This is a genomic window from Labrys sp. LIt4 (genome assembly GCF_017813775.1).
Lineage (GTDB): Bacteria > Pseudomonadota > Alphaproteobacteria > Rhizobiales > Labraceae > Labrys > Labrys okinawensis_A.
On the sequence record NZ_JAGIPY010000003.1, the window covers coordinates 396,978 to 454,112 of the forward strand.

The window sequence follows — 57,135 nt, forward strand, 5'->3', positions numbered from 1 at the left end:
GGCGGAAGTCGGCATCGGCACGCTCTACCGCCACTTTCCCACCCGCGAATCACTGTTCGAGGCGGTCTATCGGCAGGAAGTGGATCATCTCAGCGAATTGGCGGAGCAACTGAAGGACGGCATGGAGCCGGTCGATGCCGTCCGTCGCTGGCTGCATGCCAATGTGCAATTGGTCGCGACCAAGAAAGGCATGCTGACGGCATTGGCGCTCGCCGCCTATGCTCCGTCCGAACTCTATGCCTATTCCTTCGACCGTCTGACCACGGCACTGGGCATCCTGCTGGCCCGGGCCGTTGCCGCCGGACAGATGCGGGCTGATATCACGCCGGAGGACCTGCTGCGGGCCCTGGTAGGCATGTGCTACATGCGCGACCATCCCGGCTGGCTGGAAGCCGTACAAAGGCTCGCCGACGTTTTCGTCGACGGCCTGTGTGTCGGAGCTGCCAAGGCAGGTTGAATCTCCGGTCGCCGGGCCTTCCGATCACCCTGCTTTGCGGATGCGCACCGGCACGGATTTGTAGGAAGGCGTGCCGCTTTCCTCATCCTTGTGGTCGAGGGGCACCAGCCCATTGGCTTCGGGATAATAGGCCGCGACCGAGCCACGGGCGATGTCATAGGCGATGGCGGTGAGGCTGAGGCGCCGGGGTTCGCCCGACGGCAGCGCCGTCTCGATCTCGACGAGATCGCCATGCTCCAGTCCCAGACGGGATAGATCCGCCTCGTTCACGAACAACACGTCGCGGCGGCCGAACACGCCGCGATAGCGGTCGTTCAACCCGTAGATCGTGGTGTTGTACTGGTCATGGCTGCGGATGGTCGCCAGCTTGAGCAGGCTGGCATCGGCCATCATCGCGTCCTCCTCAAGTCCCTTGAAGGGCAGGAACTCGGCCTTGCCCGAGGGAGTCGGCCAGATGCGCTCCGTCGGCGGCAGCGGCAGGCGGAAGCCGCCGGGGATGCGAATCCGCCGGTTGTAATCCTTGAAGTCCGGCAGGACGCTCTCGATCGCATCGCGGATGAGATCGTAATCGGCGACCATTTCCGCCCAATACACCTTGCTGTTCGGCAGCGTCGCCATCGCCATGCCGGCGACGATGGCCGTCTCGGAGCGCAGGTGCTCGGAGGCCGGCGGCAGCTTGCCGCGCGAGGCGTGCACCATCGACATGGAATCTTCCACCGTCACCGCCTGGGGCCCGCTCGCCTGCATGTCGCGCTCGGTTCGCCCCAGCACCGGCAGGATGATCGACTGCTTGCCGATGAGCAGTTGCGAGCGGTTCAGCTTGGTGTCGAGATGCACCGCAAGGTCGAGCTTGCGCATGGCGGCTTGGCAGCGTTCGGGGTCGGGCATGGCGACGGCGAAATTACCCCCCAGGCAGATCAAGACCTTCGAGCTGCCCGCGTCGATCGCTTCCATGGTGGCCACCGCGTCATGGCCGTGATGGCTCGGCGGCTTGAAGCCGAAGGTGCGCTCGATCCCCTCGAACAGGACAGCGTTGGGTTTTTCGGTAATGCCGACCGTCCGGTTGCCCTGTACGTTGGAATGGCCGCGCAAGGGGCAGATGCCCGCACCCGGCTTGCCGAAATTGCCCTTCAGCAACAGGAGATTGGCAATCTGCTGCACATTGGCGGTTCCCCGGTTGTGCTGCGTGATGCCCATGCCGTAGGCGACGATGGTGGCATTGGAACGGGCATAGGCTTCCGCGACTTCGCCGAGCTGGGCCTTGCTGAAGCCGCTGATGGCCTCGATGGCCTGCCAGGAGGTGGCGCCGAGATCGGCTGCGAACTCGGCAAAGCCGTGGGTGTGGGTGGTGATGAAATCGTGGTCGAGTATCTTGTTGCCCGACGCCTCGTCCATCTCGACCAAGGCCTTCATCACGCCTTTGAGGGCGGCGGCGTCCGCGCCGACCTTGACCTGATAGTAGGACGAGGCGATCCGCGTGGAACCGAAGGTCCCCATCTCGATGGGATTCTGCGGATCGGCGAAACGTTCGAGCGCCCGCTCCTTCAGGGGGTTGAACACGATGATCGGCACGCCGCGCCGCGAACATTCATGCAGCGTGCCCATCATGCGCGGATGGTTGGTGCCCGGATTGTGCCCCAGCGAGAGGATCAGCTCGCAATGGTCGAAATCCTCCAGTGAGACGGTGCCCTTGCCGATGCCGATCGATTGCGGCAGGCCGACGCTGGTGGCCTCGTGGCACATGTTCGAACAATCGGGAAAATTGTTGCTGCCGAATTCGCGCGCGAAGAGCTGGAACAGGAAAGCCGCCTCATTGGAGGCACGGCCGGAGGTATAGAATTCGGCCATGTTCGGATCGGGCAGGCTATGCAAGGCGGCGGCGATGCGGGCGAAAGCATCATCCCACTCGATCGGCTGATAGGTGTCCGTCTGCGAATCATAGGCCATCGGATGGGTGAGACGGCCCTCGTTCTCGAGGTGATAGTCACTCCAGCCCAGGAGCTCGGTGACGGTGTGTTCGGCGAAGAATTCCGGCGTGACGCGCCTGCTCGTCGCCTCCCAGGTCACGGCCTTGGCACCGTTCTCGCAAAACTGGAACGTCGAGCTGTGCTCCTTGTCCGGCCAGGCACAGCCAGGGCAGTCGAAACCATCCGGCTTGTTCATCCGCAGCAAGGTCAGCGGTGCCTCGAGCACTTCCATCTGCGTGCGCACGGCCGCCGCCGTCGCCTTGAGAGCCCCCCAACCACCGGCCGGGCTACCATATGGCCTGATGCCAGGAACGTCGCGCTTGCGGGCCATATGTCCCTCTGCTCCCCTATGTCACATGTGGATCGTCACGGGTCGCGGCCAGCCCGGCAGCCCTCGCATATCGAGGAGCATGTCGGATCATTGAGGCTTGCCCCTCGGCCAGCTTGCTTGTTCTCCCTCTCCTGTCAACCGGCGTGGGAATGCCGGTGAGCTCGATCGGCCGGCGCCGTACCGCGGTTTGCTGGACCTGTTCGTCGGCGGCCAATCCGGCTCGCCCATAGGCGCTAACATTGCAGAGGCATGCACCCGATACGCCGTGTTCTGCAAAATGCATCGTTTCCAAGAATGCCGATCTGAAGATCGGCACTCCAGGGTTGCGGGGCGATTTCCGCCTCTCAGATCACGGGCGCATAGTCGACCGCCTGCATGGTGCGATCTTCGATGGCGCCGACCATCTTGCCGTCGCGGGCCACGGTCTCGTCCTTGATGCGCTGCCATTCCTCGTCGGCCATGAAGCGGTCCCAGGCCGCCTTCATGGTCTCTGCATCCGGCCAGCGCAGCAGGTAGACGAATTCCGTCCTCTCCGGCGTGGCCGTCTCCCACAGCGAGGCGAAGTCGAAACCGTAGGTCTTCATGATGCGAACGGCATGGTCGCGAAAACGGGCGTGGAAAGCCGCCTTGTTGTGCTCGAATATCTCATAGATGCGCAATTGATAGATCATCGAATTCCTGCTCCTTCGGGCATAACTGGAGCCGGCCTGGAAGCCAGAAGTCATGGTCACGGCAGCTGCCGCAAACTTCAGGAGATCACGTCGATCCATCGGGCGAAGGCTCATGACAACCGCTCCAGCTCAGCTCGCAGCGATTTTGGCCACCCAGGCACGAATGTAAAATATATTATAGAAGATCGATTGATATCTATCGTGTATCGGCTTTTGCCACCTGCCTGACGACATCGATGAAACTGTCGCGGATCGAAGAGGACATATCGGCCCGCCAGCCCAGCACCATGTCCATATGGCTCAGTTCATCCGGCGCCGTGGTGATGATCGGGCAAAAGACCGCGCCCTTGCGGTTTTCCTGGCCGGCCGAGGCCGGCACCAGCGCCACGCCGATGCCGCCTGCCACCAGGCCGACGACGGTTTGCATCTCACAGGCTTCCTGGGTGACGCGCGGCTCGAACCCGGCATGCCGGCACAGGGCGATCAGCTGGTCGTGGAAGCTCACCCCCTCGTCCCGAGGGGTCATGATGAAATCCTCACCGGCCAGCTGCTCAAGCCTGATCGCTGCACCGGTGGCGAGGGGATGATCGTCGGGCAAGGCGGCCAGGACCGGCTCACGCTCGATGCGCTCGAAACGGATATCGGCTGCCGGAATGCCCGGCCAGCGCATGAAGCCGATATCGGCCTGCTTGCCTCGCAGGGCCTCGATCTGCTTGGCCGTGGTCGCCTCGCGCAGCACGAGTTCCACCTCCGGAAAACGGGAGCGGAATGTCCGCAGCGCCAGCGGCACCAGGTCGCGACGGGCCGTGCCGACAAAGGTGATGGCAAGCCGGCCTGCCAGGCCCGCCTCGATCCGGCGAGCCCGCAAGGCCCCCTGCTCCAGGCTTGCCAGGCAGGCCTTCGCCGTATCGAGAAAGGCAACGCCCGCCTCCGTCAGGGCGACATGCCGATTGCTGCGCGTGAACAGGCGCGCGCCGACCTTCTCCTCGAGCTTGCGCACGGCCTGGCTCAGGGGCGGCTGGGCCATATGCAGCCGCTCGGCGGCGCGATGGAAATGCAGTTCCTCGGCGAGGATGACGAACTGGTGCAGAAGACGTGTCTCGATCATCGGCCAGGACCGTTGCGGCCCTTCCGGCCGCCTCAAAACGAATGAGGGAGGGCAATGCCCTCCCTCACCCACCATAGACTATCGCGAAAGCTCAGTGATGGGCCAGGATGGCCAGCAGCAACAGCGCGACGATGTTGGTGATCTTGATCGCCGGATTGACGGCCGGACCGGCCGTGTCCTTGTAGGGATCGCCAACCGTGTCGCCGGTCACCGAGGCCTTGTGGGCCTCCGAGCCCTTGAGATGCTTGGTGCCGTTGGCGTCGATGAAGCCGTCCTCGAAGGATTTCTTGGCGTTGTCCCAGGCACCGCCGCCCGCCGTCATCGAGATGGCGACGAACAGGCCGGTGACGATCACGCCGAGCAGCATGGCGCCGACGGCGGCGAAAGCGTCCGACTTCGAGCCGGTGATCCACAGCACCAGGAAATAGATCACGATCGGCGACAGGACCGGCAGCAGCGAGGGGACCAGCATCTCCTTGATGGCGGCGCGGGTCAGAAGGTCCACCGCCTTGCCGTAGTCCGGCTTGTCGGTGCCCTGCATGATGCCGGGCTTCTCGCGGAACTGGCGCCGGACCTCCTCGACGATGGCCGATGCCGCCTTGCCCACCGCGGTCATCGCGATGCCGCCGAAGAGATAGGGGATGAGGCCGCCAAGCAGCAGGCCGACCACCACGAAGGGATTGGCCAGCGAGAAGTTCGGCTGCACCCCGGCGAAATAGGGATACTGGGCCGAATTCGAAGAGAAATAGGCCAGGTCCGAGGTATAGGCGGCGAACAGCACCAGGGCGCCGAGGCCGGCCGAGCCGATGGCGTAGCCCTTGGTGACGGCCTTGGTGGTATTGCCGACGGCGTCGAGCGCGTCCGTCGACTTGCGGACCTCCTTGGGCAGGCCGGCCATTTCGGCAATGCCGCCGGCGTTGTCGGTGACCGGGCCGAAGGCGTCGAGTGCCACCACCATGCCGGCAAGGCCCAGCATGGTCGTCACGGCGATCGCCGTGCCGAACAGGCCGGCCAGCGTATAGGTGGCGATGATACCCGCCACGATCACAATGGTCGGCAGCGCCGTCGCCTCGAGCGAGACGGCGAGGCCCTGGATGACGTTGGTGCCATGTCCCGTGACCGAGGCCTGCGAGATCTGGCGCACCGGCCGATAGCCGATGCCGGTATAATATTCGGTGATCCAAACGATCAGGCCCGTCACCACCAGACCGACGATACCGCAGGCGAACAGGGCGGTACCGGTGACGTCATGGCCGCCGATGGTGCCGATCGAGTCCCAGCCGATGAGGAAATGCGTGGCGACGGCCAGGCCCGCTACCGACAGGACCGCCGAAGCGATGAAGCCCTTGTAGAGCGCGCCCATGATCGACTGATTGGCGCCCAGCTTGACGAAAAAGGTGCCGACGATCGAGGTGACGATGCAGGCCGCCCCGATGCCGAGCGGATAGAGCAGCACATTGGAGAGCACCGGCGTGCCGGCGAACAGGATCGCCGCCAGCACCATGGTGGCGACCACGGTGACTGCATAGGTTTCGAACAGGTCGGCTGCCATGCCGGCGCAATCGCCGACATTGTCGCCGACATTGTCGGCGATGGTGGCGGGGTTGCGCGGATCATCCTCGGGAATGCCGGCCTCGACCTTGCCGACGAGGTCGCCGCCGACATCGGCGCCCTTGGTGAAGATGCCGCCGCCGAGACGCGCGAAGATCGAGATCAGCGAGGCGCCGAAGCCCAGAGCCACCAGCGAATCGATGATCTCACGCGCCTGCTTGGGATCGGCGAAGGAAAGCTGCATTGGGCCGGTCAGCACATAGTAGTAGACGGCCACCCCGAGAAGAGCCAGGCCCGCCACCAGCAGGCCGGTGACCGCACCGGCCTTGAAGGCGACTTCGAGGCCTTGCCCCAGCGAGTTCATCGCGGCCTGCGCCGTGCGGACATTGGCCCTGACCGACATGTTCATGCCGATGAAGCCGGCGAGGCCCGAGAGCACGGCCCCGATCAGGAAGCCGATGGCGCTCGGGATCGAAAGGAAATAGGCGACCAGGGCGAAGATGATGATGCCGACGCCGGCAATGGTGATGTATTGGCGCCTGAGATAAGCCTGCGCGCCTTCGCGCACGAAACCGGCGATTTCCTGCATCCGGGCGTTGCCGGCGGGCTGCGCCATCACCGACTGGAATGCCCAGATTCCATAAACGAGGGAAAGCGCCCCGCACGCAATAATGACCCACAGAGAAAGCATGGACTAAATGTTCCTTGTTCTTTACTCGCACAAGCCACTGAACAAATCGCACGAACGAACGACCCCTGCCCTTCGCATCCAAGGTCAGGATATTGCAGGTGCGGCGAATCCTCCCACCGGAGCCGTCTGATTGTCCGGATTGCCGCGATGCTGCCAAAATCATACGGGCAGCGCAACCGACGCAGTGCGTTCACGGCAAGTTCTTTCGAAGATCCTCTTGGTGCGTCACTCGTCGGAAAACTGTCACGCCTCTGTCATCGGCTCTTGCCAAGGAAGTTGGCGCTGACGCGTCTTGCGATCCGGCCGTGCCGCCAGAAATCGCGAAGACTCATCGAAACAACAAAGACCGAGAGCAAAGACGCGTTTTCGCTGAGGCGCGCCTCTGTTCTGGCCACCGAGCGAGATTTCCATGCGCCTTATTCGTACCGTCCTTCTCACCACCTTTTCGGTTCTGCCGACGCTGGCAAGTGCCGAGCCCCTGGCCATCAAGGAGCCTTTCGTTTCTTCCGCCCCGGGCGAGGAGAAGATCGATTTCGCCGGCGGCAGCTTCGTCAATCACGGTCTGGTCGGCGTCGGCCGGCTGAGCGCCGACCTCAAGGACGAGAGGGGCGACACGCTCGGCTCCTTCTCCTCCATGGCGATCGATCCCAAGAGCTGGAGCAAGACGGCCAACGGCTATAAGGGCCAGCTCCGCTCTTTGCCCGACCGCGGCTACAATAATCCCGACAAGGGCCTGTTCTTCGACTATCAGGGCCGCGTCCTCGCCTTCGACTTCGCCTTCACACCCTATTCCGGCCCCGCCCTGCCTGCCGCCGTGACCTCGCAATCGCAGATCGAATTGAAACCGCTCGACGGCAAGGGCGTTTTCCTCACCGGCCTCGACGGCAAGCCGACGACGGGTGCCGATCCCGGTGACAACACCGCCGGGATGGACGGCTACACCCTGCCCGTGCCGCCGGCCGGCGCGCTTGGCGCCGGCTCCCTCTCCTTCGATGCCGAGTCGATCGCCTATCGCGCCGACGGCAGCTTCTATGTCGGCGACGAATATGCCGCCGCCGTCTACCTGTTCGGGCCCGACGGCAAGCTGAAGGGCCTCATCCCGCCCAGCCCGGCACTCGTTCCCACCAAGAAGGGCAAGATCAACTTCACCTCGATGGAAGCGCCCGATACCGGCCGGCGCAACAATCAGGGTCTGGAGGCGATCTCGCTGACGCCCGATGGCAAGACCCTCTACGCCGTGCTGCAGAGCGGCACGCTCCAGGACAGCTCCGCCGGCAAGAACCAGGCGAACCGCGCCACCACCCGCATTTATGTCTATGACGTCGCCTCGGACCCGCTCCCCAAGACCCCCAAGGCGGTCTATGCGATCGAACTGCCGGTCTATTCCAAGAAGGGCGACGGCAAGATCGACAGCACGGCCGCCCAGAGCGAGATGGTGGCGCTCGACGACCATCGCTTCCTCCTGCTCGCCCGCGACGGCGCCGGCCATGGCTGCGAGTGCAAGAATCCGGAAATGTTCAAGGCTGTCCTGGTGGTCGACACCAGCGGTGCCACCAATCTGGCGGACACGGATTATGAAACCGGCACCAAGCCGATCGCACCCGCAAAGGACGACCGCAACGTCCTCGATCCGGCCATCACCCCGGCCCGCTCGCAGGTGCTGGTCAACCTGTTGAACGCCACCCAGCTCGGCAAGTTCGGCCTCAACATCGACAATGCCAAGGCCAACGACCTCACCCTGTCGGAAAAATGGGAAGCCATGACATTGGTCCCCGCCCTCGATCCGGCCGCGCCGAACGATGCCTTCCTGTTCGTCGGCAACGACAACGACTTCCTTACCAGGAAGGGCGTGATGAAGGGCCAGAGCTACGACGCCGGCATCACCAACGATACGCTGGTGCTGGCCTATCGCCTGACTCTGCCGGAAGACCTGGCCAAGGGCCTGGCGGGGAAGTGAGAAAGCCAACAAGACAAAGCAGGTTTTCCTTCTCCCCTTGAGGGAGAAGGTTTGCTGCGTCCTTTTCCGTCTCGCTCAGAAATGGCTGAAGCTGCCTCGGGCGAATGGGACTTCGTTGCCCTCGCCATCGAGCCATCGAGGCGCGTGGTTCCCCGAGGTTACCGTACCGATCGGGCTGACTTGCACGCCTGCGTGCTGTGCCGCCGCCTCGAAGGCCACGCGCCGGCTGGGTGGTACCGCACAAAGGATCTCATAATCGTCCCCTCCCGTGAGGGCGGTTTCCAGCAATGTCGCGTCGAGCCTGCAGGCCGCCCGTGCGGCCGATGAAAGCGGCACGTCATCGCGTTCGAGATCGGCCGACGCGCCGGACGCCCGCAGCAGCTTGGCGAGATCGCCGACGAGGCCATCCGAGATATCCATAGAGGCCGAGGCGTGGGCCAGCACCGCCGGCGCCAGCGCGATGCGCGGCTGCGGCAGGAGATAGCGCCTGGCCAGGTAATCGCGTTCCACCTCCGCAAGCCCGGCCAGGCCGTCCGCCCCACGACGCGCCAAAAGGCCTAGCGCCCCGTCACCGATGGAGCCGCTGACATAAAGAATGTCGCCCGGCTGCGCGCCGTCCCGACGCGGAATGCGATCGGAGGGCACCAGGCCGAAGGCATTGACGGCAATCGTCAGCGGCCCCGTGGTCTTGACGGTATCGCCGCCGAGAAGGGCGAAAGCGAATTCCTTGCCGTCGACTGCCAGGCCCTCGGCGAAACGCTGCAGCCAGTCCTCGCGCCAGCCGGGCGGCAGGGCCAGGCAGAGCGTATAGGCATGCGGACGCGCACCCTTGGCGGCAAGGTCCGACAGGTTCACGCGCAAGGCCTTGCGCGCGATGAGATCGGGATCGTCGTCGGCGAGGAAATGAATGTCGGCGACCAGCGCATCGGTGGTCACCACCAGATGCTCTCCAGGCGGCACACTCAGCGTCGCAGCGTCATCCGTCAGCCCGCGCGCACCAGGATGGGTCGCGAGCGGGGCGAAGAAACGGCTGATCAGCTGGTCTTCGGTGAGCCGCGCCATGCGTGCACCGGAAATCAGGAGGCCTGGAGGTGATCGCTGCGTTCGGCCTTGGCGATCTTGTCGAGCACAGCATTGACCATGCCGGATTCCTCGCGGTCGAGGAAAGCATGCGCAACACTGACATATTCGGAAATCGTCACCTTCGGCGGGATGTCCTTGCGATGCAGCAATTCATAGACGCCGGCCCGCAGGATGGCGCGCAGGATGGCATCCACCCGCTTGAGCGGCCAGCCGTCGGCGAGCGCCTGGTCGACCTTGGGGTCGATGCTGCGCTGTTCGCGCACGACCCCGCCGACGATGTCGCGGAAGAAGCTCTCCTCGGCCGGCGAATATTCCACGCCGTCGATTTCCTGGCCGATCCAATGGTTCTCGAATTCCGCCAGCACCTCGACGACATTGGTGCCGCGGATGTCCATCTGATAGAGCGCCTGCACACTGGCAAGGCGCGCAGCGGAACGCTTCTGGGCGCGGCTCATGCCTCGACCCCATGCAGGCGGCGTTTGAGGGCAATCATGTGCAGGGCGGCATCGGCCGCGCCGCCGCCCTTGTTCATTTCCGAAATGCTGGCGCGAACCCGGGCCTGCTCGTCATTCTCGACGGTGAGGATGCCGTTGCCGAGCGGCAGAGCCCTCTGCACCGAGATGTCCATCAAAGCGCGCGAACTTTCGCCAGCCACGATGTCATAGTGGGTGGTCTCGCCACGCACCACGCAGCCTAGCGCCACGGCACCGTCATAGGACCGGCCGCGCTGCGTGGCGGCATCGAGGGCCATCACGATGGCCGAGGGGATCTCGAGGGCGCCCGGCACGGTAAGCACGTCGAAGCTGCCGCCGGCTGCCTTGATGGCGCCGGTCGCGCCGGTAAGCAGACCATCGGCGATCTCCTCGTAATAACGGGCTTCGACGATCAGGATATGCGGCGGCAGAGGCCCGCCGAAACCTGACTCGGTGCTTTCGAAGGTAGGGGTAGAGGAACTGGATACACGCCTGGGACCGGCCATGGGACTTCTCGTTTCGGAGGAAAAGGCAGCCTCTGCACGGGCCGCCTGAATGCTGGTGGATTGAGGGCGTTCCTAGAGCGTTTTGCGATGAGACGGAAGCGTCTCGAATCGCAAAGACGCGTCGGAACGAGGAGCTAGAGCAAAAAAGCATTCAGTCACGAACGCGCTTTGCTCTAGAGCATTGGGCCGGAAAGGGGAAGCCGTTTTGAGCAGGCGCGATGCGACCATAAAGCATGGCAGAACAGACGCGGCCCGGCTTCAGGGACGGTCGCTCCAGCGCTCGGCGCCGACATCCGCCAAACGTGCGGCATAGCGCGCCATGGTATCGATCTCGATGTTGATCCTGGCCCCCACGGCCGTCTGGCCCCAGGTGGTGACGCACAGGGTATGGGGGATCATCATCACGCTGAAATCCTGGCCCTCCACCTTGTTGACGGTCAGTGAAGTGCCGTCGAGCGCCAGGGATCCCTTCTGGGCGATGAAGCGCGACAGGTCTGCGGGTGCGCGGAAGGTAAATTGCGAGGTGCCGTCCTGGTCCTTGCGGTCCAGCACGGTCGCCACCCCGTCGACATGTCCGGAGACGATATGTCCGCCGAGTTCGTCCCCGATCCGCAGCGCCCGCTCGAGATTGAGCTTGTGCCCCACGCCCCAGGAGCCGAGCGTCGTGCGCCCGATCGTCTCGGAAGAGGCATCGACGGTGAAGAGAGCGTCGCCACCCGGCCGCAGGGCGAGGCTGGTGAGGGTGAAGCAGATGCCGGCCACCGCCATGGAAGCGCCCACCGTCATGGTGTCGGCGGGGTAGGAACAGGCGATGGTGATGCGCTTGGCGGAGCCGTGGTCCTCCAGCGCGACGATCTCGCCAATGTCGGTGATGATGCCGGTAAACATGATAGGCCCTTCAATTCCTGCGCTGAACGGTCATGGTATCATGTCCGATCATGCGTGCAGCCAGATTGGGCAATTGGGCGTCGATTTTCGCCTGAAGCAACGGCGTCAGGGCCGGCACCCCCTCCCCGATCGGTTCGGGCGAGGTGAACTGCACGAACTCCTCGACGAGATCGGCCTCGACCAGCCCGGCCGCAAGCCGGGGGCCGGCCTCGACCAGGAGGCGCGTAACGCCCCGCGTGCCCAGCAGACGCAAGGCCTCGCCGAGATCGAGGGACGCTCCCTCGCCGGGAGACAAGGCGGAGCAGCCGATCCGCATCACTTCAACGCCCGCCTCGACCAGCCTCTGTTCCGGATCGACCGGCGCATCGGCGCGGGCCATGACCCATACCGGCACCTCGCGCGCCGTCTCGACCAGCCGCGAGGAGAGCGGGAGCCTGAGCCTTGAATCGAAGACGATCCGCAGCGGAGACTGCGCAGCCATGCCGGGCAATCGTACGGTGAGCAACGGGTCGTCATTCAGCACGGTGCCAATCCCGACCGCGATCGCGTCGCTCTGGGCCCGCATCAGGTGCACATGGGCGCTCGCCTCCTCGCCGGTGATGCGCACCGGCCGTCCGCCGGGACCGGCCAGCTTGCCATCCGCGGAGACCGCGATCTTCACCGTCACGCCCGGGCGCCCAAAGGTCACGCGGGTGATATGCCCGACATGGGCCTGGAAGGCCTCGTCCGCCAGTACGCCCTCGCGGACCTCGAGGCCATAGCGCCGGAGCATGTCGAAGCCGCGTCCGCCCACGCGAGGATCGGGATCGCGCAGGGCGCCGACCACGCGCGCTATGCCTCCCCGGGCCAAGGCATCGGCGCAGGGGCCGGTGCGTCCATAATGCGAGCAGGGCTCGAGGGTGACATAGGCCGTGGCGCCCTTGGCCAGCGATCCCGCCTCGGCCAATGCCTGGGTCTCCGCATGAGGACGCCCGCCCGGCTGTGTCCAGCCCCGGCCGACGATGACGTCGGCATCGCCGACCCGCCGCACGATTACGCAGCCGACCGCCGGATTGGGCCAGGTATTGCCAAGCCCCCGCCGCCCCAGCGCCAACGCCGCCCGCATGAAGCGTTCGTCGCGCCGCAGGGTGTCGATGGCGGAGACAGGCATCGCGAAAGTCACAGGAGGAAATCAAACCGGCATTGGAAGCTCGAAGCAGCAAATAGGCTTGCCGCATGCGTCATGCAAGCGCGGCACAGTCATGTCACGCCCATGCGGGCCGGAAGAGCCTACTCCTCGTCCGCCCGCGTCTCGTCCTCGATGCTCAATTCATCCAGAACGGCCGTGAAATCCTTGGCTTCGCTGAAATTGCGGTAGACCGAGGCAAAGCGCACATAGGCGACGTCGTCGAGGGCCTTGAGCCCCTTCATGACGATGCGGCCGATCTGCTCGGAGGTGATCTCGCTCTCTCCCAGGCTCTCGATCTGCCGAACCAGGCCGTTGACCAGCCGTTCGACCCGCTCCTCATCGACGGGCCGCTTGCGTAGCGCCGTACTGATCGAGCGCGAGAGCTTGTCGCGATCGAAGGCGACCTTGCGGCCGGAACGCTTCACCACCGTCAGTTCGCGCAACTGCACGCGCTCGAAAGTGGTGAAGCGTCCGCCACAATCGGAACAGACGCGGCGGCGGCGGATCGAGGTTCCGTCATCGGTGGGACGGCTGTCCTTCACCTGCGTGTCGGGCGCGCCGCAATAGGGGCATTTCATGGACTATTCCTGGGAGCGCGGACGTCCTCGTCCGCTCCTGGAAACCGCTTGCTCGGAGGTAAGGAGAGCAGACGAGGACCTCCGCTCTCCCAGGGACTCAATAGATGGGGAAACGGCCCGTCAACTTGTTGACCTTGGCGCGTACCGCCTCCTCGACCGCGCCATTGTTGTCAGCACCGTTCTTGGCCAGGCCTTCCAGCGCCTCGGTGATGAGATCGCCGACTTCCTGGAACTCCTTGACGCCGAAGCCGCGCGAAGTGGCGGCGGGGGTGCCGAGGCGGATGCCCGAGGTCACCATCGGCTTCTGCGGGTCATAGGGAATGCCGTTCTTGTTGCAGGTGATATGGGCGCGCTCCAACGCCTTCTCGGCGAAATTGCCGGTCAGGTTCTTGGGACGCAGGTCCACCAGCATCAGGTGGTTGTCGGTGCCGTCGGTGACGATGTCGAAGCCATTGCCCTTGAGATTGGCCGCCAGGGCGGCGGCATTTTCCACGACTTGGCTTGCATAGGCCTTGAACTCGGGCCGCAGCGCCTCGCCGAAGGCCACGGCCTTGGCGGCGATGACATGCATCAGAGGCCCGCCCTGCAGGCCCGGGAACACGGCCGAATTCACCCTCTTGGCGATCTCCTCGTCATTGGTGAGGATGATGCCGCCACGCGGCCCACGCAGGGTCTTGTGTGTGGTCGAGGTCGCCACATGCGCGTGCGGGAACGGGGAAGGATGGGCCCCGCCGGCAACCAGGCCGGCGAAATGGGCCATATCCACGAAGAAGTAGGCGCCGACCGCATCGGCGATCTCACGGAAGCGAGCGAAATCCCAGTGGCGGGCATAGCCCGAACCGCCGGCGATGATCAGCTTGGGCTTGTGCTCATGGGCGAGACGCTCGACCTCGTCCATGTCGACGCGCTGGTCGTCGGGACGCACATTATAAGGAACCACGTTGAACCAGCGGCCGGACATATTGACAGCCGAGCCATGGGTGAGATGGCCGCCGGCATTGAGGTTCAGGCCCATGAAGGTGTCGCCCGGCTTCATCAGCGCCAGGAACACGCCCTGATTGGCCTGGCTGCCGGAATTGGGCTGGACATTGGCATAGGAGCAGCCGAACAGCTTCTTGACGCGTTCGATCGCCAGGTTCTCGGCCATATCGACGAATTCGCAGCCGCCATAATAGCGGCGGCCCGGATAGCCTTCCGCATATTTGTTGGTCATGATCGAACCCTGGGCCTCCAGGACCGCCTTGGAGACGATGTTCTCGGAGGCGATCAGCTCGATATGGTCGCGCAGGCGGCCCAATTCGAGATCGATGGTGCGCGCCAGCTCCGGATCGGCGGAATGCAGATCGGCGGCGAAGAAGCTGTTCGACAGGGCGGCGGAGCGAGCGTCATTCATCGTGGCAAGGCCTCGTTGGAGAAGAGGCAGACGACATAACGGAGTTGCACCGCAAAGTCATGTCTGCAAGCGACCAAAGTTGCGCCATGACTGGGAAGCAGCCCCGAAACGCAACAGCGCCGCAGACGAGGCTGCGGCGCTGCCGATCTTCTTCAGGTTGAACGAGGGCGCGCTGCCCTGCCTCAGCCCTGCTCTTCCTTGGTGACCACCGAGAGCGAGGCGAAACCGTCCTTGTTGTAGACATCGTCGCGGAATTCGACCAGGCCTTCCGGCGTCGCCCAGGCTGTGACATAGGCCCAGAACACCGGCACCTTGGCGACCGGGTTCACCGTCGTCTGGGCGCCGGAGCGGATCACCTCGTCGATACGGTCGCGGGTATATTCCGTTCCCTGCAGGATCCAGGCGACCAACTCGCGTACATCCTGCACACGGGCGCAGCCGGAGGAATCGAAGCGATAGTCCGAGCCGAACACAGACTTGTAGGGCGTGTCGTGCATGTAGACGCCATACTGGTTGGCGATGTTGATGCGCACCTGACCGAGCGAATTGCCGAAGCCCGGATCCTGCCGGAAGCGCATTTTGGTCGCTTCGTCGGTGTTCCAGTTGATCTGCTCGGGCGTGATCTCCTGGCCCTGCGGCGTGAAGATGCGGATGTGATGGTCGGCCAGATAGCTCGGCTCCTTCTGCATCAGAGGGATCAGGTCCTTCTTGATGATGGAGAGCGGCACAGTCCAGTAAGGATTGAAATTGACGTTCTGCACCACGGTCGACAGGATCGGCGAGGGCCGGTCCGGCTTGCCGATCACGGTGGAGTGGCGCTGCTCGACCACGCCGTTGTTCACCGCTTCCAGCTCGGTCGCCGGAATGTTCATCATGATGTAGCGGTTGCCCAGATTGCCCATCGAGCGCAGGCGCACGATGTTCATCTGCAGCTGCTTGATGCGCACGTCGATCGGGATGGCGAGAGCGGCACGCGAGGTGTCGCCGACGACACCGCTCGCCAGGATGCCATGACGCGACTGGAAGCGCTTTACGGCGCCGTCGAGATAGGAATCGAAGACGGGCGAGCCGCCCAGGGAGGGCGCCAGATCGCCGGAGGCGATCAGGCGCTGCCGCAGCGAGACGACGTCGGGGCTGCGCGAACCGAGCTGCAGGCGGCCCTTGCCGGTCACCTCCGGCCAGCCGCCCTGGGCGGCGATTTCGCTATATTTCTGCAGGGCGTTCTGCGTGGCCTGCAAGGTATAGGCCGAGAAAGTGGGCGAGGAACTGCTGGCCTGCCCGATGGGGCTGGCTACTGAATCGTAGCGTTCCTTCATCTCCATCTGACCCAGGCCGTAGTCCTGTGCCAATGCCGGCCGCGCCAGCGCGGTGGCGGCGGCCCCCAAGGCCAAAGTGGAGAGAAAACCACGACGAGAATAGTCAGACATCTTGTTCCAATCCTGCAGCAAAGCCCGCTTGCGACACGCACCTACCGTACCGGTAATTCCCTGCGGTCATGAATTAACCGAGCCCTATACACGGGATAGGTAAACGAACCGAGACCAAAAATTGGAACCCGTCATCGGCCCTTCACTATCCCGCTATACGAAACTTGCGTGGATCCCTATCGCCAGAAAGCGGCAAAACCGGGACAAATGTGGCAAGTGGCGTCACGATCACCGCGATGTGAGCGCGAACCCCGACGCGCGTGACATAGTTGCAACAGCCCGCTGATCGCCTCTCACGGATGGCGCCGCTCGCGGGAAGCCAAAAAAGCAAGACCGACATAGAGCACGATCAGGACGCCGATCGTCGCCATCATTGCATATTGGCGGCCGAAGATCTCCGGACGGAACAGCGAGATGACAAAATAGCTGCCGGACGCGATCAGCCAGATCACCCCGCCCCAGGTCGCCGCCATCCACAGGCCGACGGCCGCGACCAGATCGAACACAGCGAACACGATCACGGCACTCTGGGTGAGGACGGGCATATCGAGGAAACGGTCCGGATCGGCCTGCCCGATCCCCAGGATCAGGCACCAATGGATGATGCCCTTGGCCATCCACAGCACGGCTACGGCACGCATGAACCACAACAGATAGGCGCCGTAGGGCGGGCCGTCGCGGTCAAACTCGATATCGCTCATCTCGTGCCTCGTTGCTGCCGATCCTTCTAACCGCGCCAGGAGCCAAGGGCAAATCACCCCGCCGCATGGCGGTAATTGAAATTCGGCCAATGAACGGGACCAGCTATATCCTGACGTCTCGCCGGTACTTTCCGGGTCTGGCAATCCGGCCCCTGCATTTGCCGCTACCGGGGTGTGACATGACGGCATGCCTACGCTCCGCCGGATGTGATAGAACCCTTCCAAAGTTCATTTCGAAGAGACTGCCATGCCTTCCTCCGTAACCCCGCTCAAGCCCGCCCTCGTCTCTGCCTCGGACCGCCTCGACCTCATCGAGCGCCCGCGCCGCAACCGCAAGAGCGAGTGGGCCCGCCGGCTGGTGAAGGAGAATGTGCTCACCACCAACGACCTGATCTGGCCGATCTTCGTGCAGGAGGGCGAGAATCTGAGAAGCCCCGTTGCGGCGATGCCGGGCGTCGACCGCGTCAGCGTCGACATCGCCGTCGAGGAGGCACAGCGCGCCGCCGCCCTCGACATTCCGGTGGTGGCGATCTTCCCCTACACCGACCCTTCCCTGCGCGATCCCACCGGGAGCGAGGCTCTGAACGCGCAGAATCTGACCTGCCGGGCCTGCCGCGCCATCAAAGCCAAGGTGCCGGAAATCGGCCTGCTGACCGACGTCGCGCTCGACCCCTACACCTCGCACGGTCATGACGGGCTGCTGGAAGGCGGACGCATTCTCAATGACGAGACCGTGGCGCTGCTAGTGCGACAGGCCCTGGTCCAGGCTGAATCCGGTTCGGACATCATCGCACCCTCCGACATGATGGACGGCCGCGTCGGCGCCATCCGCGCCGCGCTCGATGCCGCCGGTTTCCTGGACGTGCAGATCATGGCCTATTCGGCCAAATATGCCTCGGCCTTCTACGGCCCGTTCCGCGAGGCGGTGGGCTCCTCCGGCGCACTCAAGGGGGACAAGCGCACCTATCAGATGGATTATGCCAATTCGGATGAAGCCCTGCGCGAGGCCGAGCTCGACATCGCCGAAGGTGCCGACATGATCATGGTCAAGCCCGGCCTGCCCTATCTCGACATCGTCGCCCGCCTCAAGCAGAGCTTCGGCCGCCCGACCTTCGCCTATCAGGTCTCCGGCGAATATGCGATGATCATGGCCGCCGCCCAGAATGGCTGGATCGACGGCGAGAAGGCCATGATCGAAAGCCTGACCGCCTTCAAGCGCGCCGGGGCCGACGGCATCCTGACCTATTTCGCGCCGAGGGTTGCCGAATATCTGCGCGGCAAATAGCGGGCCGCGCCGTCCATCCCTACCGGTCGATATGGCCGAGGTCGCGATCGGGATCGAGCCGGTCGCGCACCAGCTGCTTGAGGGCCTTCACATCGGGAAAGCCGCCGTCGCGCTTGCGCTCCCAGATCTCCTGGCCTTCATATTCGATGCGGAAGGCGCCGCCGGTGGCCGGCACCAGCGTGACCTCGCCCAAATCCTCTGAAAAGGTCGAGAGCAGTTCCTGGGCCATCCAGGCGGCCCGGAGCAGCCATTGGCATTGCCGACAATAAACGATGGTCACACTGGGCTTGCCGTCACGCATCACGAGTCTCGAACCAGGAAAGGGAATCGAGGATATCCTCGCCGGCGCCTTAGGAAAAGCACGCGGTTGAGCATGTCCTTGTTCTGACCGGCGAGATTGCTGTCCGAATCGCGGCGAGCCTGTACTCTGACCTGCAGACAGCGCCGATATCAAAATTCGGGTCAACCGGTCTGGCGCGAAGATTCAGGCGGCACCCTTGATCCATCGTGTCATCGCCTTGGTTCTCGTCACCTTGTGCCTGGCTTCCTGTCGCGACAGCCTCGACCCGCAGGAAATCCGCATCTGCCGGCAGACATTGCCCGCCGTGACGCTCGATGCGGAGAGACTTACCGTTACCGCCATTGCTCCAGCCTCCGCACCGTTCAAGATGCGCATCGACTACCGGGCGCTGTACCAGGGGCGCAGCAGCAATCACAGCGTATTCTGCGCCTTCGAACCGAGCTCCCCCGATAACCGGTTTGTCGAGCTGAGCGCCCTGACCGCCGACGGCGGAGCCTTTGCTCCCTGGAAACTCCATCTTCTCAAGCGCTATTGGCTCGAGCGCCCCGAAGCCGTCCTTGCCGATCCGGGCCCGGGCGAAACCGTGGCCGACGTCCCGGAGGTTCCCGGCGGCGTCGCCTTCCTGGTGCAGAGCCTCGGCAATGGTGTGCCGACCACGGCGATGACCATGCTGATCGCGGTGGCCTATGCCCTCGTCTTCGGCCTGGTCCAGCGCATCAACCTGGCCTTCGGGGACTTTGCCACGCTCGGCGGGGTGATGAGCGTTTCCATCATGCTGGTGATGCTGGCGCTCGGCTCCCGGTCCCCGGCCGTGGATCTCGTCGTCGTCTTCACCGCCGCCGTGGGCCTGGTGGTCGTGGCCGGTCACATGGTCGAGAAGCTGGTCTTTGCTCCCCTTGCCTTCCGCCGCGGCCAGACCATCCTGATCGCCACGGTAGCCGTGGCTTCGGTCATGCGCGAAGCGATGCGCGTCGCCCAAGGGCCCAACGATCGCTGGGCGCCGCCGATCACCAGCCCCTATCTGCCCGTGGTGCGATCGGGCAATTTCGTCGTGCACATCACCGTCATGCAGATGTCGATCGGTGCGGGGGCCGCCCTCGTCGCCCTCGCCGTCGTCCTGCTGATGCGCCGGAGCGAGTTTGGCCGGCGCTGGCGCGCGATATCGGATGATGCCCTGATGGCCAATCTCGTCGGAATATCGAGCCGCGGCATGCTGGCCCTGACCTTCGGCCTCGCCTCCGCGCTGGCCGGTTTCGCCGGCTTCATCATGACGGTCTATTATGGTGGGGGTGACGCCTATGGCGGAGCCATGATCGGCCTCAAAGGCCTGGTCGCAGCCGTCATCGGCGGCATCGGTTCGATCGAAGGGGCCTTGCTCGGCGGACTGGTGCTCGGCCTGTTCGAGGTCATCTGGCAGGCCTATTTTCCGATCGAACATCGCGACGTGGCCGTAATGACCTTTCTCGTCCTCATGCTGATCTTCCGTCCGGGCGGACTGTTCGGCTTCGCCGATGCCACCCCCCGGCAGGTCTGAGGAGTGGCTTCAAAAACGGCGCCGGGCGCGATAATTTGATGTCGCCCGGCAGCGGGACTCTGGCGGGACGCGGCGCCCGGTGGTAGCTTTCGCCTTCATGCATGGAGAATGGCGTTGAGCATTGAAATACGCGACTCACCGCAATTCTATCTGACCGCGCCGTCGCCCTGTCCCTATCTGAAGGGCAAGCAGGAACGCAAAGTGTTCACCCACCTGATCGGTGAACGGGCTGCGCGCCTCAACGACGTGCTCAGCCATGGTGGTTTCCGCCGTTCGCAAACCATCGCCTACCGGCCGGCCTGCGAGAATTGCAAGGCTTGCGTTTCGGTGCGCGTGCCGGTTGCCGATTTCATCAGGACGAAGTCCTTCCGCCGCGTGCTGGCCGACAATCGCGACGTGGTTTCGCAAATGCGCGGCGCCGCGCCGACCTCGGAACAATATTCCACCTTCCGGGCCTATCTCGACCAGCGCCATGCCGATGGCGGCATGGCCGACATGACGGTGCTCGACTATGCGATGATGGTCGAGGACACCCATGTGAACACGCAATTGGTCGAGTACCGCCTATCCGGCGCCGGCTTGCCGTTGAACCGGCAAGGCGAGGGTCCGCTGATCGGAGTTTCGCTCACCGACGTGCTGGCCGACGGCCTGTCCATGGTCTACTCGTTCTATGAGCCCGCCATGGCGGGACGCAGCGTCGGCACTTTCATGATCCTGGACCATATTGCCCGTACGCAGGCGATGGGGCTGCCCTATCTCTATCTGGGCTACTGGGTCGAGGGATCGCGCAAGATGGCCTATAAGGGGCGCTTCCTGCCGCAGGAGCGGCTTGGTCCCAATGGCTGGGATCGCGTCGAGAAATAGGCGCCCGGCTCATCGCCTGTCATCTTTTCTGAAAAACGTTCAGGCCCCTCCGGCACGGCCCCTCGCCCCTTCATCCATGTTTCTGAACGCCAGATGACCAGAGCGTTCGCGCCTCGTTCAGGCAGCTGATGGCATCGTGTCCTCATTGCTCCTCGAGTTCCCATGAGCTCGAGACCCCTCAATGAGGTAACCGATGAATATTCTCGGCAAGACCGTGATTGCGGCCTCCTTCGCGCTGACGGGCCTTGTGGCCAGTGTCGGCACGTCGTCGGCCATGAACGTCGCCCCCGTGGCACCGGGCGCCTCGCCGCTGGTTCAGGATGTCCGTTGGGGCTGCGGCCCCGGCTGGCAACCCAATCGCTGGGGCCGCTGCGTCCCGATCCGCCGTCCCTACTATGGCTATGGCGGCGGGTATGGGTATGGCCGCGGCTGGGGTCCTCCTCATCCCCGCTGGGGCTGGCGCGATGGCTACCGTCCCCGCTATGGCGGCTGGGATCGCCCCTACTACCGTGAGCGCCGCTGGGACAATTATTGAGCCCATCAAACGAGTTCCGGGGGGCGGTAGCGTATAACCGCCCCCTCCTCCTACCCGGCCGAGCCACCGGTGTCTTGCGTAATTGGCTCACATTCGGAAACGGTGCCCCAGGCAAGCGCCCTTATCGCGTAGGCAAGACGCTTTACGGGTGCTTTCGCGGACACTCGGCCAAACGCGGCTTGTAAGGCTGCAATGCCGCGCCAGACCGGTGTCCGTGCCTGACGGCACCGTTTTGATTCCAAGCTCCGCTGGTGCTCCCGCGCTTTGCTTCAAGAGACCGCGAGCGGATCCAGCCGGGCCGCCGCTTCCACGACGGCTTGCCTTTCGGGCATGCCATCCCAGCCATTGCCGAGTTCGCATTTGAGGCTTGCGGCCGCACTGGCAAAGCGGGCGGCATCGATCACAGGCCGCCCCTCTGCCAGTCCGGCGGCCAGCGCGCCGTGAAACACATCTCCCGCCCCGGTGGTGTCGAGCACGTTGACCGGCAGGGCGGGAACCAGGGTCAGAACGTCGTCAACCCACCATAGCGATCCGCGGGCGCCCAATGTGACACCGAATGTACCGCCGAGGCGTCGGGACAGCGCTTCGCAGCCCTTCGCATCCGGTTGCCCCCCGTCACTGGCGAGCGCAAAACCCTCCTCGGAGAACACCGGCAGGCTCGCCCGTCGCGCCAATTCCAACAGGAGAACCGGATCGGTGACCTCCGCATCGAGCACCGAAGGGACTCCCGCCGCAGCCGCCGCATCCAGCGCCGCAAGAGAAGCCTCGTGCCAATTGATGTCGGCAAGCACCGCGCCGGCCCTGGCGATGTCCTGCAGCGGCAGGTGGGCCGCCGAGGCTGGCAGGTCGGTATGGTCATGGCCGACGATGAACCGTTCACCCTGGCGGTCGACGATCACCACGGCGGTGATCGTATCCATCTCCCCGCTGCATTTGACGCCTTCGATCCCGACTCCGTGATGGCGCAGGCGCTCGCACAGAAAAGCCGCTTCGGCATCATTGCCCAGACGGCTCCACAATTCGGCCGGCTGCAGCAGACGCGCACAGGCAACCGCAGCCGTCGCCGCCGGCCCACCCCCACGCTTGAAATGATGGCGTGCTGTAACCTTGACCGCTTGCCGTGGCATTTCGTCGATTTCCAGCACCTGGTCCACCGTGGTGGCGCCGACACAGATGACGGGTCGTCCGGTTTTCATAGGCTCTTGCATGATCGCCCTGCCTTCGCCGCCGGAGCGTGCCGCCAGCTGCTCTTTTCGGGATGTTTCCTCACGGCGATATTAAGGACAGTTTGTCAGACAAAACAATGTGACAATCCACCCTCCAGCGTGGCCGAGACGGCGCGAAGCGGCATTGAAACGGCTTGGCAAGCCTGACCAAACGTAAGCTTCCCTATCGATATAACACCCGCGTCACGCTCGTGCTGGTGTTGTCGAGCCAACATTCGGGAAGATCGAGGAAGCGCGCATGTTGCACCTATGGACAAGAGCGCTCGCCTCGTACTGCCGTAATAAATTACCAGTGGACTTGGTCGCTCACGCTCATCGAGGCACGATGAAAAGCCCGGTCCGCACAAACGCAGCCGCGCCTTGTGATATCAGGCAAGCGGGTGGCTCGAATTGGGCACCCGACCTCCGGATCCGGTCAATCGTCAGGGGGCGGATTCGGAATGTCATCATGGCTGAAACCGATTTCGGCTCGATTCTTTCGGGTCGACATCCGATGGGCCTGCTGGCGCTATTCACAGGCCCGGTACGCCTGACGGCGAATGCGCAAATTGGCAATGAGGCTGACAGGCACCATCGTCACCGACAGAGATTCATCGGCTGTTGCGATGCAAGATTGGACCAGACCGCCCGGTAGCGATGCAAGCGCGTGGCTACCAGGCGGACCTTTCGCGACCGCCCAACCCAGGAGCTAGGACTATCGCCTATCTGACTAACCATCCCCCCTCCGAGTTGTCGAAGGGAACCGAGACGCATTTTGCACCTATCAATACGACCGATCGCACGGATGAGATCGAGGAAAGTTCGCCTATGCCCCTTCTGTCGGCATTCACCGTCGCTCCCACCATCGAGACATCACGCTTGATTTTGCGTGCGCACAAACCCGGCGATCTGGAGAGCCTCACGGCCATGTGGGCAGAGCCCGCGGTGCTTCGTTATGTACGCAAATCCCCTTATCCGCGGGAAGAAGTCTGGACTCGCATGCTGCGCTATGCCGGCCATTGGCTCTGGATGGGGTTCGGCTTCTGGATCGTGTCCGACAAGACCGATGGCCGCTTCCTTGGTGAGGTCGGCATTCATAATTTCGAGCGCGACATGGAGCCGGAATTTTCAGGTACGCCCGAACTCGGCTACTCCCTGATCGGGGCGGCCCACGGCAAGGGCTATGCCACCGAGGCGGCCAAGGCGGTTCTGAGCTGGTTCGACAGTCATATCGATCTGCCGTACACCAACTGCATGACGAGCCCCGACAATATCCACTCCCAGCGGGTCGCGCTCAAATGCGGCTATGAATATCTGCGCCAATCCATTCATCTGGGCTCCCCGGTTGCGATCTTTCGCAGGCGCAGAGTCGTCGCCTCGTCGCCATGATCCGATGTGAAGGCACGGCTCGATTGGCTCGATGACGTTAGGGACGGTAAAACCTTGACTGAAATTCGGGCAAAAAAGCTTGCCGGCGGGAAGCGTCGGCAAGCTTTTGCCAGAATGGAAACTGATCCGAGCTGATGAAAGTTCCTCTTTTTTCTTTGGCAGACTCGGTCTATCACCGGGGTGTGCCGTACCTTCGCCGTATTCATGATCACACAAATAGGCATTCCGGCTGAGGAATATCCAGAGTCGGCGGCGGGCGATATCCGCCGAAAATGAGGGAGTTAGAATGATGCTTCGTTCCGCCATCATTGGTACCGGACTACTGATCGCCAGTGCGGTCGCGCTGGCTGCGCCGGCGCAAGCGCTCACCATGAAGGAGTGCAGCGACAAATATCAGGCGGCCAAGACCGCGAATACGCTCAACGGCGCCACCTGGAACGATTTCCGCAAGGCACAATGCGGCACGGAAGCGACGCCGGCTGCCACGGCGCCGGCAGCACCTGCCGCTCCGGCTGCGACGACGGCCGCCAAGCCGGCTCCGACCGCCGCTCCTTCGGGCAGCGCCGTGTTCCCGTCGGCCGTCGATCCCAAATATGCCAAGGAGTCGGCCGGCAAGCAGCGCATGCACACCTGCCTCGACCAGTACAATGCCAACAAGGCCAACAACGGCAATGGCGGCCTGAAATGGATTCAGAAGGGCGGCGGCTATTACAGCGAATGCAACAAGAAGCTGAAGGGCTAGTTCTCTTCTTCATGTTCATACGGCCGCGGACCTTCTCCGCGGCCGTTTTCTTTGCATCAATGCGAGGCGGTCAAGCCCTCACAGCCACCCAACGGCCTTTTGTGAAACTGTCCGCAATGGCGTGGACGGTGCGTTCGATGGCAAGGCCATCGTCGAAATCGAACACTGAAGCCTTCTCACCCTGGATGCGGGCGATCAGTTCGCGGCATTCGATTACCTTCAGGTCGTTGAAGCCAAGCCCGTGGCCAGGCGCCGGAATGAAGCGATCATAGGGCTTGTGCACGGGCGCGCTGAGAATGGTCCGGAATCCCTGGGTTTCCTCGGCACCTTCGCGGCGGAAGAGCTGCACCTCGTTGAAGCGCTCCTGGTCGAACACGATGGCACCGGCGTCGCCGAAGATCTGCAACTGGATGCGCCCCTTCCGTCCCCAGGCGGCGCGATTGACGGTAAGCACCCCTGAAGCGCCGCTCTCCAGGCGCAACAGCGCCGTGGCGATGTCGTAATTCTCGATCGCACGCCTGCCGCCATCGGGGTGGGGGCGGTCCGCATAAGGCTTCGCCATCTCCCCGAACACTTCGGCAACCCCGCCGAGAACGAAACGCAGCAGGCTGAGAGGATGCACGGCAAAGTCGTCGAGAGCACCATAGCCCGCGCTCGCTTCATTGCGCATGGCAAAGGGCGTCTCACGGTCCGCCATGAAATCTTCGTCCATCTCCAAGCGGACATGATTGACGATGCCGATCGCGCCTTCGCCGATCAGCTTGCGGATCAGGCGCATGGCAGGGTTCTGGATGTAGTTATAGCCGAGCACGGCCACCTTGCCGCTGCCGCGCCAGGCGGCATGCATCGCTTGCGCATCGGCAAATGCGGTCGCCATCGGCTTTTCGCACCAGACATGCTTGCCTGCTTCCAGCGCCGCGATCGCCATTTCGGCGTGGAAGCGGTTGGGCGTGGTAATCGAGATCACGTCGATCTCAGGGTCAGCCAGGAGCTCGCGCCAGTCGCCGGTCGATGTCGCAAAGCCGAGTTCCGTCGCCTTGGTGCGGGCCAGCTCGGCGGAAGCCTCGGCCAGCGCGAGCAAACGGGGCCGGGCAACATCCCCGAACGTCGAGGCGACCGCATTCCACGCCAATGCATGACATTTGCCCATGTAGCCCGTGCCGATCAGGCCGACTCCGAGCCCCCCGCCGTCCGATTTGGCCGATGTGTTCATCATCGCTCTCCCTTCATTTTCGTTCGCCATGCCGCCATGGTATGGCCGTCATTCCATTTCATTGTGCGACGCAGCACAGATTTGCTGTATGCTGCAGCGCATCAAAATCGGCGTAGATCGATTCGACTCATCCGTGAGCGCCCGTGCGGCCTCCCGGAGAAAGAAAGGTATCCATGCTGGCTCCGCGGTTCGCCGTCGCAGCCAAGGGGACAACTGCCATGCTGTTTACTGGCATCATCGCGGCTTTGATTGCCCGCATCATCGACGACCCGGCCCGGCGCCTGCCGCCGCCCTCCTCCGAGGCTACCCGCGACCGGGACGAGGAGAAGCCGACAACCGACGGTGTTGATCCGCTCACGCGCCGGTGCTGAGCCGATCCACATCCCCGATTGCCAAACGGGTTTCGCTGCCTTTCCAGTTGCACTAACCTTCCGCGGGGCGAGCCTTTGCGGCACGATCCGGCATCGCGGCCGCGTGACAGGACCGGCGGTGGTGTCAATGATAGGGAGGGCAGCGATCACACTGCCCCGCTTCTGGAACGGGACATGATCATGGCTGAGGATGAGACGCGCGATTTTGCCGATTTTTCCGCGCGCCTCGCCGATCGGATGGACCAATTGCCCAAACGCCTGCGGCAGGTGGCTCATTTCGCCAACGACCATCCCGACGAGATTGCGCTCGGCACCGCTGCCGCGGTGGCCGAAAATGCCGGCGTGCAGGCCTCCACCCTGGTTCGCTTCGCCAAGACCCTCGGTTATTCCGGCTTTTCCGACCTGCAGCAGGTCTTTCTCGCCCGCCTGAAGCAACGCTTTCCCGACTACCGCCAGAGAGTGGCGCTGCTGCGGACGGAGCCGAACGAGGGCTCGCTGTCGGCGCCGTTGCTCAACGGCTTTGCCGACGCAGCCACGCTTTCGATCGAGCGGCTGCGCGCATCCGCCGATCCCGGAAAGATCGACGAGGCGATCGAATTGCTCGCTGGTGCCGACATCATCCATCTGGTCGCGGCCCGACGGCTTTTCTCGGTCGCCGCCTACCTCGCCTACGCCTTCGGCAATCTCGGCCAGCGCTGTGCGCTGGTCGATCATGTCGGCCAACTCGGCAAGGAACAGATTTCGCTGGCGGGGCCCAGGGATGTGGTGCTGGCGATCTCCTACACCCCCTACTCGCCCGACACCATCGAACTGGCGACGATCGCGCATCAGCGCGGCAATGCCATCCTGGCCATTACCGACAGCCCGGCGAGCCCTCTCGCCCGCCTCGCCCGCATTCGCCTGGACGTGGAAGAGGCCGATCATGGTGCCTTCCGTTCGCTGGCGGCGACATTCGCCCTGGCCATGACACTTGCCGTCGGTACGGCCGAACACAAGGGACGCGACTGAGGCGCAGACCTAGGGGAGTACGGGCTGCGGCCAAACCGTAGAATGTCGATCGCAGACCGACACTCTTGGAAACGTCGTGTTTGGCGATAGGAAGATGTCGATCTGCAGATCGACATTCCGTATCTCCCGCGTCTATCCTACAGCTTGATGGTGTTGCCTGTTTGGGCCGCCTCCGTCGCGGCGTCCGCCAGGATCTGCGCCTTCAGGCCGTCCTCGCCCGAGGGATTGGGCGCCTTGCCTGCCAGGATGGCGTCGAGAAAGGCGGTCATCTCCAGGCGATAGGCCTCGGCATAGCGCTCCAGGAAGAAGTCCTGCACGGGATCTGCCAGGAAACCGGCACCCGTCGCCACCTCCACCGTGGTCTTCGGCACATTGTGGGCACGAATCAGCCCTTTGGAGCCGTGCACCTCGATGCGCTGGTCGTAGCCATAGGTGGCACGGCGCGAGTTGGAAATCTGGGCGATCTTGCCGGACGCCGTCTTCAGCAGGACTGCGGCGGTATCGACGTCTCCGGCCTTGCCGATCGCCGGATCGACGAGTGCGGAGGCGACGGCATGCACCTCGACCGGCTCCTCGGCCAGCAGGAAACGGGCCAGATCGAGATCATGGATCATCATGTCGCGGAAGAGACCACCCGAGCTCTCGATATAGGAAACAGGCGGCGGCGCGGGGTCACGCGAAATGATGGTGACCAGTTCCACCTCTCCCACCGATCCGTCCAGAATGCGCTGCTTGAGCGTGGCGAAATTGGGATCGAAGCGGCGATTGAAACCGATCATCAGCGGCTTGCCGGCCTTGCCGACCTCGGCGAGGCAGCGGCGGATCCTGTCGGATGATAGATCGACCGGTTTCTCACAGAACACCGCCTTGCCCGCCTGCACCGCCCGTTCGATCAGGTCGGCATGAGTGGTCGTCGGGGTGCAGATCAGCACGGCGTCGACGTCGGAGGCTGCGACGGCCTCATCGATGGTGCTGACGCGCGCACCGGTCTCGGCTGCAAGCGCCTCGGCGGAGGGTTGGTGCGGATCGGAAACCGAGATCAACCTGGCTTGCGGATGCGACGCAGCGTTGCGGCCATGGATCTTGCCGATGCGGCCGGCGCCGAGAACTGCGAGACGAACCATTTCTCTCCCCAATCTTTCTTCGATTTGACCCGAGTCCGGGCCTCTTTGCTGTAAGACATTGAGCGGCAATCGCGCCACGCCGTAGAATCGCAATCTTGGCGCAGAAGCGACGGCAACGCTTGCTTCGCTTCAAAATATGGCATTTTTATTCTATATTGACAACACAATAGAATATATGTTTCATTTTTGGAGTGCTGGCCGAAGGGCGCGGCAGCCGCCGCGAGGCCCGCGGAAAACGGCGACAAAAACAAGGCGGCGGCTTCGCATGTCGTCGCCAAGAGGAAGCGTTATGCGCCGGCCATTCCTGTCCAACGAAGCTGCAGCAGTGTGGCCAGGATCGAGGAAAAGGCCGGTACGCCTGTCTGGAGGTCAAGGATGAGCACGCCCGCACTCGATGTCATCACGATCGGCCGCGCTTCGGTGGATCTTTATGGCCAGCAGGTCGGCGGCAGGCTGGAGGACATGTCCTCCTTCACCAAGGCCGTGGGTGGCTGCCCCGCCAATATCGCGATCGGCACTGCCCGCCTCGGCCTGAAATCGGGCCTGATCACTCGGGTCGGCGACGAAGCCATGGGCCGGTTCATCCGCGAACAGATGCAGCGCGAGGGTGTCGCCACCGACGGCATCCACACCGATCCCGCCCGCCTCACCGCCCTGGTCATTCTCGGAGTGCGCGACGAGAAGCAATTCCCGCTCATCTTCTATCGCGACAATTGCGCCGACATGGCCCTCGACGAAAGCGACATAGACGAGGCCCTAATCGCCTCGGCGGCTGCCATCGTCGTCACCGGTACGCATTTTTCCAAGCCCAACACCGATGCGGCCCAACGCAAGGCGATGCGCCTGGCCAAGAAGCACGGCCGCAAGGTGGTTTTCGACGTCGACTACCGGCCCAATCTCTGGGGCCTCGCCGGGCACGGGGCGGGCGAGGAGCGCTACATCAAGGCCGACCACGTTACCGCGCATCTGCAGACCATCCTGCCCGATTGCGACCTGATCGTCGGCACGGAGGAGGAACTCGCCATCGCCGGGGGTTCTGAAGATACGCTCGAGACGCTGCGGCGCATCCGGGCCGTCTCCGACGCCACCATCGTCTGCAAGCGCGGACCCATGGGCTGCGTCGTCTTTCCCGATGCCATTCCAGCCAGCCTCGACGACGGCATTCGCGGGCCGGGCTTCCCGGTCGAGGTCTATAACGTCCTCGGCGCGGGCGACGCCTTCCTGTCGGGTTTTCTGCGTGGCTGGCTGCGCAATGAGCCGCTCGAGACGGCCTGCGCTTACGCCAACGCCAGCGGCGCTTTCGCGGTCTCCCGCCTGCTCTGCTCGCCGGAAATCCCGACCTTTACCGAATTGAGCTATTTCCTCGAACATGGCAGCAAGGAACGCGCCCTGCGCAAGGACGTGGCCATCAACCACATCCATTGGGCGACCACCCGCCGCCCCGCCGCCGAGGGGCTGATGGCGCTCGCCGTCGACCACCGCGCCCAGATGGAAGCGATGGCGGATGAAATCGGCGTCCCCCGGGAGCGCATCTCCGCCTTCAAGGCCCTGGCGGTCAAGGCGGCCGCCAGGATCGCAGCCGGGCGCCCTGGCTTCGGCATGCTGATCGACGGCATCTATGGCCGCGAAGCCCTGTTCCGTGCGGCCGATCATCCCTTCTGGATCGGTCGGCCGGTCGAGCTTCCTGGTTCCCGCCCCCTCGAATTCGAGGGTGGTCCCGATGTCGGCACCAGTCTAATCGAATGGCCGGTCGGACACACGATCAAATGCCTGTGCTTCTATCACCCGAGCGACCCTCCTGCCCTCAGGGAGCAGCAGGAGCGCCAATTGCTGCGCCTGCACGCGGCCGCACGCACGGTTGGGCGCGAATTGCTGATCGAGATCATCGCCGGCAAGCATGGCCCGCTCGAAGACGACACGGTGTCGAGCGTGGTGCAGCGCCTCTACGATCTCGGCATCAAGCCCGACTGGTGGAAGCTGGAACCGTTGAAGACCGCAGCGGCCTGGCGCGCCGTCGCCGAGGTGATCGAGCGCAACGATCCGCTCTGCCGTGGCATCGTGCTGCTCGGCCTCGAGGCGCCGGAGGAAGATCTCGAAGCCGCCTTCGCCGTGGCGGCAAGTGAGCCGATGGTGAAGGGCTTCGCCGTCGGACGCACCATCTTCAACGAACCGGCCCGGGCCTGGCTGCGCGGAGCTCTGAGCGACGACGATGCCGTCGATGCCATGGCAACGCGCTTTGCCCGGCTGGCTCAGGCTTGGCAGAGCGCCTCGGGACAGGCCGCGGCGGCCCAATAGGTCTCGCGAAGCAGCTTCGCGCAGGCTATGGTCCGGCATTCCAGGCGAGGTCCAAAAAGGGCCTCCGCTTCTCGATAGAAGACATTCGGAGCAGGCAGCTCAACCATTTTGACAGTTGAGTCCAATACGCTCAGGGAGAGATTTCGTGGCTACCATCCGTCTCACAATGGCCCAGGCCCTGGTCCGCTTCCTTACCGCCCAGAAGACGATCGTCGATGGCGAGACGGTGCCGATTTTCGCCGGTGTCTTCGCCATTTTCGGCCATGGCAATGTCGCCGGCATGGGCGAAGCCCTCTACCAGGCACGTGGGACGCTGCCGACCTACCGCGCCCATAACGAACAGTCGATGGCCCATGCCGCCACCGCCTATGCCAAGGCCATGCGCCGCCGCCGCATGATGGCCTGCACCACCTCCATCGGGCCCGGTGCCACCAATCTGGTTACGGCCGCCGCCGTCGCTCATGTCAATCGCCTGCCGCTCCTGTTGCTGCCGGGCGACGTCTTCGCCAATCGCCGGCCTGATCCCGTCCTCCAGCAGTTGGAGGATTTCGGCGACGGTACCGTGACCCCCAACGACGCTTTCCGGCCCGTCTCGCGCTATTTCGACCGCATCACCCGTCCCGAGCAGATCATCCCGGCCCTGGCGCGGGCGATGACCGTGCTGACCGACCCGGCAGATTGCGGACCGGTAACGCTTGCGCTGTGCCAGGACGTGCAGGCCGAGGCCTATGACTACCCCGCCTCCTTCTTCGAGGAGCGGCTCTGGACCAGCCGGCGGCCCCGGCCCGACGAGGACGAACTCGCCGCCGCCGTCGCCGCCCTCAAGGCCGCCCGCAAGCCCGTCATCGTCACCGGCGGCGGCACGCTCTATTCGCAGGCCGAAGATGCCCTCGCTGCCTTCGCCGGCAAGCACGGCATTCCGGTCGGCGAGACCCAGGCCGGCAAGAGCGCCATCGCGGTAGACAATCCTCTCGGCATGGGCGCCATCGGTGTCACCGGTACCGCTGCCGCCAATAACATGGCGGAAGAGGCGGACCTCGTGCTGGCCGTAGGCACGCGCCTCCAGGATTTCACCACCGGTTCCTGGGCCTTGTTCAAGGCCGATACACACCGTATCGTCGGCCTCAACACGCAGCCCTTCGACGCGGCCAAGCACCGCGCCCTGCCGCTGGTCTGCGACGCCAGGGTCGGCCTCGAATTGCTGTCGAGCGCGCTCGGCGACTGGAAAGCGCCGGCGGAATGGACGCAAAAGGCGGTGTCCGGCCGCCAAGACTGGCTGAAGACGGCCGCCCGCTACACAGACGCCAGCAATGCCGAGCTGCCCTCCGACGCCCAGGTGATCGGTGCCGTGCAGCGTGCCGGCAAGCCCAGCGATATCGTGGTCTGCGCGGCCGGCGGCCTGCCGGGCGAGCTCCACAAGCTCTGGCAGGCGGGCGCGCCGGGTGGCTATCATATGGAATATGGCTATTCCTGCATGGGCTACGAGATCGCCGGCGGGCTGGGCGTGAAGATGGCCGAGCCCGACCGCGAGGTGATCGTGATGGTCGGCGACGGCTCCTATCTGATGGCCAATTCGGAGATCGCCACCTCAATCATGGCCGGCGCCAAGCTGACCATCGTGGTGCTCGACAACAGGGGTTATGGCTGCATCAACCGCCTGCAGCGCGCGACGGGCGGGGAGAGCTTCAACAACCTCCTGCGGGACACGCGCCACGACGTGCTGCCTGACATCGATTTCGCGGCGCATGCCGCCAGCCTTGGTGCGCACGCCGTCAAGGTGAAGAGCCTGGCCGAGTTGGAGGCTGCCGTCACCGCCGCACGCGGCCATAGCCGGACCTCCGTGGTGGTGATCGACACCGATCCCCTCGAATCCACCGATGCAGGCGGGGCCTGGTGGGACGTCGCGGTCCCCGAGGTTTCCCAGCGCCGCGAGGTCGAGGCTGCTCATGCCGCCTATGTGCAGAAGAAGACGCTGCAGCGCGTGGGCGACTGAGCCTCGATCGGAGGGGCGGGTCTTCGAACCCGCCTTCTGTTGCCACACTCCCGTTCAGCCAAAATACCGGGTCTGAAGACCCGCCCCCCGGACCCCATATTTCTGGAGTTTTTCCATGCCTATCCGCATCGGCGCCAACCCCATCGGCTGGTCGAATGACGACATGCCGGAGATCGGTGGCGATACACCGCTGGAAACTTGTCTGGCTGAGGCCAAGGAAGTCGGCTTCGAGGGCATGGAACTCGGCAACAAGTTCCCCCGCGAGGCGAATACGCTCAAGGCTGCGCTTGCCCCCTTCGGCCTCGCCTGCGTCGGCGGCTGGCACTCGATCGAATTGCTGACCCGGGACGAACATGCCGAGTTCGCGGCGGCCCGCGCTCATATCGAGTTGCTCAAAGCGATGGGCACCAGTGTCTTCATCGTGGCCGAGACCTCCAACGCCATCCACGGCAACAAGGCCAAGCCGCTGTCGCAGCGTCCCCTCATGGCCTCGGCTGATTGGGCCGAGTATGGCCGCCGCATCACCGCCTATGCCGAGATGATCAAGGCCGAGGGGCTGCAACTCGACTATCACCATCACATGGGCACCATCGTCCAGTCGCAGGCCGACATCGATGCCTTCATGGCGGCGACCGGCCCTGCCGTACATCTCCTGCTCGACACCGGCCATGCCACCTGGGGCGGTTCGGATCCGGCCGATCTTGCCCGCCGCTATCGCAGCCGCATCAGCCATGTCCACACCAAGGACGTGCGGGCCGATGTCAGGGCCCGCGCCGATGCCGAAGATTGGAGCTTCCTCGATAGCGTGCTGGCCGGGGTCTATACGGTTCCCGGGGACGGCATGATCGACTTCGCCAGCGTGTTCCGCGAACTGCAGGGCTATTCCGGGTGGGTCATCGTCGAGGCCGAACAGGACCCCGAGAAGGCCAATCCGCTGACCTATGCCAAGGCCGGCTACGCCCATCTGCGCAAGGTGCTGAGCGAAACGGGATTGAAAGCAGCCTGACCACCTAGAGCAAAGCGCGTTCAAGTATGAACGCTTATTTGCTCTAACTCGTTGTTCTGACGCGTCTTTGCGATTCTAAAGCAAAGTGCGATTTCTCCGAATCGGACTTTGCTCTCTAATTCCTTGTTTTGACGCGTTTTCTTAATCGAAAAGTCTATCAACTTTTCTGGAAAACGCTCTAGGTGACTCCGTCAGATCGCAAAACGCTATAACGCGCATTCGGAGTGTCGATCGCCAGATCGGCATTCTCGAAATTCCCATGCCGGCTTGCGGCGACATCCGCAACTGGGAACAAGAGGAGCCCTCATGTCGAAACTTCTGCTCAAGCCCGGCAACTCCGGCTCCCTTATTCATCAGGTGACGCCGCAATCGGCCGGCTGGACCTATGTCGGTTTCGAAGTGCATGATCTGGCGGCCGGTGAAAGCCTGAACGCGGCGACCGGCGCCAGCGAAGTCTGCCTCGTGCTGGTGGCCGGCAAGGCCTCGGTCAAGGCCGGCAGCCAGGATTTCGGCCTATTGGGCGAACGCAACGATCCTTTCGAAGGCGCGCCCTGGTCGGTCTATGTTCCCGCCGGCTCGAGCTACGAAGTCAGGGCCGAAACGCCGGTCGAACTGGCCGTGTGCGCGGCGCCGGGCACCGGCGCCCTGCCTGCCCGCGTGATCGGTCCGGACAAGGTCGGCCAGGAAACCCGCGGCAAGGGCTCGAACACGCGTTATGTCCGCAACATTCTGCCCGAATGGGAACCAGCCGAGAGCCTGCTGGTGGTGGAGGTGATCACCCCGTCCGGCAATTGGTCGAGCTATCCGCCCCACAAGCACGACCAGGACAACCTGCCTGCCGAGAGCCTGCTGGAGGAAACCTATTATCACCGTTTCAAGCCCGCCCAGGGCTACGGCGTCCAGCGCGTCTATACGGATGATCGATCGCTCGACGAGGTGATCGCTTTCTCCGATCGCGACGTCGTCCTCGTGCCCAAGGGTTATCATCCGGTCGGCGCCGCGCATGGCTATGACCTCTATTATCTCAACGTCATGGCGGGGCCCAAACGCGTGTGGAAATTCCACAACGACCCCGACCATGCCTGGCTCGTCCAGACCTGAGGTTCACCCGACCGATACGGGCCAACAGACCATCCGTTCTTCAAAGGCCTGCGAGCGCAAAGCTCGCGGGCCTTTCGTCATTCGGAAAGGACGTACAAAAAGACATGGATATAATACTTTAGGAGTAAATTCATCGTCCGCCTGGACTCAAAAACCCTCTCCCATCCACAGCAAGACCTACATCTTTGTAGGTCATTTGGAACCAGGAGAAGGTTAATATTTCCAAATAATGAGCTTCATTTAACCTAAAGCTAGGACATGCTCTCCAAATTTTCAATTGCAACAGCGGCGGAATGGCAATTATATACCGCCATCTCCAAGGCATCTATAAAAATGAACCAGATGTGGCTTTCTTGTTACAGACTCAACGTCCGAGAAGCGTCACTATATGAAAAATGTTGTTAGGACATGTAGCCATGAAAATTTCCGCCGCAGCTCTGGCAATCCTGCTTTCCTCAACGGCCGCCTACGCCGCCGATCTCGCTCCGCAGCCCGTCGAGCCAATCGCTCCGGTCGCCGCCCCCTATTCCTGGACCGGCTTCTACGGCGGCGTTCAGGCCGGCTATACTTGGGGTAAGTCGGACTATTCGGACTATTGGATTGCCAGCGGCGAATGGGACTACAGGGGCAAGTTGACCGCCAATGGGTTCACCGCCGGCGTCTATGCGGGCTACAATTATCAGTTCCAGAACAATTTGGTGCTCGGTCTCGAAGGCGACATCAATTATGATTCCTTGAAGGGAAGCGCGAGGGCCCGAGGCAACCTCAACTTCTCTCACGGGGACCCAGACCCGATCACGACCTATAAGCAGCGAGCGGAGCTGAAATGGGATGGCTCGGTCCGTCTGCGGGTCGGCTATGCCATCGATCGCTTCCTGCCCTACATCACGGGCGGCGTTGCCTTTGGGAAATATGATTTCGCGCCCATCTGGAATATCGACGGCCCGCTTCATTATTCCAGCACTCATGTGGGCTGGACCATTGGTGCCGGCCTTGAATATGCCGTTACCGACAACCTGATCGCGCGCGTCGAATATCGTTATGCCGATTACGGCAAGAAGGATTACTTCAACTACTCGACAACGGCAGCCGGAAACTACAACGATCGGATCGACTTGAAGACCCACACCATCCGCGCGGGTATTTCCTACAAATTCTGATCGATCCTCGGAACCCTCACCATCTGGCCATAGCAAGGGCCAGGAAGAATTGACGCGCGCCGGCCACGCCGGCGCGTTTCTCTTTGCGCGCGGATGATCCGGCTACCGCACCACGTTCCGCTGGGCCTGGGCGACATCGGGCTGCCCGTGACCGGCAGCGAACCACGTTCATTGCGCGCAATTAATCTTCATGTCCGCGTTGAAATGAAGCCAATCGGACGTCACTACAGTATGAAGGTGAGCTTCGTTCCTGAAGACGCCGCCCCCGCTGCTCCGCTTCGCCCGCTTAATCCTCCACACCGCCCACGACTTCCCCAGGACTTTCATGAAACAGCTCTTCAAGGCCCTGATGATGCACAGCGCCATTGGCGCTTGGCTGGGGAAACTCCCTTTCGTGAAGAGCCTCTATATCCGCCATGTCTGGGCCGGAAGGATGGATCTTTTCTACGGGCTTTTTGCCAGCTACGCCGAAGCCGAGCGCTTTTCGGCGAGTATCGGAAAGGTCGGCTGGCATGACGATACGCTCGCCGAGCTGCTGGTTCGCGACGCTGACGTGGAAGCTCCCGACCTGTTCCAAACCTCGCAGTATGCCGTCATGCTGTGGCTGTCGAAACTTCTGCAGCCGGGCAGCACTGTCGTCGATTTCGGCGGCGCCGGAGGCATCTTCTATGAACTGTGCGAGCGCTATGGCCTCCTGAAGCCACCGCTGCGCTGGCACGTCGTCGACATGCCCGACATGGTCGAGCGTGGGCGGCAGCGCCATGCAACGCTGGGATCCTCCATGATCAGCTTCGGGTCCAAGCTGGCGGAGGCGCCGGCTCCCGACATCATGCTCATGCTCGGCATGATCCAATATCTGCCGGATCCCTTCGGCGAGCACGGCCCGGGCATTCTCGACACGGTCCCGGCCTTGCCCGATCATATCCTGATCAACAAGATCCCCATCTCCGACGCCCCCGACGCCTGGACAGCCCAGAACCACGTATCGTCCGTCATCCCGTGCCGGCTGTTCAACCGCGCCAAGTTCCTGGCCTATTTCGAGGCGCGCGGCTATCACCTGCAGGATCGTTGGCTGGTGCCCGAACTCCTGGCCGAAATACCGTTCCATCCCGAGCGAACGCTGACCTATTTCGAAGGCTTTTATCTGCGGCGGCAGGCCTGAGCAAACGTCGGGATCCCGCGGATTCCTTCGATCCCCTGGCTCGACTGGGAAGAATCGGCATGTGCCAAGCGACGATGTCGCGGCGCCCGGGAGGCACATCCACCACCTTGCCAGCGGCAAGCCTCACCTTTGTGAGATCATTCCTGCCTCCATCGTCAAAAGTAGTAGGCAGCACGCCTGCAAGTGAGCCCGCCAACCGACCAAATAAGGGTTATCTTACGTTCGGATAGGGTTATCCATACAATTGGGAGTACCTTCAGTATATCCTCACCTATCCACTAAGGCTGCGGCACTTCACATTTTTCCCAGCTTGTAACCGCCTGCTGCAGCAAGCAAGATACTTTCAAAATTAGAGCATGTCTTCTTTTCATGAACGGTCCTGGCCATGAGCTTTTCCGTCGACGAACTCGTCACCATCGATGCAGATGACTATCGCGCCGCCTATGATCGCGTGCCCTTCGCCTTCGAACATGCTCTCCATCGCCTACCGATGTTCCAGCCCGAGGCGCTGGCGGCGCTGGCCGAGCGTTACGCCGACAGCCCTCAGGATTATTTCATCGCAGGATCGGCACCGACGCCGGGCACGAAATTCTACGACGTCGAGCAGAACAGGGCCAGGCCGCACGAGGTTCTGGCGCGGCTGGGCGATACCCCTGCCCGTGTCCTGCTGAAGCGCCTGGAGAACCACGATTCAGGCTTCCGGGACCTGCTCGACACCCTCTTTCGCAAGTTCACCGCGCTGCGGGGAGGCCCGGGCGAGGAAAAGATCGCCCGGCTCGAATCCGCCATCTTCATTTCCTCGGCCGCATCCACCACCCCGTTCCACTTCGACCCGGAAATCACGCATTTCTTCCAGATCGAGGGTCCGAAATACTACCACGTCTTCCCGCCCGACGTGGTGGAGGAGAGTGATCTCGAGCGCTTCTATGTCAGAGGCACGGTGAATATCGGCCAGCTCGACCTCGAAGGCTGCGATCCCCGGCAGGAGCATGTCTTCGACCTGGAGCCGGGCCGCGGCTTCCATCAGCCGCAGGATGCGCCCCATTGGGTGCGGACCGGCCAGGTGCGCAGCATCTCCTACGCCTTCTCCTTCGAGACCGATGCCAGCCGCGGGCGCGGGCGTGTCCGCGCCGCCAATCGCTATCTGCGCGCCATCGGCATGCAGCCGCAGCGCCCGGGCCCAAATCCGAGCGCCGACCGAGCCAAGGCTGCCGTCATGCAGGTGGTCACGCCGACATTGCGGGGCGTGCGCAAGGTCGTCAGGCAGGTCTCAGGACGCTGATCCGGATCAGCGCAGACGGCTCCGCCCTCACGAACCCCGCCGCTCCCGCGGCGTCACGTCGAGGGAGCGGGGCTTGCCATTGCGCAGCACGTCGAAGCGCGTCGGCCTGCCGATGCGATCCTCGTCGAGCAGCCGGATAAGATCGTCCACCGCGACGACACGGCGTCCGTCGAGAGCGATGATGATGTCGCCCATCAACAGGCCGGCGCTATCCGCCGGGCCGCCGGTTTCTGCAGTGGCAATCATCACGCCTACGCCCTGATCGATGCCGGCTGCCATCTGCACGCGGCGGGCAATCACTGCCTGCTGGGCCGCAATGCCGATGGAAGCACGCCGCACGCGGCCGTGTCGAATGAGCTGGCCCATCACGAAACTTGCCGTGTTGGACGCAACCGCAAAGCAGATCCCCTGCGCTCCCATGATCACTGCCGTGTTGATGCCGACGACCTCGCCGAGCGTGGAGACCAGGGGGCCGCCTGAATTGCCCGGGTTGAGCGCCGCATCGGTCTGGATCACATCGTCGATCAGCCGCCCGCTCTTGGCGCGCAGCGAGCGCCCGAGTGCGGAGATCACACCTGTCGTCACCGTGGCCTCGAAGCCGAGAGGATTGCCGATGGCGATCGCCACCTGCCCGCGCTTCAGCAGGCTGGAATTGCCGAGCCGCGCCGAGGGCAGGCTGACCGGCTGCTCGATGTGAACGAGCGCCAAATCGGTATCGGGATCATCGCCGATCAGGCGCGCATCGAAGCGGCGGCCATCCTGCGTCTGCACCGAAACCCGGGCGGTGCCCTGCGCCACATGGCTGTTGGTGAGCACAAGGCCGTCCGGCGAGAGGATGACGCCGGAGCCCGAACCCGCGGGCTTGCCACCCTTGCGGATGTCGAGCTTCACGACGGCGGGACCCACGCGCTCGGCGACATCGATGACGGTGTTCGAATAGGCGTCAAGCAACAACCCGTCTGCGGGGGTGGAAAGGGATGAGGTCTGTTGGGGATGCGTATCTTCATCCAAAATCATGGACGGTGTATCGTCGAGCAACATGGTATCGGCCCAAGATAAGAAGGAACAATATTGATCACCGATATGGGAATGCCGCGGCTCCCGGGGAAGCCCCCTTCCCTGTCATGGCGGAAAGGCGGGATCCCTCGGCTTTGCATAGCTGCGCTTGATCGAAACAATCAAAAATGATCATGACTGACGATATCGACGGACCGTTGCGCCCGGCTCGAATTTCGTTTGTTGTGCTGCTCCCTCAGTGTGATTGCCCGAGTCGCCATGAACATCCTGTCCATTCAGTCCTGGGTCGCCTATGGCCATGTCGGCAATGCTTCGGCGGTTTTCCCGATGCAGCGCCTCGGCTGCGAGGTCTGGGCCATCCATACCGTGCAGTTTTCCAATCACACCGGCTATGGCGCCTGGAAAGGCCGCGTCTATGACGGCACCATGGTTGACGAACTGGTCGAGGGCTTGGCCGAGCGCGGCGTTCTGCCCCGCTGCGACGGCGTGATCTCCGGCTATATGGGCTCTTCCGACATCGGCAATGCCATTCTTGCCGCTGTCGACAAGGTGCGTAGCGCCAATCCGGCGGCGACCTATTGCTGCGATCCGGTGATCGGCGATATCGGCCGTGGTGTCTTCGTAAGGCCGGGCATTCCCGAATTCATGCGCGACCAGGCCGTCCCGGCCGCCGACGTCATCACCCCCAATCGGTTCGAGCTCGAATATCTGGCCGGTCGGGAGGTCCGCAGGCTCGCCGATGCCAAGGCGGCCGTGACGGCCCTGCATGCCGCCGGCCCCAAAGTGGTGCTGGTGACCTCCCTCGACACCGACGATACGCCGGATGACGCCATCGACCTGCTGGCTTCGGACGGCAGCGGCTTTTTCCGGGTGCGCACGCCTCGCCTCGGGCTCGACATCAACGGAGCGGGCGATGCGATCGCCGCTCTCTTCAATCTGCATTGGAAGCGCTCGGGCTCGGCGGCGGAGGCTTTGGATTTGGCCAGCGCCTCGATCTACGGCCTGCTCAAGCGCACCGCCGAGGCCGGCTCACGGGAAATCCTCACCGTGGCAGCCCAGGATGAATTCGTGACGCCGAGCCGCCGCTTCGAGGTCGTCGCGGTATAGTTTTTCCCGGATCGTCCGCTCGCAGAACCCCGCCCTGCAGATACGGTCCTTTGTCCCTTTGCCTTGCGAGGAGCCTTCCGATGCCCCGTCGTTTCTATACGCTCGATGTCTTCGCCGACCGCGCGCTGGCCGGCAACCCTCTGGCGGTGGTGCTCGATTGCGAGGGGCTCGACGCCCCGGCCATGCAGAAGATCGCGCGCGAATTCAACCTGTCGGAGACCGTCTTCGTCCTGCCGCCGGACGACGGCCGCCACCGGGCCCGCATCCGTATCTTCACGCCGGGCCTCGAAATGCCCTTTGCCGGCCATCCCACCGTCGGCACGGCCGTACTCCTGGCGCTGCTCGACCATGACAGCAAGCCGGGAGACTATCTCTTCGGGCTGGAGGAGCAGATCGGCATCGTGCCCTGCGCGGTCTCGCTCAAGGACGGCAGCGCCTATGCCCGGTTCGACATCCCGGCCCTGCCGACCGAGCGCGGCGGACCAGCGGCCACGAACCTGATCGCCGAAGCACTCGGCCTGAGTGAACATCAGATCGGTTTCGAGAACCACCATCCCACCGTGTTCGGCACAGGCTTTCCCTACACATTCGTGCCCGTGCGATCGCTGGAAGCGATCGGAAACATCCGCATCAACACCAGCCTGTGGCCCAAGGCTTTCGGCCAGGAGGGCCTCGGCGCGGCCTATGCCTATACCCGCCAGACCGCTGAGCCCGGATCGAGCTTCCATGCGCGCATGTTCTCGCCCGGCGACGGCATCCCCGAGGATCCCGCCACCGGCTCGGCCGTGGCCGGGCTCTCCGGCGTGATCGCCCGTTTCGACGACCTCGCCGATGGCATACGCCATTTCCGCATCGAGCAGGGCTTCGAAATGGGCCGCCCTTCCCTGATCGACCTGAGCATGACCATCAAGGGCACGCGTCTGGCCAGCGCCTCGATCGGCGGCTCTGCCGTGATCGTCAGCGAAGGAAGCCTGCATGTCTGAGCCGGAGATCGTCGAGCTCGATGCCATCGACTGCCGCCTCGAGCATCAGCCCTGGCGGTTCGCCGAAGAGAATGCCGACGCGATAAGAGCGCATTGGCAAAAGGTGATCGAGGCCAAGCCGGCGAGCTTCAACGGCAAGATCCTGCTGCTGCACCGCTGGCAGATCGTGGAGCGCCGGTTTCATGGCGCCTATCTGATGACGGATTACGCCAGCTTCCTGGCTTGGCGGGATTTCGGAGCGCCGGGTGAGCCCCGCTGGAATTGTTTCGCCATGGCCGCGCTCGAGGCTGCGGACGGCGCCTTCCTGCTCGGCGAGATGGCTGAGCATACCTCCAATGCCGGCGCGATCTATTTCGCCGCCGGCACGCCGGACCCTTCCGACCTCGATGGCGACATCGTCAATCTCGCCGGCAGCGTGACCCGCGAGCTCGAAGAGGAGACCGGCGTCTCGATCGCCGACGTCGAAATCGCTTCGGGCTGGACCGCGGTTTTCCACGGCCCGCGCATTGCCTTGATGAAATCGGTGCGATCGCCCCTGCCGTCGGCCGAGCTCAAGGGTGGAATCGAGCGTTTCCTGGCCGAAGACAAGAAGCCGGAACTCGAACGCATGCATGTCGTGGCATCGCCCGCCGACATCCGTGCCGATCGCATGCCGGCCTTCCAATGCGCCTATCTCGCGCACCGGCTCGATACCTGGAACCGGTCTCAGCGAACCGGATAGCCGTGGCGGCGCTGCGTCGAGGAAATCAACGCCTGTGCCTTAGCGTCATCGCCGGCCCGGCAGGCCTGGCCCGCATCGGCCAGATCCTTGCTCATCGCATCGTGAACCTTCTTGTCGGCAAAACCGGTCTTGACGTCGCCGTCGATCACGCGTTGTACGAAGGCAATGCGCTCGGAGCAGGAAGCGGCAAAGGCCGACGAAGACGAAACCGCCAGAAGAGCGAAACAGATCAGGAAGCGCATCGGACACGTCCATTGAGGAATGTCCTGTGATCGCAGGCAACCGTATCGTTCTCAAGTCCCCGCGTTCCTCTCTCCACCGCAAAGGCGTCTTCGATATCGTCTTGCGGTCCCGTGTCTGCGGCGCAGCATTCCATGCTGCATCGCGTTCGGGACGACACGAAAGCCCCATATGCGGCTGTCCCCGGCATTTCCCCTTGCCCCCTCCATCGCGGCACTGTACAAGCCCTTGCACTTGGTGGCTCCGGGCCATCACAGGAAAGGGATCGAGCCGTGGCGATATCGCCCGCCAAATTCGAGACGCTTGCGCATCCGGCGCCGGCCCTCGCGCTCGCCCTCCTTTCCGGCCTCCTCCTTAGCCGCCCCTGAGGGCCGGCCGGGCTTCAGCCTGGGCGCTCAGGGGACTTGACCGCGGTCGACTAGCCTCGCCGCCCCTTTCCTTTGGCTAAAGAGTTTCACAATGACATATGCAGGCAAGGTTTCGCAGTTCTCCGCTCCTAAGGTTGATATCGCCGCCAAATACAAACCCTGGCCGCCGATCGACCTGCCGGATCGCCGATGGCCCTCGCGCACCATCACCACGGCACCGACCTGGTGCGCGGTGGACCTGCGCGACGGCAACCAGGCGCTGATTGAACCGATGGGCCACGAGCGCAAATTGCGCATGTGGGACACGCTCGTCGGCATGGGCTTCAAGGAGATCGAGGTCGGTTTCCCCTCCGCCTCGCAGACCGATTTCGATTTCGTCCGCTTCCTGATCGAGTCGGGGCGCATTCCCGATGGCGTCGCCATCCAGGTGCTGACCCAGGCCCGCGAGGAATTGATCCGCCGCACCTTCGAGAGCCTGAAGGGCGTGAAATGCGCCATCGTGCATCTCTACAACTCGACCTCCGAGCTGCAGCGCCGCATCGTCTTCCGTCAGGACCGTGCCGGCATCCGCGATATCGCGGTCAACGGCGCGAAGCTGATCATGCAGCTCACCAAGGAGCTGGGCATGGAGGCGAATATTCGCCACCAATATTCGCCCGAGAGTTTCATGGGCACCGAACTCGATTTCTCCAAGGAGATCTGCGAGGCGGTGATGGACGTCTACCAGCCGACCCCCGACAACAAGCTGATCCTCAACCTGCCGCTCACCGTCGAGATGTCGACGCCCAACATCTATGCCGACCAGATCGAGTGGATGTCGCGCAATATCAAGAATCGCGACAGCGTCATCATTTCCCTGCACCCGCACAATGACCGCGGCACCGGTGTCGCAGCAGCCGAACTCGGCCTGATGGCCGGCGCCGACCGTGTCGAGGGCACGCTGTTCGGCAATGGCGAGCGTACCGGCAATGTCGATCTCGTCATCCTGGCGGGCAACCTGATGATGTCGGGCGTCGACCCCCAGGTCGACATCTCGGACGTCAATGGCCTGGTGCGCGTGGCCGAGTATTGCAACCAGCTGCCGATCCATCCGCGCCATCCCTATGCCGGCGAATTGGTGTTCACCGCCTTCTCCGGCTCGCACCAGGATGCGATCAACAAGGGCTTCAAGGCGATCGAAACGGCGACCTCGCCGGTGTGGGAAGTGCCTTATCTGCCGATCGATCCGAAGGATCTCGGCCGTTCCTATGAAGCGGTGATCCGTATCAACTCGCAATCCGGCAAGGGCGGCATCGCCTATATCCTGGAAAAGGAGCACGGCATCGAATTGCCGCGCCTCCTGCAGGTCGAGTTCTCCAAGGCTGTGCAGGGGATCGCCGATGGCGAAGGCGTCGAGCTCAGCGCCGACCGTCTGTGGGATGCCTTCACCCGCGAATATCTGGACAATGGCCGTTACACCTTCACCTCCCACCAGATCGTCAGCGACGGTGAAGGAGAGGAGCGGACCATCACCGCCCGCATTCGCGACGAGGGCGTCGAAAAGACCATTACCGGTGTCGGCAACGGCCCGATCGATGCCTTCGTAGCGGCGATGCGGGCCGAGAGCGGCCTCGACTTCGATGTCGCCAATTATCGCGAGCATGCCATGGGCTCGGGTGCCAATGCGGCGGCCGTGTCCTATGTCGAATTGCGCATTGCCGACGGCTCCACCTTGTTCGGTGTCGGCATCGACAAGGACACCACCAAATCGGCACTCAAGGCCGTGACTTCCGGCGTGAACCGTATCCTCAAGCGCTGATCGGCAATTTGTTTGCCTCAAAAAGGAAGCCGGCCTGATGAGGCCGGCTTCTTTCTTGCTGAAGTCAGGAAACAGCCCCTATTGGGGCAGCGTCGCCTGCGACTGCCGGTTGGCGCTGCGATAGAGCTTCCATTCGTCCACGCGCCGGCCATCCGGCAGCTGGCAATCGGCCCGCTGGCCTCTCGCGGTCTGCACGGGAATGGACCTGCCGCCCTGCTGCGCACAATAGGTCGAGGCCGGATTCGCCATGCCGGCCGCCTGTGGCGTCGCCATGCCGGGCGTTGGCGGCGCTGTCATGCCAGTCGCCTGCGGATCCGCCATCGGATCTTGTTGGTTAGAGACACACCCCGTCACGATGAGGCAGGCGAATACCAGCGGATAGAACATCTTCTGCATGGTACCTCCAGTGCTTTTTCGGTTGGATGGATTGAGGAGCGTATCCGTGCCGCATGAGGAGCAGCGCACGATGCGAACAGCGTCCGCATCATTCAGGGACGCTCCGGTCAGGGGACAGTGTCTGAAGCGTCCCCTCGCTACCTATATCCTATTTCTCCCGATCTTGAACCCCGAATATCCGCATTGCCCACAGATCTGCCCTAGAGACAATATAATAGGCTATGGCCCGCCGATGGCGAGCCATAGCGGAATTACTGTGCTATTCGGAAATCCTCTATCCCGCTGCAGCACTCTCATCGCGCAGGCGCTGGGCATAGACATTGATGATCAGTGCGATCAACAGAATGACACCACGAATCAGGATCTTGAGGAAACTGTCGATCTCGACGTGATCGAGGCCGTTGTTGAGCACGCCGAGCACGCACAGGCCCACGATGGTGTTGCCGATGCCGCCGCGCCCGCCGAACAGGCTGGTGCCGCCGACCACGACCGCGGCAATGGCGTCGAGCAGATAGCCGGTGAACTCATTCTGCTGCGCGCTGCCGAAATGGGCGACGCCCACCATGCCGGCCACGCCCGAGCATAAGGCCGCGATCACCATCACGCTGGCCAGGATCATCTTGACGTTGATGCCCGAAAATTCCGCGGCCTCGCGGTTGCCGCCCACCATGTAGATGTAGCGGCCGAAGCGCGTATAGGTCAGCACGATGTGGCCGACGCCGAGGAAGACCGCCAGCACGATCACGATCCAGGGCATGCCGCCGATGGTGCCCGAGCCCAGTGTCGACACCAGATCCGGCACCGCATAGGCGATCTGGCCGCGCAGCAGCAGCGCACAGATGCCGTCGGCGATCTGCATCATCGCCAGCGTCATGATGAAGGAGGGAATGCCGATCCGCGTCAGGCCGAAGGCGTTGACCAGTCCAAGCGCCGCACACGCCACCAAGGCCAAGACGATCGCCACACCGCCGGGCATGATGAAATTGGCATTGGCGATGTTCACATAGGATTCCTGCGCCGTGAAGAACGCCACCGCCACGCCGGTCACGTTGGCAACCGAGGCGACCGACAGATCGATTTCGCCACACAGGATCACGAAAGTCAGTCCAACCGCGATGATGCCCGTCACCGAGATCTGCACCAGGATATTGGCGAGGTTGTCGAGCGAAAGGAAGGATGGGCTCGCCACCGCGAAGAAGATCACCAGCGCCAGCAAGGTGGCGAAAGGCGCGATGTTGCGCATCTGGTTGCGCAAGATCGCGCCCAGGCCTTGGCGCGCGAACTGCGCCTGGCTGCCATCTTGAACCGGTGTGCTCATTCCTCAAAACTCCCAGGCTGAAGACCGGCGGGTTTGCCGCCTCAGGCCGCTTCCAGCAATTTGTCCTTCGAGATCGTCTCGCCGGCGAACTCCCGCACGATCCGTCCCTTCTTCATCACCACGACTCGGTCGGCCAGCGAGAGCACGGTCTCGGGCTCCGCCGAAACCACGATCACCGCGAGCCCCTTGTCGCGCAGGTCGCGCACGATCTTCACCACATCGTCCTTGGCGCCGACATCCATGCCGCGCGTCGGCTCCGACAGGATCAGCACCTTGGGCATGTGGGTCAGCCATTTGGCCAGTGCGACCTTCTGCTGATTGCCGCCCGAGAGCGAGCCGAGCAAGGCATTCACCTGGGGCGGGCGGATATGCAGGGCCTCGACATGCCGCTGCGCGGTCTTGCGCTCCACGCCCGGCTTCAGCCACAGGCGCGAAATCCTCTCGAGAATGCTGATCGAAATGTTGCGATAGAGCGGCTGATGATGGAACAGCATCGAGCGCCGGCTCTCCGGCACGAAGGCGATGCCCGCCTCGCGCGCCTGTGCCGTATTGCGCAGGCTCCTTGCCCTGCCCTCCAGCTCGATATGTCCCTGCGCCGGCCTGAGCTTGCCGAAGAGCGCGCGGGCGAATTCGAGCTGGCCGCAGCCCATGAAGCCGTAGACGCCGAGCACCTCGCCGGCCCGTACGTCCAGCGTTACGTCGGCAAAGGCGCGCCCATAGCTGAGGCCCTGCGTCGCCAGCACGGGGGTGCCTTCGGGCCTGGCCGGCAAGGTGATCGAACCTGAATAACTCTCCTCCAGTCCCTCATGGCCACGGCCGATCATGTGTTCGATCAGCCAGTTCTTGTCGATGCCCTCGGTCGAATGGGAGATCACATGGCGGCCATTGCGGAAGATCGTCACCGCGTCGGAAATGCTGAGGATGTCGTCGAGGAAATGCGAGATGAAGACGATGCTGCGGCCATCGGCCCGCACCTTGCGCAACACCTCGAACAGGCGCTGCACCTCCGGAGGCGACAGCGCCGATGTCGGCTCGTCCAGGATGATGATACGCGCACCGGAGAAGAGCACGCGGGCGAGTTCGATCAATTGCTGCAGGCCGATCGGCAACGCCCCTATGCGCATGCGGGGATCGACGTCGATGCCGAGATTGCGCAATTGCTCGCGCGCGCCCTTCACCATGGCCGGCCAGTCGACAAGGCCGAGGGCATTGAGCGGCTGCTTGCCGAGATAGACATTCTCGGCGACGGTGAGATCGGGAACGATGCTGAGTTCCTGATGCACCATCGAGATGCCGGCGGCGAGGGAATCATGGGCGGAGCGGAAATGCACCGGCCTGCCATCGATCTCCAGGCTGCCCTGATATTCGGTATGCACGCCGGCGATGATCTTCATCATCGTCGACTTGCCCGCCCCGTTCTCGCCGACCAGGCCGTGAATCTCGCCGGCCCGCAAGGTGAAATCCACCCCCTTGAGAGCAGCCACGCCGCCGAAGGATTTGGAGATGTCGGTCATCCTCAGGCGCGGAGGCGCATCGGCCGTCGATTGCTTGTCGTCTACCGCCATCATGCCTCTCGGAACGCGAAATAGGGTGCCGGTGTTCGGGCACCCCCTTCAAGGAATCTGGGACCAACCGGGGGAAGCTGCGATAGGGCGGCGTGCCCCCTTATCCGGCGCTTCGCGCCACCCAAGGCACCTCCGGAGGAAGTGCCAGGTCCCGCAAGGGGAGAAGGCGATAGGCGAGCCCTGCGCCCAGCAAAAGCAGACACCTTCTCCTCTTGCGGGAGAAGGTGCCGGCAAGCGGATGAGGGGTGGCACCGTCCTATCAGGACCTTCAAACTTCAACACCTTGAAAAGGGCAGTCTTCACACCGGCACGATTTCTTGATGAGCTGCCGGTCTTCCTCCATCGGCAGGCCGATGGCTTGGAGAGACCGGCACACCGATCTCAGATCAGATAGTGCTTTTCCATCCAGAGCATGCCGGCGGCATTATCCTTGGTGACCACGGGCCCGTCGGTGACGACATGCTTGGGAATGCCGCCTTCGCCGCTCTTTTCGCCGCCGACCACGGCCGCGACGCCGGCCACGATCGCCCCGCCATGGATACGGCAGGACGGATTGCGTACCGTGGCGAACATGCGGCCGTCCGCGACCGCCGAAATGGCGGGCGGCATCGCGTCGACGCCGCCGATCTTGATGTCGGTACGGTTGCGGGCCTTCATGATGTTGTAGGCGGCAAGCGCCATGTCGTCATTGTGGAAGAAGGCCGCGTCGATCTGCGGATATTTGGTCAGGTAGGTCTCCCACAGGCGGGCCGCCTTGGTGACGTCCCAATCGGCCGGCTGCGTGTCCAGCACCTCGATATTGGGGAACTGCTTCACCACGCTCTCGAAGCCCTTGGCCCGGCCCTGCGCGCCAGTGTGGCCGAGGGCGCCCTGGGTCATGATGATCTTGCCCTTGCCGCCGATGGCATTGCACAGGGCCTGCGTGACCGACGCGCCCATGAACTCGTTGTTGGGCGCCAGGAAGCTGTGCACGTTGATCTTGTCGAGCGGCGCGATCAACGTATCCATGTCGATCACGGGAATGCCGGCATCGATCATCTTCTGCACCGGCTGGGTCAAGGTGCCGATGCCGAAGGCCTGGATGGCGACGAAATCCCATTTCTGGGAGGCCATGTTGTCGATGGCGGCGCGTTGCTTGACCGCATCGAGCTGGCCGTCGAACCAGGTCACCTCGACATTGAAGAGCTTGCCCCAATATTCGGCCGCTTCCTTGCCCTGCGCACACCAGGTCGCCTGCAGTCCGGCATTGGAGAAGGCCGCCTTGAGCGGCTTTTCGGAGCGACCGGCCACTTTCGCGGCTTCGGCGGCGAAAGCCGGATCGAGGCCGAATCCCCCCAACAGGGCTGCGGCAGCGCCGGCGGAAAACGAGGCAGAACGAATAAAATCGCGCCGCGTATGCGGCGTCCTGTCCTTAGGCATCCATTTCCTCCCTCGAGCAAAACGCGTTCTGAACGCCTGTTTGCTCTCACCCTTTGTTTCGGCGCGTCATTGCGATTCCCGGCGATACCGCCAAATCGCAAAGCACTCCGGCATGTTGCTTTCGGCGTACAGTACCGATGCGGCTCTTTGTGAGCCTGGCGCAGACGGTTGAATCCGCTGCGCTGACACCATCTTATGTTTGTTCCGACAATTGACAACCGCTATTCTTTTGCCGGGATCGTTTCTTCAAACGGACATGCGCTGTGGACCAGTACGACACCCGAGTGGCGAGACCCTGCGGGTCACGGTAGCGTCACCGGCATGGTCAAACTTTCCATTGCCATCGTCGGCGCGGGGGTCGCCGGCCTGGCGGTCGCCTCCTGCCTCGCCGATGCAGGCCATCGCGTGGTGGTGTTCGAGCGCTTCGAGCAGGCCAAACCGGTGGGCGCTGGGCTTTTGCTGCAGCCGACGGGCCTGGCGGTGCTAGACCGCCTCGGCCTGCGCGAGGGCGCCGCCACCCTGGGCAGCCGGATCGAGCGCCTGTACGGACGTTGTGGTCCGACGGGCCCGCTGATCTTCGATCGGCGTTATGACGAGCTTCTGCCCGGGCTGCACGGTGTCGGCATTCACAGGGCGAGCCTGTTCCACCTGCTGATGACGGCAGCCGAAACGCGCGGCATCGCCCTGGAGCAGGCCGCCGATATCACCGGCGTCGAGAACATCGAGAACCGGCCCGTGCTGGGGGACTCAGCCGGACGGCGCCATGGTCCCTTCGATCTGGTGGTCGATGCCGGCGGTGCGCGCTCGAGTCTCCGCGACAGGCTCGGCGCCTTGCAGCGGCGGCCTTATCGGCATGGCGCCGTCTGGGGCGTGGCCGCGGATACGGGCTTTGGCCGCGATGCCCTGCAGCAGCGTTACCGAACCGCGCGTTTCATGATCGGCGTGCTGCCGGTGGGACACCTGCCTCACGACCCCACGCCGCTCGATGCCTTCTTCTGGAGCATGCCGGTCGAGGATCTCGATCGCTGGACCGAGGCCGACCTTGCGGCCTGGCGGGCCGAGGTCGCCGCAATCTGGCCGGAGACGGCGGCACTGACGCGGCAATTCACTCGGCATGAGCAATTGACGCCGGCCCGTTACGCTCAGTTGACCGTTGCCGATCCGATAAAAGGACGCCTCGTCCTGATCGGCGATGCCTGGCACCAGACCAGCCCGCAACTCGGCCAGGGCGCCAACATGGCCTTGCTCGACGCCGCCGCCCTGGCGGATGCGCTCGCCCTGCATGCGGATGTCAGCACCGCCCTGCCCGCTTTCGCGGCGCAGCGCCGCGGTCACATCCGCTTCTATCAGATGGCGAGCACTGTGCTGACCCAGTTCTTCCAGTCGCATTCGCGGCTGACCGGACCGGTGCGGAACCTCGCCTTCGGCCCGATGGGCCGGCTGCCCTGGCTGCGCACGGAGATGGTCAAGACGCTGGCCGGCCTGAAGACCGGCCCGTTTTCGTGGCGAAAACCGGAAGAGCTCGCCGGGCTGGTTTCTCCGACCTGACCGGCCCGCAGGTATCGACAAGCAAATGAAGCGCCGTCTTTGTCATGTCCGGGCCTGACCCGGGCATCCAGCGGTCCCGACTTCAATGCCGCAAGGAAGGCTGGATTTGCCGGGCCAAGCCCGGCAATGACAAGGGTCGGGTCAATCCGCTTCGTCTATTGTGGACGATCCCTCAGCGGTAGAGATCCTCGCGCGTCGGCGGCAGGCCGGACGGTCCCTTGGCCTTGCGCGAGGCAAGCGTCTGAAAGATGCCGACAGCAGATCGCTCGAAGGCCAGCGAGCAGCCGGCAAGATAGAGCAGCCAGATCCTGGTCTTGGCCTCGCCCACCTCGGCCGCTGCCTGGTCGCGCCGGGCATAGAGATTTTCGGCCCAGGCCTTGGTTGTGCGCGCATAATGTTCGCGCCAGGCCTCGATGTCATGCACTTCGAAGCCATTGCCCTCCAGGCCGTTGGCCGACATGCCGACGGTGTCGAGTTCGCCGCCGGGGAAGATGTAGCGGGTGAGAGCAGCGAATTCCGGCCGCTTCTTGCGGAACTTCTTCATGTCGCGCTTGGCCGGCCTGGCGATGGCGTGGTGCAGGTAGAGCCCCCGCGGCCGCAGCAGGCTGTGGATCTTCTTGAAATAGGCCTCGTGATTGTCGAGCCCGACATGTTCGAACATGCCGATGGAGGCGACCTTGTCATAGCTGCCGGTCAGGTCGCGGTAATCCTTGAGCTCAACGGTGACGCGATCCTGGAGGCCGAGGCGGGCAATGCGTTCCTGGGCGAAATCGAACTGCTCCTGCGCCAGGGTGACGCCATGGGCGGTAACGCCATAATGCTGGGCGGCATGGCAGATCAGCCCGGCCCAACCCGAGCCGATGTCGAGGAAGCGGTCGCCCGGCTGCAGCCGCAGCTTGCGGCAGATCATGTCGAACTTCGCCGTCTGCGCTTCGTCGAGCGTGGTTTCCGGCTTCGGCCAATAGGCACAGGTATAGGCCATGGTCGGCCCGAGGAAGAGGCCGTAGAAATCGTTCGACAGGTCGTAGTGGAACTGGACGAGCGGCTTGTCGTCGCGTCCCTTTTCGACCTTGTCCTCGATCTTGCCGGCAAAGTCGTGCTTCTCGCCAGCGCCCTGTTTGGGCAACGAGCGGGTGACGAAGGGCCAAAGGCCGCGGGCGAGCTGCAGCTTGCTCAGGCGCTTGAACAGGCCCTTCGTGTTCATGCTGCCGCGCCGCTCTGCCACGTCGAGCAGCGTGCCCCCCTCGATGGTGAGGCTGCCATCCGCGAGGAGCTGGATGAGCTGGTCGAACAGCGCATGTGGCCGCCGCACCAGCCGGGTGATCGCATCGGCATCGGCGATCTTCAGGCGCAGATCCGTGCGGGCGTTCGGGCCGAGCGGCACGACCTCGCCGTTCCACAATTCGACAGCAAGGTCGGCCTGCAGCTGATCGGCCAGATGCGAAATCAGCCGCTTGGCGGCATTGATATATTTGTCCACGGGGCCTCCGCACGATTGCGAGGCGTTATACCGTGATTTGCAAGCAGCGCCAGCGTCTCAATGGATGCGGAACTCCTGCCCGATCGCACGCAATTCTGCAGGCTTGATCAGGCCGCTATGCGACACGGTCACCGAATGCAGTGCGCCTTCGATCTTGTCGTGCCAGAATGCCAGGAACCTGTGCAATTCCGGAAAGGCAGGAGCCAGATCATAGTCCTGCCAGACATAGGCCTGCAGCAACGCCGGATGATCCGGCAGACGATAGAGAATATTGGCCGTGGTGAGGCCGTACCCTTCCAACTGACGCCGAAACGCAACAGACACCATTTCTGTCACCTCCATGGTGATTGGAGACAACACGATTGCACCGCAACCTTAAGGAAATGGCAACAGGAATTTCAAATTAATCCATAAGAATCAATATCTTATCACTCACTGAACACGAGTGCTGCTAAAGCCTCGAAATGACGGCGGGCTCCACTCGCCGAGGCTGTCAGGCCTGCCGATCTTCCTGTCGGCATCTTTGCCTCTCGGAAAGCGCGCATCGCCCGATCTGGAGATCGGCCCACCCGAGGCGCTGTGTTCTCGTTCGAAACTGCTGCCGGAGCGACCAAAAACTCCGGTGCTTGGCTCATCAATCGATCGCCTGCCCCGTGCGGTCGCGCATGGTAGACAGGGTCAGAACGCTGACGAGCGCCGCCGCGGCCACATAGAAGGAGGGCGCGATGGTAAGCCCGGTCCTCTCGATCAGCAGCGTCACGATCAAGGCGGCAAAGCCGCCGAACAGTGCCACTGCGAAATTATAGGCAAGCGACAGGCCGGTCGAACGCAAGGCGGCCGGGAACTGCTCGGCCAGCAGCGCCGGCGCAGGGCCGGTGAAGGCGGCAAGCAGGAGGCCGAGCACGACCTGCACCGCGATGAGCACCGGCAACGTCGGATTGGCGTTGAGCCAGGCAAACAGCGGTATCACCACAATGCCGATGGCAATGGCGGCCGTGAGCAGGAGGGTCTTGCGGCCGATCCGGTCCGACAGCCTGCCGGCGACGGGACAGCCCAGCATCAGCACGATGCCGCCCAGCGTGGTGGAAATGAAGGCATCCTTGGCCGGAATTTTCAGGAACTTCTCGACATAGAGCGGCATGTAGAACAGCAGCACATAGGTGCAGACCGTCCACAGGATGGTGACGCCGAAACCGGAGGCGACGCCGCGGCCATGGGCGCTCAGCGTCTCGAACAAAGGGCTCGCACTCTTTCGGGTGGTCTCCGCCGAGAAGACCGGCGTCTCGTCGAGGCGGGCTCGGATATAGAGCCCCACCGGCCCGATAAGCAGGCCGAACCAGAACGGCACCCGCCAGCCCCAGCTTTCCACCGCTTCCTGCGGCAGGAACTGGGTGATGGCGACGCCGCACAAACCGCCCAGGACCACCGCGAGCGCCTGGCTGGTCTGCTGCCAGCTCGCCGCCAGGCCCCGCTCGGCGGGCCTGGCATATTCGACCAGATAGGAGGTGGCGCTACCCACTTCCCCGCCCGCCGAAAAACCCTGGATCAAGCGGGCAAGCATCAGCACCACCGCTCCGAACACGCCGGCCTGGGCATAGGTCGGTGCGAAGCCGAGCAAGGCTGTGCCGAGTGCCATGGTCAGGATGGTGATGGTGAGCGCCGCCTTGCGGCCATGGCGGTCGGCGTAGACGCCAAGGACGATGGCGCCCACCGGGCGCATGCAGAAACCCACGCCATAGACCGTGACGGTCAGAAGGATGGCGGTCAGCGGGTCCTCCTTGGGAAAGAACTGCCGCGAGATCAGGGCTGCGAAGAAACCGTAGACGGTGAAGTCGAACCATTCCAGGCCGTTGCCGATGGTCGCCGCGACAATGGCGTGCCGTCGCTTGCGATCGGAAACGGGAATTCCGGCGGATGATTCGACTGCCATACCAAATATCTCCGTTTAAACGGTTTGGTATGACATTTGACAGTGTGATGACGAGGCTGTCCAGTATGCCCAGTCATCCCGGACAAGGCACGGCACGCAGTGCCGCGCCGCAGATCCGGGGCCGCGCGAGGAGAAAGGCGCCTCACGCGGCTTGCGGTCCCCCATCTGCACCGCAACGCTTCGCGTTGCAGTGCGTGCGGGATGACCGTTTTTCTTAGTTGCGGGCCTTGTCGACCAGCTTGCCCTTGCTGATCCAGGGCATCATGCCGCGCAGCTTCTCGCCGACCACCTCGATCTGGTGGGCATCGTTCATGCGGCGGATACCCTTGAAGCGCGAAGCGCCGGAACGGTATTCCTGCATCCACTCGGAAGTGAACTTGCCGGTCTGGATGTCCTTGAGGACGCGCTTCATCTCCGCCTTGGTCTTGTCGGTGATGATACGCGGGCCGGTGACATACTCGCCCCACTCGGCCGTGTTGGAAATCGAGTAGTTCATGTTGGCGATACCGCCCTCATAGATGAGGTCGACGATCAGCTTCACTTCATGCAAGCACTCGAAATAGGCCATTTCGGGAGCGTAGCCGGCTTCCACCAGGGTCTCGAAGCCGGCGCGGATCAGCTCGACCAGTCCGCCGCAGAGCACGGCCTGCTCGCCGAACAGGTCGGTCTCGCATTCTTCCTTGAAGTTGGTCTCGATCACGCCCGAGCGGCCGCCGCCGACGCCGCAGGCATAGGAGAGCGCGATGTCGTGCGCATTGCCGGAGGCATCGTGATGGATGGCGATCAGGCAGGGCACGCCGCCGCCCTTCTCATATTCGCCGCGCACGGTGTGACCCGGGCCCTTGGGGGCGATCATAATGACGTCGACGGTCTTTTTCGGCTCGATCAGGCCGAAATGCACGTTGAGGCCGTGGGCGAAGGCGATCGCGGCGCCGTCCTTGATGTGGGGAGCGATCTCGTCGCGATAGATGTCGGCCTGCAGTTCGTCGGGGGTCGCCATCATCAGGAGGTCGCCCCACTTGGCGGCATCCGGCACGGTCATGACCTTGAGGCCATCGGCTTCCACCTTCTTGGCGGTGGTCGAGCCAGGGCGCAGCGCGATCGCGATCTCCTTGACGCCCGAATCCTTGAGGTTCATCGCATGGGCACGGCCCTGCGAGCCGTAGCCGACGATCACCACCTTCTTGGTCTTGATCAGGTTCAGATCGGCGTCGCGATCATAGTAAACGCGCATGGTCCCTTGTCCTTCAGACAGTTCATGATGGGGAAATGATGCGGGCGAATAGCCCGACATCGGGTTTGAAGCAATGTTTGTGATGAGAAAAAGCGCGACGGGCTTCATTTCTTGCGCCCATCGAGCCGTTGGCGCATGGAAAGAAGGGGCTAGAGCGCCTCAGGACCGCGGGCGATCGCGGCAATGCCGGTACGCGAGACCTCGACCAGACCGATCGGGCGCATCAGTTCGATGAACTGGTCGAGCTTCTCACCCTTGCCGGTCAATTCGAACACGAAGCTCTCGACGGTGGCGTCGATCACCCGCGCCCGGAAGGCATCCGCGATGCGCAGCGCCTCGCTGCGTGCCTCGCCCTTGCCGCGCACCTTGATCAGCATGAGTTCCCGTTCCAGCGCCTTGCCGGTCAAGGTGAGGTCGACGACCTTGTGGACGGGAACGAGGCGGTCGAGCTGCGCCTTGATCTGCTCGATCACGCTGGCGGTGCCGGTGGTGACCACGGTGATGCGCGAGACATGCTCGGCATGCTGGGTCTCGGACACGGTCAGGCTTTCGATGTTGTAGCCGCGGCCCGAGAACAGGCCGACGACGCGGGCAAGCACGCCCGGCTCGTTGTCGACCTCCACCACGAGGGTGTGGGTCACGATCGTCTCGGCCGTCGAGGCCATGAAATAGGCGGATCCGGTCATTTGATATTCCTGGAGCTCGGACATCTCAGCGACATGCTTGCATGTCGCGATGTCCGCATCGTCGAAGCGGTGAGCAAGAAAGGGGGAGCGGACGAGACGCCCGCGCGCCCGGGGACTTCACACCAGTTGCTTGCCCTTGGCGTCGATCACGCTGCCGATGTCGACGGCCGCGTCGCCCAGGATCATCTCGTTATGCGCCTTGCCCGAGGGGATCATCGGGAAGCAGTTCTCGGACTTGTCGACATGGCAGTCGAAAATGACCGGATGCGGCGTATCGATCATTTCCTTGATCGCCGCATCGAGGTCACCCGGCTTGCTGCACCGGATGCCGACAGCGCCATAGGCTTCCGCCAGCTTGACGAAATCGGGCAAGGCCGCCGAATAGCTTTCCGAATAGCGTCCGCCATGCAGGAGTTCCTGCCACTGGCGCACCATGCCCATATATTCGTTGTTGAGGATGAAGATCTTCACCGGCAGGCGATACTGCACCGCCGTCGACATCTCCTGCAGCATCATCTGGATCGAGGCTTCGCCGGCAATGTCGATCACCAGCGCGTCGGGATGCGCCAGTTGCACGCCGATCGCCGCCGGGAAGCCATAGCCCATGGTGCCCAGGCCCCCCGAGGTCATCCAGCGGTTGGGATCCTGGAAGTGGAAATGCTGGGCCGCCCACATCTGGTGCTGCCCCACCTCGGTGGTGACATAGACGTCGCGGTCCTTGGTGAGCTGGTAGAGGCGCTCGATCGCATATTGAGGCTTGATCGTCTCGTCGGAGGCCCGATAGGCGAGCGACTTGCGGGCTCGC

At 63.3% G+C, this 57,135-nt stretch carries 52 protein-coding genes (2 of these 52 running past the window's edge); 23 read left to right on the forward strand and 29 right to left on the reverse strand.

Features of this window, described 5'->3' with window-relative positions:
• Nucleotides 1-457 carry the 3' portion of a TetR family transcriptional regulator gene (locus J8I29_RS07730; protein ID WP_209431197.1) on the forward strand. It extends 137 nt beyond the left edge of the window, so 457 of the gene's 594 nt are visible here — the last part of the coding sequence; the start codon falls outside the window, past its left edge; its stop codon occupies nt 455-457.
• Between the two features lie 24 nt (nt 458-481).
• Here J8I29_RS07730 and J8I29_RS07735 read toward each other — a convergent pair whose 3' ends face one another.
• From J8I29_RS07735 to J8I29_RS07750, 4 genes are all read right to left on the reverse strand, one after another.
• Entirely contained in the window at nt 482-2,755 is a 2,274-nt protein-coding gene (locus tag J8I29_RS07735) for an FdhF/YdeP family oxidoreductase (protein WP_209431198.1), read from the reverse strand.
• Nucleotides 2,756-3,099: 344 nt separating this feature from the next.
• On the reverse strand, nt 3,100-3,426 hold the full coding sequence (locus tag J8I29_RS07740) for an NIPSNAP family protein (protein WP_209431199.1): 327 nt from the start codon (nt 3,424-3,426) through the stop codon (nt 3,100-3,102).
• A 196-nt stretch (nt 3,427-3,622) separates the two neighbouring features.
• Entirely contained in the window at nt 3,623-4,534 is a 912-nt protein-coding gene (locus J8I29_RS07745) for a LysR substrate-binding domain-containing protein (RefSeq protein ID WP_209431200.1), read from the reverse strand.
• Between the two features lie 91 nt (nt 4,535-4,625).
• Nucleotides 4,626-6,776, reverse strand: a complete 2,151-nt coding sequence (locus tag J8I29_RS07750; RefSeq protein WP_209431201.1) for a sodium-translocating pyrophosphatase — start codon at nt 6,774-6,776, stop codon at nt 4,626-4,628.
• Between the two features lie 409 nt (nt 6,777-7,185).
• On the opposite strand from J8I29_RS07750, the gene J8I29_RS07755 reads away from it, so the two are divergent.
• On the forward strand, nt 7,186-8,733 hold the full coding sequence (locus J8I29_RS07755) for an esterase-like activity of phytase family protein (RefSeq protein WP_209431202.1): 1,548 nt from the start codon (nt 7,186-7,188) through the stop codon (nt 8,731-8,733).
• 75 nt (nt 8,734-8,808) lie between these two features.
• Here the strand turns inward: J8I29_RS07755 and thiL are convergent, their stop codons facing one another.
• The 9 genes from thiL to J8I29_RS07800 all read right to left on the reverse strand — a co-directional run bounded on the left by thiL (nt 8,809) and on the right by J8I29_RS07800 (nt 16,950).
• Nucleotides 8,809-9,795: a thiamine-phosphate kinase gene (thiL, locus tag J8I29_RS07760; protein WP_209431203.1), complete on the reverse strand. Its 987-nt coding sequence runs from the start codon at nt 9,793-9,795 to the stop codon at nt 8,809-8,811.
• A 14-nt stretch (nt 9,796-9,809) separates the two neighbouring features.
• On the reverse strand, nt 9,810-10,271 hold the full coding sequence (nusB, locus tag J8I29_RS07765) for a transcription antitermination factor NusB (protein WP_105862019.1): 462 nt from the start codon (nt 10,269-10,271) through the stop codon (nt 9,810-9,812).
• Nucleotides 10,268-10,795 (reverse strand): 6,7-dimethyl-8-ribityllumazine synthase, encoded by a 528-nt coding sequence (locus tag J8I29_RS07770; protein ID WP_105862020.1) that lies wholly within the window; start codon nt 10,793-10,795, stop codon nt 10,268-10,270. Before J8I29_RS07770 ends, nusB begins: the two co-directional genes overlap by 4 nt.
• Before the next feature lie 258 nt (nt 10,796-11,053).
• Nucleotides 11,054-11,683, reverse strand: a complete 630-nt coding sequence (locus J8I29_RS07775) for a riboflavin synthase (RefSeq protein WP_209431204.1) — start codon at nt 11,681-11,683, stop codon at nt 11,054-11,056.
• 10 nt (nt 11,684-11,693) lie between these two features.
• Nucleotides 11,694-12,833 carry a bifunctional diaminohydroxyphosphoribosylaminopyrimidine deaminase/5-amino-6-(5-phosphoribosylamino)uracil reductase RibD gene (gene ribD / locus J8I29_RS07780; protein ID WP_209431205.1) on the reverse strand — a complete coding sequence of 380 codons (1,140 nt, stop codon included), beginning with the start codon at nt 12,831-12,833 and terminating at the stop codon, nt 11,694-11,696.
• A 119-nt stretch (nt 12,834-12,952) separates the two neighbouring features.
• Nucleotides 12,953-13,429, reverse strand: coding sequence for a transcriptional regulator NrdR (nrdR, locus tag J8I29_RS07785; RefSeq protein WP_105862023.1), 477 nt, complete (start codon nt 13,427-13,429; stop codon nt 12,953-12,955).
• Between the two features lie 97 nt (nt 13,430-13,526).
• Nucleotides 13,527-14,822, reverse strand: a complete 1,296-nt coding sequence (gene glyA, locus J8I29_RS07790; protein ID WP_209431206.1) for a serine hydroxymethyltransferase — start codon at nt 14,820-14,822, stop codon at nt 13,527-13,529.
• A 182-nt stretch (nt 14,823-15,004) separates the two neighbouring features.
• A complete protein-coding gene (locus J8I29_RS07795; RefSeq protein ID WP_105862553.1) occupies nt 15,005-16,249 on the reverse strand; it encodes a L,D-transpeptidase family protein in 1,245 nt (414 codons plus the stop codon).
• A 293-nt stretch (nt 16,250-16,542) separates the two neighbouring features.
• The gene (locus J8I29_RS07800; RefSeq protein WP_209431207.1) at nt 16,543-16,950 is read right to left on the reverse strand and encodes a DUF6163 family protein; all 408 of its coding nucleotides are present in this window, start codon (nt 16,948-16,950) and stop codon (nt 16,543-16,545) included.
• A 247-nt stretch (nt 16,951-17,197) separates the two neighbouring features.
• Between J8I29_RS07800 and hemB the strand changes: the two genes are divergently transcribed.
• Nucleotides 17,198-18,235: a porphobilinogen synthase gene (hemB, locus tag J8I29_RS07805; protein WP_209431208.1), complete on the forward strand. Its 1,038-nt coding sequence runs from the start codon at nt 17,198-17,200 to the stop codon at nt 18,233-18,235.
• A 19-nt stretch (nt 18,236-18,254) separates the two neighbouring features.
• Here the strand turns inward: hemB and J8I29_RS07810 are convergent, their stop codons facing one another.
• Complete coding sequence (locus J8I29_RS07810) at nt 18,255-18,536, reverse strand: SelT/SelW/SelH family protein (RefSeq protein ID WP_068298899.1); 282 nt, start codon at nt 18,534-18,536, stop codon at nt 18,255-18,257.
• A gap of 196 nt (nt 18,537-18,732) precedes the next feature.
• Between J8I29_RS07810 and J8I29_RS07815 the strand changes: the two genes are divergently transcribed.
• The 3 genes from J8I29_RS07815 to J8I29_RS07825 all read left to right on the forward strand — a co-directional run bounded on the left by J8I29_RS07815 (nt 18,733) and on the right by J8I29_RS07825 (nt 21,469).
• Complete coding sequence (locus J8I29_RS07815) at nt 18,733-20,070, forward strand: branched-chain amino acid ABC transporter permease (protein ID WP_209431209.1); 1,338 nt, start codon at nt 18,733-18,735, stop codon at nt 20,068-20,070.
• Nucleotides 20,071-20,184: 114 nt separating this feature from the next.
• On the forward strand, nt 20,185-20,934 hold the full coding sequence (locus J8I29_RS07820; RefSeq protein WP_105862028.1) for an arginyltransferase: 750 nt from the start codon (nt 20,185-20,187) through the stop codon (nt 20,932-20,934).
• 193 nt (nt 20,935-21,127) lie between these two features.
• Nucleotides 21,128-21,469, forward strand: coding sequence for a hypothetical protein (locus J8I29_RS07825; RefSeq protein WP_245196766.1), 342 nt, complete (start codon nt 21,128-21,130; stop codon nt 21,467-21,469).
• A gap of 269 nt (nt 21,470-21,738) precedes the next feature.
• On the opposite strand, the gene J8I29_RS07830 is transcribed toward J8I29_RS07825, so the two are convergent.
• Nucleotides 21,739-22,665 (reverse strand): PfkB family carbohydrate kinase, encoded by a 927-nt coding sequence (locus tag J8I29_RS07830; protein ID WP_209431210.1) that lies wholly within the window; start codon nt 22,663-22,665, stop codon nt 21,739-21,741.
• A 478-nt stretch (nt 22,666-23,143) separates the two neighbouring features.
• Between J8I29_RS07830 and J8I29_RS07835 the strand changes: the two genes are divergently transcribed.
• The 3 genes from J8I29_RS07835 to J8I29_RS07845 all read left to right on the forward strand — a co-directional run bounded on the left by J8I29_RS07835 (nt 23,144) and on the right by J8I29_RS07845 (nt 24,805).
• Nucleotides 23,144-23,329, forward strand: coding sequence for a hypothetical protein (locus J8I29_RS07835; RefSeq protein ID WP_146126883.1), 186 nt, complete (start codon nt 23,144-23,146; stop codon nt 23,327-23,329).
• A 95-nt stretch (nt 23,330-23,424) separates the two neighbouring features.
• Entirely contained in the window at nt 23,425-24,063 is a 639-nt protein-coding gene (locus J8I29_RS07840; protein ID WP_209431211.1) for a GNAT family N-acetyltransferase, read from the forward strand.
• Between the two features lie 289 nt (nt 24,064-24,352).
• Nucleotides 24,353-24,805, forward strand: coding sequence for a hypothetical protein (locus J8I29_RS07845; protein ID WP_105862555.1), 453 nt, complete (start codon nt 24,353-24,355; stop codon nt 24,803-24,805).
• 70 nt (nt 24,806-24,875) lie between these two features.
• Here J8I29_RS07845 and J8I29_RS07850 read toward each other — a convergent pair whose 3' ends face one another.
• Complete coding sequence (locus J8I29_RS07850) at nt 24,876-26,018, reverse strand: Gfo/Idh/MocA family oxidoreductase (RefSeq protein ID WP_209431212.1); 1,143 nt, start codon at nt 26,016-26,018, stop codon at nt 24,876-24,878.
• A 173-nt stretch (nt 26,019-26,191) separates the two neighbouring features.
• Between J8I29_RS07850 and J8I29_RS07855 the strand changes: the two genes are divergently transcribed.
• Nucleotides 26,192-26,389: a hypothetical protein gene (locus J8I29_RS07855; protein ID WP_105862031.1), complete on the forward strand. Its 198-nt coding sequence runs from the start codon at nt 26,192-26,194 to the stop codon at nt 26,387-26,389.
• A gap of 180 nt (nt 26,390-26,569) precedes the next feature.
• On the forward strand, nt 26,570-27,397 hold the full coding sequence (locus tag J8I29_RS07860; protein ID WP_181161118.1) for a MurR/RpiR family transcriptional regulator: 828 nt from the start codon (nt 26,570-26,572) through the stop codon (nt 27,395-27,397).
• 137 nt (nt 27,398-27,534) lie between these two features.
• On the opposite strand, the gene iolG is transcribed toward J8I29_RS07860, so the two are convergent.
• On the reverse strand, nt 27,535-28,521 hold the full coding sequence (iolG, locus tag J8I29_RS07865; RefSeq protein WP_209431213.1) for an inositol 2-dehydrogenase: 987 nt from the start codon (nt 28,519-28,521) through the stop codon (nt 27,535-27,537).
• A gap of 375 nt (nt 28,522-28,896) precedes the next feature.
• On the opposite strand from iolG, the gene iolC reads away from it, so the two are divergent.
• The 7 genes from iolC to J8I29_RS07900 all read left to right on the forward strand — a co-directional run bounded on the left by iolC (nt 28,897) and on the right by J8I29_RS07900 (nt 38,520).
• The gene (gene iolC / locus J8I29_RS07870; protein WP_209431214.1) at nt 28,897-30,816 is read left to right on the forward strand and encodes a 5-dehydro-2-deoxygluconokinase; all 1,920 of its coding nucleotides are present in this window, start codon (nt 28,897-28,899) and stop codon (nt 30,814-30,816) included.
• Nucleotides 30,817-30,982: 166 nt separating this feature from the next.
• On the forward strand, nt 30,983-32,809 hold the full coding sequence (gene iolD / locus J8I29_RS07875) for a 3D-(3,5/4)-trihydroxycyclohexane-1,2-dione acylhydrolase (decyclizing) (RefSeq protein ID WP_209431303.1): 1,827 nt from the start codon (nt 30,983-30,985) through the stop codon (nt 32,807-32,809).
• Nucleotides 32,810-32,924: 115 nt separating this feature from the next.
• The gene (iolE, locus tag J8I29_RS07880) at nt 32,925-33,815 is read left to right on the forward strand and encodes a myo-inosose-2 dehydratase (protein ID WP_105862036.1); all 891 of its coding nucleotides are present in this window, start codon (nt 32,925-32,927) and stop codon (nt 33,813-33,815) included.
• A gap of 306 nt (nt 33,816-34,121) precedes the next feature.
• A complete protein-coding gene (iolB, locus tag J8I29_RS07885; protein ID WP_209431215.1) occupies nt 34,122-34,916 on the forward strand; it encodes a 5-deoxy-glucuronate isomerase in 795 nt (264 codons plus the stop codon).
• A 416-nt stretch (nt 34,917-35,332) separates the two neighbouring features.
• On the forward strand, nt 35,333-36,076 hold the full coding sequence (locus J8I29_RS07890) for an outer membrane protein (protein ID WP_181161119.1): 744 nt from the start codon (nt 35,333-35,335) through the stop codon (nt 36,074-36,076).
• Between the two features lie 325 nt (nt 36,077-36,401).
• Nucleotides 36,402-37,238, forward strand: a complete 837-nt coding sequence (locus J8I29_RS07895) for a methyltransferase, TIGR04325 family (protein ID WP_209431216.1) — start codon at nt 36,402-36,404, stop codon at nt 37,236-37,238.
• A 385-nt stretch (nt 37,239-37,623) separates the two neighbouring features.
• Complete coding sequence (locus J8I29_RS07900; RefSeq protein WP_105862040.1) at nt 37,624-38,520, forward strand: hypothetical protein; 897 nt, start codon at nt 37,624-37,626, stop codon at nt 38,518-38,520.
• Nucleotides 38,521-38,547: 27 nt separating this feature from the next.
• On the opposite strand, the gene J8I29_RS07905 is transcribed toward J8I29_RS07900, so the two are convergent.
• Nucleotides 38,548-39,537: a trypsin-like peptidase domain-containing protein gene (locus J8I29_RS07905; protein WP_245196767.1), complete on the reverse strand. Its 990-nt coding sequence runs from the start codon at nt 39,535-39,537 to the stop codon at nt 38,548-38,550.
• A 258-nt stretch (nt 39,538-39,795) separates the two neighbouring features.
• On the opposite strand from J8I29_RS07905, the gene pdxY reads away from it, so the two are divergent.
• From pdxY to J8I29_RS07920, 3 genes are all read left to right on the forward strand, one after another.
• Nucleotides 39,796-40,644, forward strand: coding sequence for a pyridoxal kinase PdxY (pdxY, locus tag J8I29_RS07910; RefSeq protein WP_105862042.1), 849 nt, complete (start codon nt 39,796-39,798; stop codon nt 40,642-40,644).
• Between the two features lie 80 nt (nt 40,645-40,724).
• A complete protein-coding gene (locus J8I29_RS07915; RefSeq protein WP_209431218.1) occupies nt 40,725-41,627 on the forward strand; it encodes a PhzF family phenazine biosynthesis protein in 903 nt (300 codons plus the stop codon).
• Nucleotides 41,620-42,348 (forward strand): NUDIX hydrolase, encoded by a 729-nt coding sequence (locus tag J8I29_RS07920; protein WP_209431219.1) that lies wholly within the window; start codon nt 41,620-41,622, stop codon nt 42,346-42,348. Before J8I29_RS07915 ends, J8I29_RS07920 begins: the two co-directional genes overlap by 8 nt.
• Here the strand turns inward: J8I29_RS07920 and J8I29_RS07925 are convergent.
• Nucleotides 42,333-42,590 carry a hypothetical protein gene (locus J8I29_RS07925; protein WP_209431220.1) on the reverse strand — a complete coding sequence of 86 codons (258 nt, stop codon included), beginning with the start codon at nt 42,588-42,590 and terminating at the stop codon, nt 42,333-42,335. The genes J8I29_RS07920 and J8I29_RS07925 overlap by 16 nt on opposite strands.
• 457 nt (nt 42,591-43,047) lie before the next feature.
• Between J8I29_RS07925 and leuA the strand changes: the two genes are divergently transcribed.
• Nucleotides 43,048-44,754, forward strand: coding sequence for a 2-isopropylmalate synthase (leuA, locus tag J8I29_RS07930; protein WP_209431221.1), 1,707 nt, complete (start codon nt 43,048-43,050; stop codon nt 44,752-44,754).
• 78 nt (nt 44,755-44,832) lie between these two features.
• On the opposite strand, the gene J8I29_RS07935 is transcribed toward leuA, so the two are convergent.
• The 4 genes from J8I29_RS07935 to J8I29_RS07950 form a co-directional block, all read right to left on the reverse strand.
• On the reverse strand, nt 44,833-45,051 hold the full coding sequence (locus tag J8I29_RS07935; protein WP_280870024.1) for a DUF333 domain-containing protein: 219 nt from the start codon (nt 45,049-45,051) through the stop codon (nt 44,833-44,835).
• A 373-nt stretch (nt 45,052-45,424) separates the two neighbouring features.
• Complete coding sequence (locus J8I29_RS07940; RefSeq protein WP_209431222.1) at nt 45,425-46,468, reverse strand: ABC transporter permease; 1,044 nt, start codon at nt 46,466-46,468, stop codon at nt 45,425-45,427.
• A gap of 41 nt (nt 46,469-46,509) precedes the next feature.
• The gene (locus J8I29_RS07945) at nt 46,510-48,033 is read right to left on the reverse strand and encodes a sugar ABC transporter ATP-binding protein (RefSeq protein WP_245196768.1); all 1,524 of its coding nucleotides are present in this window, start codon (nt 48,031-48,033) and stop codon (nt 46,510-46,512) included.
• A 381-nt stretch (nt 48,034-48,414) separates the two neighbouring features.
• A complete protein-coding gene (locus tag J8I29_RS07950; RefSeq protein WP_105862048.1) occupies nt 48,415-49,452 on the reverse strand; it encodes a sugar ABC transporter substrate-binding protein in 1,038 nt (345 codons plus the stop codon).
• A gap of 321 nt (nt 49,453-49,773) precedes the next feature.
• On the opposite strand from J8I29_RS07950, the gene J8I29_RS07955 reads away from it, so the two are divergent.
• Complete coding sequence (locus J8I29_RS07955) at nt 49,774-51,000, forward strand: NAD(P)/FAD-dependent oxidoreductase (protein ID WP_209431223.1); 1,227 nt, start codon at nt 49,774-49,776, stop codon at nt 50,998-51,000.
• A gap of 172 nt (nt 51,001-51,172) precedes the next feature.
• Here J8I29_RS07955 and J8I29_RS07960 read toward each other — a convergent pair whose 3' ends face one another.
• The 6 genes from J8I29_RS07960 to J8I29_RS07985 all read right to left on the reverse strand — a co-directional run.
• Nucleotides 51,173-52,480: a cyclopropane-fatty-acyl-phospholipid synthase family protein gene (locus tag J8I29_RS07960; RefSeq protein ID WP_209431224.1), complete on the reverse strand. Its 1,308-nt coding sequence runs from the start codon at nt 52,478-52,480 to the stop codon at nt 51,173-51,175.
• A 57-nt stretch (nt 52,481-52,537) separates the two neighbouring features.
• The gene (locus J8I29_RS07965; protein ID WP_105862051.1) at nt 52,538-52,807 is read right to left on the reverse strand and encodes an usg protein; all 270 of its coding nucleotides are present in this window, start codon (nt 52,805-52,807) and stop codon (nt 52,538-52,540) included.
• A 307-nt stretch (nt 52,808-53,114) separates the two neighbouring features.
• A complete protein-coding gene (locus J8I29_RS07970; RefSeq protein ID WP_209431225.1) occupies nt 53,115-54,410 on the reverse strand; it encodes an MFS transporter in 1,296 nt (431 codons plus the stop codon).
• 214 nt (nt 54,411-54,624) lie between these two features.
• Nucleotides 54,625-55,644, reverse strand: coding sequence for a ketol-acid reductoisomerase (ilvC, locus tag J8I29_RS07975; RefSeq protein ID WP_209431226.1), 1,020 nt, complete (start codon nt 55,642-55,644; stop codon nt 54,625-54,627).
• 149 nt (nt 55,645-55,793) lie between these two features.
• Nucleotides 55,794-56,330 (reverse strand): acetolactate synthase small subunit, encoded by a 537-nt coding sequence (gene ilvN, locus J8I29_RS07980; RefSeq protein WP_209431227.1) that lies wholly within the window; start codon nt 56,328-56,330, stop codon nt 55,794-55,796.
• Nucleotides 56,331-56,447: 117 nt separating this feature from the next.
• Nucleotides 56,448-57,135: the final stretch of an acetolactate synthase 3 large subunit gene (locus J8I29_RS07985; protein ID WP_209431228.1), read on the reverse strand. The gene runs 1,076 nt beyond the window's last position; only the last 688 of its 1,764 coding nucleotides appear in the window; the start codon falls outside the window, past its right edge — the gene reads right to left on this strand; the stop codon is at nt 56,448-56,450.

Coding starts and splice junctions, on each gene's coding strand:
- J8I29_RS07735 (WP_209431198.1), bottom strand. CDS start 2,755: ATGGCCCGCAAGCGCGACGTTCCTGGCATCAGGCCATATGGTAGCCCG.
- J8I29_RS07740 (WP_209431199.1), bottom strand. CDS start 3,426: ATGATCTATCAATTGCGCATCTATGAGATATTCGAGCACAACAAGGCG.
- J8I29_RS07745 (WP_209431200.1), bottom strand. CDS start 4,534: ATGATCGAGACACGTCTTCTGCACCAGTTCGTCATCCTCGCCGAGGAA.
- J8I29_RS07750 (WP_209431201.1), bottom strand. CDS start 6,776: ATGCTTTCTCTGTGGGTCATTATTGCGTGCGGGGCGCTTTCCCTCGTT.
- J8I29_RS07755 (WP_209431202.1), top strand. CDS start 7,186: ATGCGCCTTATTCGTACCGTCCTTCTCACCACCTTTTCGGTTCTGCCG.
- thiL (WP_209431203.1), bottom strand. CDS start 9,795: ATGGCGCGGCTCACCGAAGACCAGCTGATCAGCCGTTTCTTCGCCCCG.
- nusB (WP_105862019.1), bottom strand. CDS start 10,271: ATGAGCCGCGCCCAGAAGCGTTCCGCTGCGCGCCTTGCCAGTGTGCAG.
- J8I29_RS07770 (WP_105862020.1), bottom strand. CDS start 10,795: ATGGCCGGTCCCAGGCGTGTATCCAGTTCCTCTACCCCTACCTTCGAA.
- J8I29_RS07775 (WP_209431204.1), bottom strand. CDS start 11,683: ATGTTTACCGGCATCATCACCGACATTGGCGAGATCGTCGCGCTGGAG.
- ribD (WP_209431205.1), bottom strand. CDS start 12,833: ATGCCTGTCTCCGCCATCGACACCCTGCGGCGCGACGAACGCTTCATG.
- nrdR (WP_105862023.1), bottom strand. CDS start 13,429: ATGAAATGCCCCTATTGCGGCGCGCCCGACACGCAGGTGAAGGACAGC.
- glyA (WP_209431206.1), bottom strand. CDS start 14,822: ATGAATGACGCTCGCTCCGCCGCCCTGTCGAACAGCTTCTTCGCCGCC.
- J8I29_RS07795 (WP_105862553.1), bottom strand. CDS start 16,249: ATGTCTGACTATTCTCGTCGTGGTTTTCTCTCCACTTTGGCCTTGGGG.
- J8I29_RS07800 (WP_209431207.1), bottom strand. CDS start 16,950: ATGAGCGATATCGAGTTTGACCGCGACGGCCCGCCCTACGGCGCCTAT.
- hemB (WP_209431208.1), top strand. CDS start 17,198: ATGCCTTCCTCCGTAACCCCGCTCAAGCCCGCCCTCGTCTCTGCCTCG.
- J8I29_RS07810 (WP_068298899.1), bottom strand. CDS start 18,536: ATGCGTGACGGCAAGCCCAGTGTGACCATCGTTTATTGTCGGCAATGC.
- J8I29_RS07825 (WP_245196766.1), top strand. CDS start 21,128: ATGAATATTCTCGGCAAGACCGTGATTGCGGCCTCCTTCGCGCTGACG.
- J8I29_RS07830 (WP_209431210.1), bottom strand. CDS start 22,665: ATGAAAACCGGACGACCCGTCATCTGTGTCGGCGCCACCACGGTGGAC.
- J8I29_RS07835 (WP_146126883.1), top strand. CDS start 23,144: ATGGCTGAAACCGATTTCGGCTCGATTCTTTCGGGTCGACATCCGATG.
- J8I29_RS07845 (WP_105862555.1), top strand. CDS start 24,353: ATGCTTCGTTCCGCCATCATTGGTACCGGACTACTGATCGCCAGTGCG.
- J8I29_RS07850 (WP_209431212.1), bottom strand. CDS start 26,018: ATGAACACATCGGCCAAATCGGACGGCGGGGGGCTCGGAGTCGGCCTG.
- J8I29_RS07855 (WP_105862031.1), top strand. CDS start 26,192: ATGCTGGCTCCGCGGTTCGCCGTCGCAGCCAAGGGGACAACTGCCATG.
- J8I29_RS07860 (WP_181161118.1), top strand. CDS start 26,570: ATGGCTGAGGATGAGACGCGCGATTTTGCCGATTTTTCCGCGCGCCTC.
- iolG (WP_209431213.1), bottom strand. CDS start 28,521: ATGGTTCGTCTCGCAGTTCTCGGCGCCGGCCGCATCGGCAAGATCCAT.
- iolC (WP_209431214.1), top strand. CDS start 28,897: ATGAGCACGCCCGCACTCGATGTCATCACGATCGGCCGCGCTTCGGTG.
- iolD (WP_209431303.1), top strand. CDS start 30,983: ATGGCCCAGGCCCTGGTCCGCTTCCTTACCGCCCAGAAGACGATCGTC.
- iolE (WP_105862036.1), top strand. CDS start 32,925: ATGCCTATCCGCATCGGCGCCAACCCCATCGGCTGGTCGAATGACGAC.
- iolB (WP_209431215.1), top strand. CDS start 34,122: ATGTCGAAACTTCTGCTCAAGCCCGGCAACTCCGGCTCCCTTATTCAT.
- J8I29_RS07890 (WP_181161119.1), top strand. CDS start 35,333: ATGAAAATTTCCGCCGCAGCTCTGGCAATCCTGCTTTCCTCAACGGCC.
- J8I29_RS07895 (WP_209431216.1), top strand. CDS start 36,402: ATGAAACAGCTCTTCAAGGCCCTGATGATGCACAGCGCCATTGGCGCT.
- J8I29_RS07900 (WP_105862040.1), top strand. CDS start 37,624: ATGAGCTTTTCCGTCGACGAACTCGTCACCATCGATGCAGATGACTAT.
- J8I29_RS07905 (WP_245196767.1), bottom strand. CDS start 39,537: ATGATTTTGGATGAAGATACGCATCCCCAACAGACCTCATCCCTTTCC.
- pdxY (WP_105862042.1), top strand. CDS start 39,796: ATGAACATCCTGTCCATTCAGTCCTGGGTCGCCTATGGCCATGTCGGC.
- J8I29_RS07915 (WP_209431218.1), top strand. CDS start 40,725: ATGCCCCGTCGTTTCTATACGCTCGATGTCTTCGCCGACCGCGCGCTG.
- J8I29_RS07920 (WP_209431219.1), top strand. CDS start 41,620: ATGTCTGAGCCGGAGATCGTCGAGCTCGATGCCATCGACTGCCGCCTC.
- J8I29_RS07925 (WP_209431220.1), bottom strand. CDS start 42,590: ATGCGCTTCCTGATCTGTTTCGCTCTTCTGGCGGTTTCGTCTTCGTCG.
- leuA (WP_209431221.1), top strand. CDS start 43,048: ATGACATATGCAGGCAAGGTTTCGCAGTTCTCCGCTCCTAAGGTTGAT.
- J8I29_RS07935 (WP_280870024.1), bottom strand. CDS start 45,051: ATGACAGCGCCGCCAACGCCCGGCATGGCGACGCCACAGGCGGCCGGC.
- J8I29_RS07940 (WP_209431222.1), bottom strand. CDS start 46,468: ATGAGCACACCGGTTCAAGATGGCAGCCAGGCGCAGTTCGCGCGCCAA.
- J8I29_RS07945 (WP_245196768.1), bottom strand. CDS start 48,033: ATGGCGGTAGACGACAAGCAATCGACGGCCGATGCGCCTCCGCGCCTG.
- J8I29_RS07950 (WP_105862048.1), bottom strand. CDS start 49,452: ATGCCTAAGGACAGGACGCCGCATACGCGGCGCGATTTTATTCGTTCT.
- J8I29_RS07955 (WP_209431223.1), top strand. CDS start 49,774: ATGGTCAAACTTTCCATTGCCATCGTCGGCGCGGGGGTCGCCGGCCTG.
- J8I29_RS07965 (WP_105862051.1), bottom strand. CDS start 52,807: ATGGTGTCTGTTGCGTTTCGGCGTCAGTTGGAAGGGTACGGCCTCACC.
- J8I29_RS07970 (WP_209431225.1), bottom strand. CDS start 54,410: ATGGCAGTCGAATCATCCGCCGGAATTCCCGTTTCCGATCGCAAGCGA.
- ilvC (WP_209431226.1), bottom strand. CDS start 55,644: ATGCGCGTTTACTATGATCGCGACGCCGATCTGAACCTGATCAAGACC.
- ilvN (WP_209431227.1), bottom strand. CDS start 56,330: ATGACCGGATCCGCCTATTTCATGGCCTCGACGGCCGAGACGATCGTG.